Raw genomic sequence first — 57,671 nt, 5'->3', positions numbered from 1 at the left:
CGAAAAATAACTGATTTTAAGAAAATATCGCAGCATTTTCTCTTTGACATAAATTTTCCAGCCTTTTCATGTTAAACATTGTCGAAAAGTTGTAAAAGACGTACCCACAGGTGCGTCTTTCTTGTTATAATGGTTTTGTTGTTTTCAGTCGAAAAAATAGGTTATAATTCTTGAAGAACAAACTACTCGAACCTATAATGTAACTTAGGTTTGCAAACGTTTACGTAAATCGCAACGATAGACAAATCTACATGGGGGTAATCAACTTGTCAAACAATGGGTCTCAGGAAAGCTTCTGGGAAAACTTTCACGGCCCCAACATGGGGTACATTGAAGAACAGTATGAACTTTATACGCAAGACCCTGATGCTGTCGATCCTTCACTGAAGGAAATGTTCGATGAGCATGGGGCTCCTGTATGGATGGAAGCGGGAGTCGAGCGCTCAACAAGCAACGGCGCTGCTGCACCATCGGAACAAGACATTGCAAAGGTGACCTCAGCATACAAGCTTGTTGAGGCTATTCGTCGTCATGGACATTTAGAAGCAGATATTTATGCCGTTGGGGGTAAAGAACGGTATTCCGAGCTGCTTGATCCTGCTACGTATAATTTGACGGAAGAGGATTTGGAAGCTATCCCCGCAAATTGGGTATGGCCAGATTCCCCGGTCAAATTGAACAACGCTTTGCAAGTAGTCAAGACGTTGAAAGAGCGTTATGCAGGCACGATATCTTTTGAATATGATCATGTGCATAATGAGGAAGAGAGACAATGGCTGCAAGATAAAGTAGACACTGGATCCTTTGTTGTATCTTTAAGCGATGAAGAAAAGAAACAGCTGCTCAGCAGGCTGGTTGATGTCGAAGGATTTGAGAATTTCCTAGCCAAGACGTTTGTCGGACAGAAACGTTTCTCGATTGAAGGCCTGGATATCATGGTGCCAATGCTTGAGCATATCATCCAGTCTTCTTATGCAGATGAAACAGAACATATTATGATGGGGATGGCTCACCGTGGGCGTTTAAATGTACTGGCCCATATTCTTGGTAAGCCATATGATAAGATCTTTTCCGAATTCCACCATTCTCCTGACAAGGAGCTGGTACCATCCGAAGGTTCCATGGGAATCAACTACGGATGGACAGGGGATGTGAAGTACCACTTTGGTGCACGTCGTGAAATAAAAAATGGCGAACAGCATTCAACGCGTGTGACGCTCGCACATAACCCATCCCATTTGGAGTTTGTCAATCCAGTGGTACAAGGCTTTACACGGGCTGCCCAGGATGATCGCTCCCAGGCTGGAGCTCCGAAGCATTCCCAGGATAAAGCTTTTGGAATTGTAATTCACGGGGACGCAGCCTTTATTGGCGAGGGTGTCGTGGCAGAAACTTTGAACATGAGTGATCTGCCTGGCTACCGTGCTGGTGGTACACTTCATGTCATTGCCAACAATCTGGTCGGGTTTACAACGAACCGTGAACATGGACGTTCTACTCGTTATGCCAGTGATTTGGCGAAAGGTTTTGAAATCCCGGTTGTCCATGTTAATGCGGATGATCCGGTTGCGTGTTTATCAGCAGCAGCACTCGCGTATGAATATCGCATGAAATTCCATAAGGACTTCCTGATCGATCTGGTTGGTTATCGTCGTTATGGTCATAACGAAATGGATGAACCGCGTGCTACACAGCCGCAACTTTATAAGGAAATCGACAACCATCCGACTGCAGCGAATATTTACCAGGAAAGACTGCAGCAGGAAGGAGTCATTAAAGAAGAAGAGTTCAAGGGCATGACAGAAAAAGTCGAAAACAAGCTCCGGGAACTCTACAGGAATATGAAAGAAAATGAAACAGCCGAACCAGAGGCCAAGAAGCTTCCAGAAGCTGTAGAAAGTACGTTGGATGAAATTGAAACCGCCATTGATATCAATCGCCTCAAGGCATTGAATGAAGGAATGCTGAAGCGTCCGGAAGGTTTCAATGGCTTTAAGAAACTAGAAAAAATTCTCCAACGCAGGAAGAAAATGCTCGAAGATGGCGGTAAAGTAGATTGGGCGACAGCTGAAGCACTTGCGTTCGCCTCTATTCTGGAAGATGGCCTGCCGATCCGACTTACCGGTCAGGATAGTGAACGTGGTACATTTGCTCACCGTCATATGGTTCTACATGATGTCGAAACAGGTGAAACCTATAACCCGTTGCATGGACTGGAGCAGGCGAAAGCATCATTTGCCCTCCATAATAGCCCGCTATCGGAAGCAGGTGTGTTAGGGTTTGAATACGGCTACAGTGTGCAGGCTCCGGAATCACTCGTGCTTTGGGAAGCGCAGTTTGGTGACTTTGCCAATGCCGGTCAGGTCATTTTTGACCAGTTTGTAGCAGCCGGCCGTGCCAAATGGGGAGAAAAGACAAGCATGGTCTTCTTGCTGCCTCATGGTTATGAAGGACAAGGTCCTGAGCACTCCAGTGCCCGTCTGGAACGTTTCTTACAACTCGCAGCGGAAAATAACTGGACGGTTGCCAATGTTACGTCTGCTGCTCAGTACTTCCACTTATTACGCAGACAAGCGGCAATCAGTGGTAAGGAAGAAGCACGTCCATTGGTGTTAATGACACCGAAGAGTCTGTTGCGTAACCAGCGAGTAGCTGATTCTGGAGAACATTTCGCTGAAGGCAAGTTTGAAACACTTAAACACCAGCCTGGTTTAAGCGAAAAGAAGGATAAGGTCAAGACATTACTGATTGGCAGCGGTAAAATTATGGTTGAAATTGAAGACGCTGCAGAAAAAGCAGAAAAGCAAAACTTTGAGTCGATTGCCGGAGTAAGGGTAGAACAGATTTATCCTTTCCCTGACGAGCGCCTGAAAGAAATTATGAATGAATACCCGAACCTGGAAGAACTGGTGTGGGTACAAGAAGAACCACAAAACATGGGAAGCTGGTACTTCGTCGAGGGTATCCTCCACAGGTTATTGAAAGAAGGCCAAATTCACCGCTATGTCGGACGTCCGCATCGTGCATCTCCGTCAGTTGGTGAACCGAATATCCACAAGACAGAACAAAAACGCATTATAAACGAAGCACTAATGATGTCTAAAGGAGGAAATTCAAGTGAAAGAGATTAAGGTCCCTGAATTAGCTGAGTCCATTACAGAAGGAACGATTGCCGAGTGGCTTGTCAAAAAAGGTGATAAGGTATCGAAAGGCGATCCGATTCTGGAGCTTGAAACAGATAAAGTCAACGTTGAAGTAAACGCTGATGCCAGCGGAGTATTGACCGAAATCGTAAAAGATGCCGGAGATGACGTTGAAGTTGGCGATGTCATTGCTAAAGTAGATGAAAATGGTGAAGCTGGCGGATCTTCTGATGACTCCTCCGATAAAGAAGAACAAAAAGAAGAGCCTAAAGAAGAGAAGAAAGAAGAACCAAAAGAAGCGAAGGAAGAAAAGAAAGAAGAAAGTAAACAGGCAGAAGAAACAGCCGATGGTGAAAATGGAAAAGGTGAAGTTATAGCAACCCCGGCTGCCAGAAAACGTGCCCGTGAATTGGGAATCGACTTGAGTGAAATCAGTGCCCGCGATCCGTTAGGCCGCATTCGTCCTGAAGATGTAGACGCTGCAAAAAGCAGTTCTAAAGAAAAAGAGACGAAGCAAGAGGCACCTAAGAAAGAGAAAAAAGCGGAGCAGAACAATGAAAAAACTGAGTTTGATAAGCCGGTAGAGCGCGTAAAAATGTCCCGTCGTCGTCAAACGATTGCGAAGCGTCTTGTTGAAGCACAGCAAAACTCTGCGATGCTGACTACTTTCAACGAAGTAGACATGTCAGCTGTCATGCAGCTGCGTAAAGAACGTAAAGAAGACTTCCAGAAGAAACATGATATCAAGCTTGGATTCATGTCCTTCTTCACAAAAGCAGTCATCGGCGCATTGAAAGAGTTCCCATTACTGAATGCGGAAATTCAAGGCAACGAAATCGTTAAGAAGAACTTCTATGACATCGGTATGGCAGTCTCTACAGATGAAGGTCTGGTTGTACCAGTCATTCGTGATGCAGACCGATTAGGTTTCGCTGGAATTGAAAAAGACATTTCCCGTTTGGCTAAGAAAGCGATCAATAAAGAATTGCAGTTGGATGAATTGCAAGGAGGTTCTTTTACGATTACAAACGGAGGAACTTTCGGTTCCATGCTTTCCACACCGATTTTGAATGCACCGCAGGTTGGTATCCTTGGCCTGCATAACATTCAGAAGCGTGCCATGGTTATGCCGGATGACAGCATCGAAGTACGTCCGATGATGTACATCGCTCTTTCCTACGATCACCGTATCGTTGATGGAAAAGAAGCGGTACAATTCTTGGTACGTGTGAAAGAATTGATTGAAGATCCGTACGATCTATTGCTGGAAGGTTAAACATTTTGTGAATCCTCGCCATAGTCTATGGCGAGGATTCGTTTTATCTGGTACATTGTTAGTATCAACAGGAAAGGTGGGATCATATGAAGACACCACGTTCTTTCAACATGATTTTATACCCGAAGAAAACGATCTCCATCAACGGAGCGATTTATGATGTTGATCTCACCCATGATGAATTTTTGAATGAGTTCATGGACTGGGTCGAATCGAAGGGCTGGTCTTTTATGGGGCTGACGGAAGTGACATCAGCAGAAAAAGCTAGCGAAGAGCTCCTCTCCCAAATGAAAGCTGAGAAAAATGAAGAAAATGATGAGGATCAATAAAATGTCAGTGTGCATCTCATGGGTCTACCCATGAGATGTTTTTTATTTGATGTCTCTCTTTTTTTATGAGATTTTCCATAAAATTAATAGAATAGAAAACAAGCTGGTGGAATCATTATCAAATCAAGGTTTTTAAAGCCTATATTTGAAATATGAGTGGTATTTTTTGAAATTAATAGTCTGAATATTTAATCAAAATCGACAAACCTGCATAGTATAGAATAATACTATAGCAGGAGGGGATGAAGTTGGCTGAAGAGAAGAATTTTGTTATTGCAGAAGAAAATTGGTCCCTCCACCGAAAAGGACATGACGACCAGAAGCGCCATCAAGAAAAAGTTCAGGAGGCCATGAAGAATCAACTCCCAGATTTGATCACGGAAGAAAACATCATCATGTCAAAAGGCAAACATGTTGTTAAAATACCTATTCGATCACTGGATGAATATAAAATCCGCTACAACCATGACAAAAATAAACATGTTGGTCAAGGGGATGGAGATAGCCAAGTAGGTGACGTTGTTGCAAGAGACGGATCGGGTGACAAGAAAGCAGGTAAAGGTGAAGGCGCAGGCGATCAGGCAGGCGAAGATTATTACGAGGCAGAAATCAGTCTCGCTGAACTGGAAGAGGCATTATTCAAAGAACTTGAGCTGCCGAACCTGGAGGAAAAAGAGAAAGACAATATTGTCACGACGGATATCGAATTCAGTGATGTCAGGAAAACAGGTCTGACGGGAAACATTGATAAACGCCGTACGATGCTCGAGGCTTTCAAACGAAACGCCATGAAAGGGACCTCCTCATTTGCACCGATTTATCCAGAAGATGTCCGTTATAAAACATGGAACGACGTTGTGAAGCCTGAATCAAAGGCGGTAGTAATAGCGATGATGGATACTTCAGGTTCGATGGGATTATGGGAAAAGTATATGGCAAGAAGCTTCTTCTTCTGGATGAATCGTTTCTTGAAATCTAAATATGAAACCGTGGATATTGAATTCATCGCACATCATACGGAGGCAAAGGTAGTCAGTGAAGATGACTTCTTTTCCAAAGGAGAAAGCGGGGGTACGATTTGTTCCTCAGCCTACCGTAAAGCTCTTGAGCTGATCGATCAAAAATATTCTCCAGAACGTTATAATATCTATCCTTTTCATTTTTCAGATGGAGATAATTTAACATCCGACAACAAACGATGTCTGCAGCTTATCGATGAGCTCCTGAAGGTATCCAGTCTGTTTGGATATGGGGAAGTGAATCAGTACAACCGGCACTCCAGTCTGATGCAAGTGTATAAGAAAATCGAACATCCAAAGTTCAGTTATTATGTTTTGCGAAAGAAAGCAGATGTGCTTTACGCCATGCAGAAGTTCCTGAGCGAAAAAGAAGAAGAGATGACTGTATAACCAGCTCTATCAAAGAGCTGGTTCTTTTTTAATGTCTCTTTAATCCTTTAAGTGAAGGCTCAGTTTCAAGATATATTGTTTCCGTTACGTTAGTAACGGTTTGGAGGTCCGGGAAATCACTCGCTTTCCATGGGCGTACGGTGAGCTTCCTCGGGCTGAAGCCCTGCGGGATCTCACCATGTACTATCCTCCCATCGGAGTCTCGCAATTTCCCGGACCTCCTTGCGTTTATGAGAAGAACGGAAACATTGATATATCGTTCTTCAAACAAAGAGTGAGCTACGCATGAAATGTGAGATTAAAACCACGTCTTTGTTCAATTATCCATTAAAAGTAGATGACATCTACAATATAGCGTGGGTTCTTTTCTTCCTTTTCGAATGGGTTGGTTGGGAAACTGGGAGACTCCCGCGGGAGAAGGATCTAGGCGAGATCCCACAGGGCGATAGCCCGAGGAAGCTCGCCAGGTCCCCCGCAGGAAAGCGAGTGGTTTTCCAGCCAACCCTGCCGCTATTAAGGTAAAGAACCCTTGTTATCTCGAAATCAAGTCTTCGACTTTTCCAGCCCTTTAATTGAATAAGCTTTAATGAAAATGTTTTAGGAGATATAGCAAGTGGAATAATTTTGCTTACAAGGAAAAAAGTTTATAATCATAGTAGACAAGCAATCAGTTAGGGTGTTCATCGCAATGATTCAAGAAGTACTGCAATCTAATCAAAATATATTCCTTATTGCACTATTGCTCGTTAGCAGTGTTCTGGTAACGAAGTTCTCCTCAAGGCTAGGTGTTCCTTCCCTTGTTTTATTTATCATGGTCGGAATGAGTGTAGGTTCGGATGGATTAAATATCATTTATTTCAATAATGCTGAACTGGCACAGCTCATCGGTGTCATGTCTTTAGTGATCATTTTGTTTGAGGGTGGGATGCAGACGAAGTGGGGCGCTATGAAAAAGGTTCTTGCTCCCTCTATTACATTAGCCACCCTTGGTGTTTTATTAACCTCAAGCATGGTTGCATTGCTTGCAAAATTCATTCTTGACGTATCCTGGCTGGAAGCGTTTCTTGTAGGTTCTATTGTTGGTTCTACGGACGCAGCTGCCGTTTTTGCTGTATTGAAAGGAAAAAATATCCGCAATAAACTCGGAGCAACACTGGAAGCGGAATCCGGTACTAATGACCCGATGGCAGTATTCCTGACTATTACGTTTATCCAGTTATTAACCGAGGACTCTTCAAGTATCTTAGGTACAATTATGTTGTTCTTCTGGCAAATGGGGGCAGGGGCAATCGTTGGCCTTCTCCTAGGCTATATTTCAAGTTTTTCCTTAAATCGAATCAACTTGGATTCAAGTGGTCTTTATCCGCTCTTTGCTATTGCCTTCGCACTATTATCCTATAGCATCAGTTCCCTCGTGCAGGCCAGTGGTCTATTGGCTGTCTATATAACGGCAGTAGTGATCGGAAATTCTGAACTTGCCTACAGGTATTCTATTTTAAGATTTAACGAAGGATTCGGTTGGATGGCCCAGATTTTGATGTTCGTCATTTTGGGTTTATTTGTATTTCCATCTGAGGTGTTTACTGCAGATATTATGTGGAAAGGGATATTGATTTCATTAATTCTCATGTTTCTTGCTAGACCCATCGCTGTTTATCTTAGTCTCGTATTTTTCCGTTACACTAATAAAGAAAAAGTTTTGTTATCCTGGTCAGGCCTTCGTGGCGCTGTTCCGATTGTGCTTTCCATCTTTCCGATGCTCGCTGGTGTGGAAAATAGTCAGTTGATCTTCAACATCGTATTCTTTATCGTACTTACTTCGGCGCTCATCCAAGGGTCGACAATTACTTGGCTGGCGGAAAAACTTTCCCTTGTTTCTGATAAACTCAGCAATCCGGTTCATTCTCTTGAACTGATTTCGATCGGAAAAGCAAATGTGGAAATCATTGAGTTTGATGTATCTGAAAATAATAGAATTGTGGGAGAAAAACTGGAAAATATGGACCTTCCAGATAAAGCCTTGATCAATGCTATTATCAGAGACGGTGATATCATCACCCCCTATGGCCAAACAGCGATACAGGCTGGGGATACTTTATATGTCACAGTATCCAGACGTGTGAAAAAGCAAGTGCAGGAGCTGCTGAAAGAAGTCAATGGTAGTGCCGAAGAGGTTATAGAATAAAATCATTCAACCGACACGAGAAAAGCCGAGCTGGCGTCAGCTCGGCTTTTCTCGTAGCAGCTATGATATTTTTGGTGAATCGCTATGATATGAATATTACATGGTTAATTATAAGAAACTGACCTTCATTTGTAAACCCTTTCGCAGAAATTTATGCCATTTTTCATATTTCCTACGAAAGAATAAAGGAATAGGGAGGGATTTAAGGGATATTTGGGGAATATAAAAGGAAACCTCACAAAGGCGAATAATGTCGAATGCCGGGGAGAGCGAATTGTATTTTTACAATAATTATTCTACAATGGTAACTGTTTTTCCCTAAAACTATAAATATGTTCATGGAATACTAATAAACATTTAAAAAAGTACATCAGCTGCAAAGGTGCTTGTGCGTTAGATTTTAAAGGAGAGTGGGTAAGAAGATGGATAAGCAAATCGGTTTTGTCGGCTGCGGCAATATGGCGCAGGCGATGATCCAGGGCATGTTGAGAGCTGGCATTGTCACTAAAGACCAAGTGTCAGCAACAGCGATTACCGATGAAACGATCGAAGGAGCGGCCTGCCGGTTCGATATTGATACATCTAGTAACAATAAACGATTGGCAAGTGAAAGTGATATCTTATTCCTTGCTGTCAAACCGTATATTTATAAAGAGATAATTCAAGAAATCAAGGATTATGTGCGTGATGATGCCATTATCATAACCATAGCAGCAGGGATAACCATAGGCGATATTGAAAATTCTTTCGACCATCGGGTCAAAGTAATTAGAACCATGCCTAATACGCCTTCCCTCGTAGGGGAAGGAATGAGTGTACTTTGCCCGAATGAATTTGTAAGCGGAGAGGAACTTCAGGAAGTTAAAACTATTTACGAAAGCTTTGGAAAAGCGGAAGTGATGGCCGAGAAGCTGATGGATGCTATTCCAGCTGTCAGCGGTTCTGCACCGGCTTATGTCTACATGTTCATTGAATCGATGGCCGATGGAGCGGTCCAGCAGGGAATCCCGAGAGGACAAGCTTATAAGCTTGCGGCTCAAGCTGTCTTAGGTGCAGCTAAAATGGTATTAGAAACCGGCCAACATCCTGCGAAACTGAAAGATGACGTGTGTACGCCAGGTGGATCGACGATTGAAGCTGTAACGGCTCTGGAGGAAGCAGGCTTCAGGAGTGCGGTACAGTCCGCAATGGATGCCTGCACAAAACGAGCCAAATTCCTTTCCGAGAGTAAAAAATAAGGGAAGCCGGACTTTCGGCTTCTTTTTTGTGGTTTCATAAAGTTCAAGAGTCACCACAAATTATCTTGGAAATTAGTCAGTTTTATCTTTCAGAAGCGATTATGGAAAAAGGTTGCATAAGTCTTTAGAAACGAATAATATAGTAAATGTTGTCTATATAATTCGGAAAGACGGGTGTTTTACATGGAGAAAGTTTTTCGTCTCAAAGAAAATAATACAAATCCACGAACAGAAGTAATGGCAGGAGTGACCACTTTTCTTACTATGGTCTATATTGTTGTTGTCAACCCTGCTATCTTATCTTCAGCAGGTGTTCCATTTGAACAAGTGTTCATGGCTACGGTTATTTCTGCGCTCGTTGGGACATTGATCATGGCGTTTGCAGCCAATTACCCGATTGCTATTGCTCCAGGGATGGGGCTGAATGCGTACTTTGCCAGTGTGGTAGCCTCTCAAGGGGTATCCTATCAAGTTGTATTTGGAACTGTTTTTATAGCTGGTCTATTATTTATATTATTAAGTTTGACAAAGCTACGAGAAACGTTGATTATGGCGATACCTGATTCATTGAAATATGGGATCACTTCCGGGATTGGATTGTTTATTGCATTTCTTGGGTTGAAGATGTCAGGAATTGTCGTTCCGAGTGAAGCGACAATGGTGACTTTTGGCGACTTGCACCAGCCTGTCACTTTGCTGACCCTGGCTGGTTTATTCATCACGCTCGGACTGATGGCCCGAAAAGTAAAAGGTGCGCTGTTTCTGGGAATGGTAATTACGGGGATCCTTGGTTATATTAGCGGACAACTGCAGTTTGAAGGATTCATTTCAGCTCCTCCTGCTCCGGTATTTTTTGATATCGATGTAGCTGGAGTATTTTCCCAGGGGTTATATACGGTTGTTTTCGCATTTTTATTAGTGACAATTTTTGATACAACCGGCACGATGATCGGAGTCGCAGAGCAGGCTGGTTTCATAAAAGCAGATGGAAGCCTGCCGAGGGCAAAGTCAGCTTTAATGGCTGATGCGGTTGCCACGACCACAGGAGCGATGTTTGGCACAAGTCCTTCTACGGCGTATATTGAATCTACATCAGGTGTAGCTGCCGGAGGGCGGACTGGACTTACATCTGTTGTTGTGGCTTCGTTGTTTTTCTTGTCGATTTTTTTATCACCGATTGTAGCGGCAATTTCTGATTTGCCTGCTATTACAGCTCCGGTATTGATCATTGTCGGCTGCTTTATGATGGAGGGGCTTGCCCGGATCGATTGGAAGACCTTTGACGAAGCCTTCCCTGCTTTTGCAATACTTTTGACGATGCCGCTTACCTCAAGTATTGCAACTGGAATTTCGATCGGCTTTATCACTTATCCTTTATTAAAGCTTGTTAGTGGAAAAGGGAAAGAGGTACACTGGATATTATATTTTTTCGGTTTCATTTTTGTTTTACAGATGATTTTCTTTCCCGCCCATTGATAAAGTAATGTCACTCGCATAGTCGGGTGGCATTTTTTTATGGTCTTTTTTCCATATATGACTAAATAATGGAGGAACGTTCATACTAAGAAACACTACATATAAAGGCGGTGAGTGAGATGAGATATCGTAGGCGCAAGTCAGAACAGGAAAAATTAATGGAAGAACAACCGGGCAGTGAAGCAGACGTTAAGGAACCAGCACAGCCTAGTTATTCTCAGTTGTCTCGAAATATTGAATATCTCACCAAAGCCTTGAAGCATTCCAACGATTTGAAGGTAAGAGTTTTAAATGATGGCAACGCAGCTCTTCTTTACTTTGAGACACTGGCGGATCAGGAAAAAGTGCAAGAGAAAATTTTCACACAGATGGAGTTTGGAAAATGGGATTCTATTGCTGAATTACCAAATGGAAAGCATACAGAGGATTTGGAGGAAGCCCTGAAGGTATTGTTACGGGGGCATGCTCTTTATATAGAAGATGGGAATAAAAAATTATCTTATTTTAGTGTCACTACAGAGATTAATCGGAGTGTTGAAGAGCCTGAGAACGAAAAAGTTGTCCGTGGGTCCCATGAGGGCTTTGTTGAAAACCTGATGATAAATATCAACTTGCTGCGGAAAAGGTTAGAACATCGGGACCTCACGATTAAATTTTTCCGCGTAGGTAAGAAAACAAACACCAATATTGCTATAGCTTATATGGATGGGATTACAAACCCTGAATTAGTGGAGGAAGTTGAGAAAAGGATTAAAAGTGTCACTGCGGACACTATTCTCAGTCCTGGTTTTATGGAAGAGTTTATCGAAGACAATCCAGGATCGCCGTTTCCCCAGGTATTAAGTACAGAACGTCCCGACCGGGTGATAGCTAATGTAATGTCAGGTAAGATAGCTTTAATTGCAGAAGGCAGTCCTACTGTACTGATTTTACCATCAACTTTTTTCATGTTTTATCAATCCCCGGATGATTACAATTCCCGTTGGTTTTCCGGTACATTCATCCGAATTATCCGTTTAATGAGTTTTCTGATTGCTATCGGGTTACCTGCTATGTATATCGCGATTATTGGTTTTCATTTTGAAGTGATTCCGGATGATCTGGTCCCACCCGTTAAGAGTGCTATTGATCAGATTGCTTATCCACCGTTTGTAGAAGCATTCATCATGGTGGTTATCATCGAATTGATTCGTGAAGCAGGGATGAGGCTTCCGCAACCTGTAGGACAGACAATTGGTATTGTAGGTGGTTTGGTTATTGGAGATGCAGTCATCAGGGCGGGCCTTATTTCTAATTTAATGGTGATTGTTGTGGCATTGACAGCGATAGCCTCTTTTGTTGTACCCTCTCACGAATTAAGTACGACACTACGCATGTTGACATTCCCGTTGATTATTCTGGCAAGTACTTTAGGGTTTATCGGAATTGTGTTTGGAATAATGTTCATTCTCATTCATTTGGTCAAGTTAGAGTCATTTGGGAATCCGTATTTCGCTCCGGTGTCACCGCTACGGCTTCAAGATTTAAAAGATACGTTTGTTCGGATTCCATTATTTAAATTAGATAACAGACCGAAAGATGCTAATCCAATTAAAGAGCAGTCGATGGGAGAATCAAGGGAGTGGAAGAGAAATGGCAAATCAAAAAAATCAAAGCAAACAAAAAAGTCAAAATGATGCAGCCTTTCTTAACACGAAAATCACCCGCCTCCAATTTTTCTTTTTGATTGTACAGACTCAAATTGGTGTCGGGGTCATATCTCTCCCTTACAACCTCCAGCAAGTCGCGAAACAGGACGGGTGGATATCCCTTATAGGGGCAAGTCTGATTGTCCAACTGCTCCTGTTACTTTATTGGCTGCTTCTAAAAAACACACCCAAACAGCATTTATTTATGAGTTTAGAAAAGATTTTTGGGAAATGGCCAGGGAAGGCTGTTACTTTGTTATATTGCTTCTATTTCATTGCAGTTGGGGCTTTAATACTCATGCTTTATACAAGGGTCATCAATTTATGGATGCTGATCAATACGCCAAAATGGATCCTTACGACCTTTATGGTGACTGCCGGATTGTATCTGATTTCCGGAAACATAAAAGTGTTGGCAAGGGCCTACACACTTTTTTCCGGGCTGATGATTATCCTGATTGTTTCATTGATTTACGGCGTCAGAAATGCCAATTTTATTTTCATCTTACCAATAGGTGCAGCGGGGTTGGAAAATATTTTAAAAGGAGTTAACGAAGGAGTGCTTTCCCTGTTAGGGTTTGTGTTCATCTTAATCATCTACCCGCTTGTAGAAGGTACCGATAAAGAGAAACTAAAAATCATATTCTATACCCAGTGGTTTATTCTGGGATTTTACTTGTTAGTTGTTTTTTCAACATTTACTTTCTTTGGGGCCAAAGAAATCTTGCTCGTCCCGGAGCCAGTATTATATATGTTGAAGGCATATGAATTCAGCGTTGTTGAACGATTGGACCTATTTTTCATCTCCGTTTGGATCGTGTCAGTGACCACATCTTTCACCACTTATCTATATATGGCCGGGAAAGGACTGAAGCACATGTTTAATAGTAACAAGGAGATGCATTTCATGATTATGATGGCTGCCATTTCTTTGACTTTAGCATTGACTTTCGGGAGGGGTGAACAGCTGATCGGCCAATATGGAGATATCGTCATGAAATTCGGCTATCTGTTCTCTGGGTTACTCCCTGTCCTGTTATTATTAATATTCTTGGCTCGTAAAAAGAAGCTTACAGGAAGTGATTCCAAATGAAAAAGAAAGGTTTGTTACTGCTGTTCTGTTGTTTGGTGCTACTAACAGGATGCTGGGATCAGCGTCTGTTCAAAGATGCTAAGTTGATCATGGGGGCAACTTTTGATCTTACGGATGATGGACAAGTGAAAGATACCGTATCAGTACTGATTCCAGACGCCGGGACAGAAAGGGCATCGGAAGGAAGCGCCCATATCGAAACCGGCATTGGGAATAACTTATTTGATGCCAGGAGTAAGATTGATCAACAATTAGCTTATAAGTTTGATCCTTCTAAATTGGAAGTATTGCTCATTGGGGAAGAAATTGCAAAGCAGGATATTTATTCTATATTAGATGGGTATTATCGGGCACCACGAAATAATTTAAGCGCAGAGATAGCAGTAGTAGAAGGAGAAGCTGCTGAAGTTTTTACCATTACTACAGATCAGGAGCCCCGGATATCTGAACATATTGTCGGGTTGCTTGATGCTGTTGCTGATACCACTCATTCTCACGGGGACAATGTACAACTGATCTGTGCTGAGCTTTTCGAACCGGGAATCGATATTGCTCTACCGTTACTCTCGGTAGATAAAGATGCAAACAAAATAAATTATAAAGGATTAGCGCTATTCCATGATAAACAATATCATGGAACTTCCCTTAATGCTGAACAAGCCACGTTATTGTTATTGATGGATAATAAAAAGGGAAAGGTCGCCAGGATCACTCGGAAAGTAAGTGAAAAAGGTGAGCCCAGGATGGCTAGATATTTAAGCGCGGAGGTAACCAAACATAATCGTGATTTGAAGATCATACCTTCCGGAGGAACGGTTTCTGTAGATATCAACTTGGATTTATATGTGAATGTGGTAGAGTACCCGCTTGATAAGTTGACAGATCCGAAAAAAATAACAGAATTAGAAAAGAAACTATCGGAAACTTTGACAAAAGAAGCGGAAGAGGTCATTTCACTTTTGCAGGAGGCACACAGTGATGTCCTTGGGATTGGCAGGCGTACAGAAGCTTTTCATTATGATACGTGGAAACAGATGGATTGGGAAGAAGAATTTAAGACAATAACGATTACTCCAAAAGTCAATGTGGTTATTCAGGAACATGGCACTATAGGATAAAGTTTGTCAAAATTTGAAACTTTCCCTGGGATAGAAACGTCTACAGAAATATAGCAATTTTTACCCAGGGGGAAGAGTTATGAAAGGCACAAAAGTCGTCATCTAGTTTGGTTTTGTTTCATTTATTTTCCTGTCAGCCTGTCAAGCTGCCAAAGCGAATACAAATGATTATAAACCGCCAGACCTTAACCAATAGGTCTGGCGGCTTCATTTTTTCTGTATACATTAAAATTGAAAAAGTAGAAAAACTAAGGCAGATACGATATCTTCGTGAAGGAGAGAAAAACGTGGGAAAAGCGATTGTTTGCTTGTTGGGGTTTATTTTCTTGCAGTTTTACGGGACTGGGAATCATGTTGATGCCAATACAATGAACTACCACGTCCAACCAGGGGATACTATGTGGAAGATTTCCCTTCGTTATAATCTTTCCTTTCGTGACTTCGTAGAGACCAACAGACATATCGAGAAACCGGAGATAATCTATCCGGGCGACCAGCTGCTGATTCCCTCAAAAGGCCTTACAGACACTGTGGTTAGGTTAACGAATAAAGCAAGGATTCAAAAAGGAATCGAGCCGCTCCATATGGATGAAGCGTTACAGCGTGTCGCGGCTGTCAAAGCGGAAGATATGGCTGATGATGGCTATTTTAGTCATCAATCCCCAACGTATGGTTCTCCTTTTGAGATGCTTCGTGATTTCAAAATTGAGTTCGATCGGGCATCTGAAAATATCGCGTCTGTACCCTTTTCACCAGAAGAAGTCGTTTCCCAATGGCTGAAACATCCAGGCCATCAGCAAAACTTATTAAACCCGAGAATGACACATATCGGTGTAGGGTATGCAGAAGGAATGAATGGAAGAGGATACTGGGTACAAATTTTCATTCAAAAATGACAGAAACAGCCATAATAAGGGTGACGTTCCCTAATAATTTTGGTAAGGTGAATAAAGTCCTGAGGGAAATAGTAAAAAAGGTTGACCGTTCACAATACTTTCAAAAATTGTAAACACTGCTACGCCAACGTTTGCAGTTATATTACGAAAAATTACGCTTGCATGACGTCTGACAACCTGATAAAATCCAATATGATACTGAACTTATGAAAGCATTTTCATTCCGAGGCGGACAACTTTTGAGGGAGGAACAAAAAATGGGAATTTTATTAGGTCTTTTGGCCATTGTCATTGTATTGGGTATTGCATTCTTGATGTCCAATGACAAAAAGAACATCAACCTTCGTGGAATTGGAATCATGCTTGCTTTGCAGCTGTTCACCACGTGGTTCATGTTTAACACAGATATCGGACAAGCAATCATCGGTGCTATTTCAGCCGGTTTCAATAAATTGATTGAGTTCGGTACAGAAGGTGTCAACTTTGTACTTGGGGGAATCGCTGTTGAAGAAGGCGGCGGAGGCGTGTTCTTTTTCAACGTCTTGTTGTTGATCATTTTCTTTGCGACTATTCTTTCTGTATTGACTTATTTGAAAATCTTGCCTTTCATCATCAAATATCTAGGACAGGCACTGTCTTATATTACAGGACTTCCAAAAATCGAGTCTTTTAACGCGGTCAACAGTATCTTCTTCGGTCAGTCCGAAGCTTTGATTGCGATTAAATCTCAATTCCATCAATTGAGTGACAACCGTCTTTATATCGTCAGTGCATCTGCCATGGGGTCTGTATCTGCTTCCATCGTAGGGGCATATCTGGGAATGCTGCCGGCACAATATGTCCTTGTAGCGTTGCCTTTGAATATGTTTAGTGCTTTGATTGTAGCTTCTATTATTGCACCTGTCAAAGTAGATAAGAAAGAAGACATAGTAGAAATCCAGGATGTATCCAATGCGAAGAGCTTTTTCGAAGCGATGGGTAACGGTGCCCTGGATGGTGGACGTATTGCTTTGATTGTTGCAACCATGTTGATTGCTTTCATTGCATCACTGGAATTAGTGAACTGGGCATTTGCCGGAATCTTTAATGGATTCACCTTACAGGAAGCGTTAGGTTATATTATTGCTCCACTCGGTTTATTGATGGGTATCCCATGGGCTGAGGCTATCGATGCTGGTGCAATTATGGGTACAAAAATTGTAACCAATGAATTCGTAGCAATGCTTGAATTCCAGACCATGCTGGACCAGGTTTCTGAGAAAACAGTTGGTGTCGTCACTGTTTTCCTTACCAGTTTCGCCAACTTCTCTTCTATCGGTATCATCGCTGGTACGGTGCAAGGGATCGACTCCGAAAAAGGCGGAAGAGTTTCCGGCTTTGGTATGAAACTATTGATTGGTGCTACACTAGGATCTGTTCTATCTGCGACTATCGCTGGTCTATTCCTATAAGAAACTGATAAAAAGTGCTATCCTTGATGACAAGGATAGTGCTTTTTTTGTTTTTTCATCAGGAATTTATTCAATTAAAGAACCGAAAAGTCGAAGACTTGATTTCAAGATGTTTGCCTGCATAATGGTCCGGTGGGGAAAGACTCCCTTTCCGCGGACATGCGCTGAGCCTCCTCGAGCTGACGCTCTGCGGGGTCTCACCTGTCATGCCCATCATTGCCTTTCATGGTAACGGATCCAACTATCTCGAAAGTGAGTCTTCAAGTAAAGGGAGCTTTACTGTAAATCGCAGAAGTGTTTTGGCCATCGGTTTTTCGGAAATAATTCACTACAAATACTAAATAAGGAGCGATGTTATGGTACAGACACATCACCTTTATATTAATGGAGAATGGGTGAAGACAGACAATCAGCTGGAAGTACTTAATAAATATACACAGGAGGTTTATGCCAAAGTATCCAAGGCAGGAGAGAAAGAAGTAGAGCAGGCAACCACAGCTGCAGAAACTGCTTTTAAAGAAAATCCACTACCTCCTTACGAGCGTTATAAAATTTTAAAAAAAGTCAGTGGGCTGCTTCAGGAAAATAAAGAAGAGCTGGCCAAAAATATTACAATGGAAGCTGGTAAGCCGTTAAAGCAGACACGAACGGAAATTGACCGCGCGACCCAGACGATTGAATTATCAGCAGAAGAAGCGAAGCGCATTCATGGGGAAGGCGTTCCGGTGGAAGCGGCTCCTGGTTCAGAAAACCGGATGGCCTATACGATGAAAGTTCCTGTTGGTGTTGTCGGAGCAATCAGTCCATTCAATTTTCCAATGAACCTTGTAGCGCATAAAATCGCTCCTGCGATTGCAGCAGGGAATACCGTTGTATTGAAGCCTGCGAGCAACACACCGATAACTGCGTTGAAGCTTGCTGAATTATTTGAGCAAGCTGGACTTCCGAAAGGATTTTTAAATGTTGTTGTCGGTTCCGGCTCGACGGTAGGGCAGCAGATGATGGAAGATGAACGGATCAATTTATACACCTTCACCGGAAGTGCTAATGTCGGCTTGAAATTAAAACAGAATACCGGTTTGAACAAGCTGATACTTGAATTAGGAAATAACTCACCAGTCATTGTTGACAAAGAAGCAGATTTAGATAAAGCTGCGAGCAACATTGCTCAGAAGAGTTTCGCATTTGCGGGGCAAGTCTGTATTTCCGTTCAGCGTCTCTATGTCCATGAAGATATTCAAGAAGCATTCCAGGACAAATTATTCCAGGCTATCGACCAATTGAATGTCGGCGATCCAAATGATCCGGAGACGGATGTAGGACCAATGATCAGTGAAGGAGAAGCCGAACGCGCCGAGCAATGGATTCAAGAAGCAGAAGGAAGCGGCGCAAAGGTTGTCTATGGCGGCAAGCGTGAAGGAGCATTACTGCATCCAACGGTGATTGCCAATGTGAAAAATGATATGAAGGTCGTCTGTGAAGAAATTTTTGCACCAGTTGTCAGCATGATACCTTTTTCAGATTTCAAGGAATGCATTGATGAAGTGAACAAATCCCAATACGGGCTCCAGGGAGGAATTTTTACGAAGAATCTGGAAACAGCCTTCTATGCGGCTAAACATGTCCATGTTGGAGGTCTTATGATCAACGACTCTTCACAGTATCGTGTCGACTTGATGCCATATGGCGGTGTCAAAAGCAGTGGCTGGGGTAAAGAAGGGCCAAAATATGCAATTGAGGATATGACCGAAGAGCGGTTGATTGTTTTCAACCTTGACCAATGATAGTGATAAACCAGCTGACACATAGTTGCCGGCTGGTTTTTACATATTATATAGCCTGATATTTCTTCGTTGCAGAAAAAACATCCGCACATATAAAGTGATGGCTCCTGCTGTCAAACCAATAATCAAGCTCATCCAATAACCATAAGGGCCAAGTGTTGTATAGTTGGCAAGCAGCCAGCCACTTGGAAGTCCGATTACCCAGTAGGAGACAAATGCCATGACAAGCGTTATTTTGACATCCTTATATCCCCGCAATATCCCTTGGATAGGGGCTCCGACAGCATCCGACAACTGGAACCAGATCGCGAAGAATATGAAGTTCTTCGTCAATTCAATCACGGCTGGATTAGAACTGTAAAGGCGGGCAACGCCGTCGTCGAAAATATATAATATCCCACCGGCCAGCACAGACATCGCTACCGCAATCAAGATACCTAAGTACGAATAAGTCCGAGCATCCCGATGACGATTTGCTCCTGTTTCAAACCCGACCGCAATCGTAAGGGTGAAGGCAATGCTGAGCGGAATCATGTACAACAAAGATGCGAAATTGATGGCCGCCTGGTGCGCGGCAATGGTATACGTATCATAAGCAGTCATGAAAAAAGTGACCGCTGCGAAAATGCTGGTCTCAAAGAAAATCGCAAATCCAATGGGAATGCCGATTTTCAGCTGCTCTCCCCAGGCCTTCAGCGAGGGGCGGATCCATTTGGAAAAGATTCGATAATGGCGGAATGGCTGAACCTTTTGAAGGATGATGACAGCTATGATGAAAGAGACCCAGTAGGTCAAAGCAGTTGCCAGACCCGCGCCGATACCGCCGAGTGCCGGAAATCCGAACTTCCCAAAAATGAATACATAGTTGAATAGAATATTGGTCGGAAGGGTAAGAAGAATGATGATCATCGATATCCTGGTATATCCTAAAGCATCTATGAAACTGCGATAGATATTGAATACGAATAACGGAATGATTCCTGCCCCGAGTGTAATCAAGTAATATTTAGCAATATAAGTAACGTCATCTGTAATATTCATTAGACCAAGTACAGGGTCGATCAAAAAGAATCCAGCGACACCGATAAAGATGGCAATTACGGCTGCCAGGTATGCCCCCTGTTTGACTGCGACAGGAATGTTACTGTCTTGTTTCGCTCCCTTTAGCTGTGCCACAATAGGAGAGATGGCCAGCATAATACCGTTCAGCCCGGTAAAAATAGGCAGCCATACATTGGAACCAATGGCAACACCAGCTAAATCCTCAGCGCCGGCTTGACCGGCCATAATCGTATCAAAAAAATTCATCGCATACATGCCGATCTGTGTGATAAGAATTGGGATGAGGATGATGAGGAAAAGCTTGATTTTCTGTTTCAAGGTTGAAGTTTCATACATATGTATCTTCCTTTTCTGATACAATTCACTTAGGATAGAGAGGATTATAGCACAAAATCAAAAGTTAACCTACATGAAATGATGAAATAGATAGGATGACGAAGAGAAAGGAAGTTTTTTTATGAGTAAGAAAAGAATATTATTCACTGGTGGAGGCACCGCTGGACATGTTATTGTGAACCTCGCTTTGATTCCGGAATTCAAAAAACAAGGGTATGAAATTGATTATATCGGTTCCCATAATGGGATAGAACGCCAGTTGATCGAAGACATCAATGGCGTTTCCTATCACGCTATTTCTACTGGGAAACTGCGTCGCTACATGTCGAAAGAAAACTTAAAAGACCCCTTCAAAGTCATGAAAGGTACCTTGCAGGCGTGGAATATCATCCGGAAACGGAAACCCAATGTCATTTTCTCAAAAGGCGGCTTTGTATCTGTGCCCGTAGTAGCGGCGTCATGGATGAACCGTATACCGGCAATTATCCATGAATCGGATTATACACCTGGACTTGCCAATAAACTGGCATCACGATTTGCGAAAAAAATCCTGGCGACTTTCCCGGAAACCATGGAATATCTACCTGAAGGAAAGAAAGAATACATCGGAGCTGTCATCAGGGAAGAACTATTTGAAGGAAATAAACAAAAAGGATTAGAGATGTGCGGCTTCTCTGCTTCAAAGCCTGTCCTGATGGTCATGGGGGGAAGTATGGGGTCCAAAAAAATCAATGATTCGATCCAAAACCAACTGGATGAATTGCTGGCTAAAATGCAAATCATTCATATCTGCGGGAAAGGGAATGTGGATGACTCAGTAAAACAGCCGGGTTATGCCCAATTTGAATATGTAACGGATGAATTAAAGGATCTTTTTGCTGCGACTGACTATATCGTCTCCCGGGCAGGTTCCAATGCTATCTTTGAATTCCTGGCCTTACGTAAGCCGATGCTATTGATCCCATTGTCCCGCCAGGCGAGCCGTGGTGATCAGATTTTAAATGCCGATTCATTCGTCAAGCAAGGGTATGCGAGAAAACTGGAAGAAGAAAATTTGACGGAAGATCGGCTGGTAGCAGAAATCGATAAGCTGTTTAGTGCTAAAGAGGAAATACTTCGAAATATGGAAAACTATCAAAGTCAGCAAGTCAAAGATAAAGTTGTACAATTGATACTAAGCTCTGAAAGATAATAACGGGATCAGGAGTCGATTATCGTGAAACATGTAATTTGTCATTACTGTAAAAAAAAAGTGAAGGACAGGGATGAGCTGGTTACTGCTTCGAATTGGTTTCGAATCAAGCCTTTTCATTATAAATGCTTCAAGGAACAAGAGCAGGAAATAACCGTTAGCATTAACGCCTGGAATCCCGTCAATGGTCCTGCAGGTAATCTCAGCTTTATCATCATGTTTGTTCTGGCTGTATGGATGCTGTTTACAGACACGCTCGGCATGATTGGTGATTTAATTGGCCTGGTCGCTTTATATCCGGTTTTTTTACGGATTCTATCATTTGTACTCATTGAGCTTACACTGCCTAAAATAAGCACACGTAAAAAGAGATAATACCTGTACTTAAATTAAAGTGGCAGTTAAGCAGTTGTGATCGCTTTGTTATTCGTTAATGGTTTTTCTGTCATGAAATTCCGCTCCCTTCCATTAACTTATAAACAGTATAATGCCAAAGAATGGATATTAGAAGGTTTTACATGAATGTATGAAAGGGTAGACAACTAAAGTGAACCATTTTATGTAGGAAGAAACAAGCAAAGGGGAGATAGAGTATGAGTCTTAGGGAAACGACTAAATTACGTAATCAAGTTGAAATGCCTTGGGTAGGGTTAGGCGTATATAAAATGGAGGATGGTCAGGAAGTGGTTGACTCCGTTAAAAATGCTTTAGAAATTGGCTATCGTCATATCGATACTGCTTCCTTTTATAAAAATGAGGAAGGTGTCGGACAGGCAATCAAAGAGAGTGACGTGCCTCGCGAAGAATTATTTGTTACCACAAAGGTATGGAATGATGAACAAGGGTATGAGGATACATTAGAAGCATTTGACCGCAGCCTTCATAAGCTGGGTCTTGAATATCTTGATCTATATCTCATTCATTGGCCGGTTCCAGGAAAATTCGTGGATACCTGGAAGGCGCTAGAGAAGCTTTATAAAGATGGAAAAGTCAAAGCAATCGGTGTCAGCAACTTTCTGCCGCACCACTTGGAAGAGGTCATGAAGGATGCAGAAGAAACGCCGATGGTGAATCAGATCGAACTGCATCCGGCACTCCATCAGCAGCAGACAAGAGAATTCTGTGAAGCAAATGAGATTCAAGTTGTTGCCTGGTCACCGCTTGCGCGTGCCAAGTATTTCGATGCGCCTGTCTTGAAAGAACTGTCCGAGAAATATGATAAAACACCAGCCCAGATCATCTTGCGCTGGGATTACCAAAGCGGTATTGTGACCATTCCTAAGTCTGTGAAGGAAGAAAGACAGCAGGAGAATGCCGATATTTTTGATTTTGAATTGACCGAAGAGGAAATCAAGCGTATTGATGAGCTTGACTTGGGAGAAGAAGGCCGCAACGGCCCTCACCCCGACACATTCGATTACTAAAATGAACAAAAAGGCATGGCCGGAAAAGCGCCATGCCTTTTTTATTAGTTGTGGTTAAATTACCGTGTTAATTTTTCCTGCATCAAGAGTGGACATAAAGGATGGTGTCCACAAGTGTGATTTCGAGAACTTCCTATGGCAAGGTCCGGTGGGGAACGGCGAGACTCCTTCGGGATGAGCATGACAGGTGAGACCCCGCAGAGCGTCAGCTCGAGGAGGCTCAGCGCATGTCCGCGGAAAGGGAGTCGTTCCCCATCGGTCCGATATGCAGGCAAAAGTCTCGAAATCTAGTCTTCGACTTTTCGTTCCTTTTGTGGAATAAGTCTCTTATTAAATATCAGCAACAATATTTAATGTAGCCATCTTTTTTAAAGAGGCAAGCTGCCTTCTACAAAAGAAATAAGCGTAAAAACGAGGACTAGGAACACAAGGTAAAGCAGCAGGGTCATAAAAAACACTTTGGGCTTTTTAAGGAGTGAGATATTCGGTTCAGCCAACGATTCTCTGTTACTTAATTTTTTCTCTAACTCATCCAACAGATGGTGAATCTTCTTTTGGTCTTTTAAATCAGTAGCTTCTCTTAATTCATTCATCACCTTAGTGAAGGCTTTTGGTATCACCTGGTGGTTATGTTTCTGTTCTTCTTTTCCGTTCACTTTTTGTTCCAGATTAATAATTTTATGAAAATATCTGTCTTTTTGACCGGCATCCAAATGCTTGCTTCTTTCAAATCGTAAGACCAGGTCTCCTAATAGATTGTCTAGGTCGTAATGAGCTTCTAAGTCTACACTCAGATCTCTTTCCACCGAACGGAATATCATGATTAATTTATGTCGCGAAATATCTTCTTCGCTGACTAACATGCTCTCGACGATATCCAGTAACGTATCGATCGCTTTATGGATTCTTTCTTTTCTTATTTTTTTTCCAGAAAACCATAAGCCTATCGGTCCGAGAATAAAGAACAATAACCCGCTGACAAAAGATACGATAATATTATTTCGATTCGCTTCCCAGAAGCTTAGAATCCATTCCACCATATCATCACTACCTTCTAAGCCTTTATATTATCTTATGTGAAGACTATTTCTATTAATACTAAGAGGTGCGCGGTGGTACCGTTCCATTGCAGGGGAGGTGAAAATATAGAAGAGAACAATTTATGTTTGTGAAAATTTTGCTTGTAAAGATGGTAACCAGGCATTTCGGATGCTGGAATAAAAAGACGACCTTACCCTGGGAGGGATAAGGTCGTTTTATATTATAATCAGAAAGGGGAATTACTGATTATTTTTTCAAGGAGCATGTGCTCCTCTTTTAATAATAAAATATGTGTTTTTAGCAAAAATGCATGGGGGTTTGTCTCTAGTAACACCAAAATATACGTTTGCCCGAAATGGAAGCTGTCCAGTTAAACAAGCATAAGATGAAATAATTTGTCTATATATTAAATTGAATAAAGCGAGGCTAAATCAGTCGCTTCATGTTTTCCAAAGGCTGTTGCTCTCTGACTTCATTCATTGTCCGGAAGGGACATCCTTTTTCATGCAGGCGGTCAAGCGTATTGCGGATCGTGAACAGTTTTGGATCCTTCAGTGACTCCAACTCTTCCCAAAATAGAGGAGTAGATACACTGGCTGCACTATTTCCTCGGGGGGAATATGGGGCGATGATCGTTTTCCCGGGGGCGTGTTGGACATGGTCGATGTACAACCGGCCCTTTCTGTTTTTCTTCAACCGTTCGATCGTGAACAAGTCTGGCTGATAATTGACTAAGGTAGCAGCGATTACTTCTGTAAACCGGCTTGTCTGTTCATAATTTAAAGACTTGTCCGGTAATGGCAGATAGACCTGAAGCCCCTTTCCTCCTGAAGTCTTAACAAAATCCTGAATCTCCAGCTCCTGAAAAATGGTATGCAGATGCTTGGCAGCCTGGACGGCAAGGTGAAAAGATTTGTCGTCTGGAGGGTCAAGGTCAAACACAATTTCTGAAGGATAATTGCTGTCCCGCTTTTGAAATGGAAGATGAAATTCGATTGCCGCCTGATTTCCAAACCAGGCTATATGAGCGGCCTTCGAAATCAATTGGTTACCATCCTCCTGTTTCTCAAAAATGTCAGGAGCATAATCGGGAAGGTTTTTTTGAAAGAATGCTTCGTTATCGATACCATCCGGATAACGGATAACGGTGAGTTTTCTGTCATCTAAAAACGGCTTCATATAAGGATAAATGTGTCGCAAGTAACGGATAAGCTCACGTTTCGTTAAAGATATTTCCGGAAATAAGTGTTTATCTAAATTGGTGTAAGCGACATCCTTCGGAGGCATGCTCAATTGCCAGTCCAATTGAGCTAACGTACAACCTTCTGGCTGGACATCCAAACGAAAACCGTGAAAAACCGGCTCTCTTAATTCCCCTCCATGGATCCCGAGACACTGGATATCCATACAAATAGCGGGTGGTAACTGATAATAATCCCCTTTCTTTGATCCTCGTTCTTTTACTGCCTGGACCAGCGTTTTCTTTTCAGTTTGGTCCAAGCCACGTTTGCATTTACCAATTGGATACAAGGAGCTATTTTTATCAAGGATAGCTATATCAAAATAGTCGTTTTGCTGGTGATAACCGGTGACAATGCCTGTAATCGTTCGCCAGTTCTTGATCTTTTTCCATTTTTCATTTTTCCCGACTTCATAAGGTGCCGTTTTAAGCTTTGCAACTATCCCTTCTCCAAGGTGGTCGTCCATACGCTGCTGGATGTCCTGCTTTCGATTGAATTGTTTCACGTACCCGAAAGGCACAGCGTATTTGATAGAAAGGGATAGATTTAATAACCGGAATAATCGCTCCAGCTGTTTTTTTCTTTCGATATAAGGGGCTGTCAATTTATTACCCTTCCATTCGAGGATGTCGAAGGCAAGCAGATGGGCTGGACGTTTACTCATTTCTTTAAGAATCCGTTCCTTGTTGCTCATCCGCGACCGTGTCTGTAAGGTATAAAAGTCGGATTGGTGCACGGTGTTCAACACCACTAATTCACCATCGAGAACAATTGGAAGGTGCTCCTTAATCCGGCTCGTTTGCTCGGTGAAAAAGTTACTGACTTCCGGGAATTGTTTTGTCAGTGACTTGCCGTTACGGCTGATTAGCTCCACTTTAGCCTCATCCCAGTGGACGAGGCAGCGAAACCCGTCATATTTTAATTCGTATACCCAACTTTTTCCGCTTGGCAAGCTATTATCAAGTACAGGCTGCATGGTTTTATACTTCATGACGACACCACCTTTAGCGTTAGTTTGGCAATCGATAGAAATGCTAAACATAATTATTCCCGGGATGTTCAAACTAATGAAAAAGAAGGTGAAGCAATGCACACGATGTGGAAAGGGACTATCAGTTTTGGACTTGTAAATATCCCGGTCAAATTACATGCGGCAACAGAAAATAAAGATGTAAAGATGCGTCAGCTCCATAAGGAATGTCAATCCCCCATCAAGTATGAAAAAGTATGTCCCGTTTGTGAGCGGGAAGTGGAACAGGAAGAAATCGTCAAAGGTTATGAGTATGCAAAGAATAAATTTGTATTGCTCGATGACGAAGAGATGGAAGAATTAAAAAAGGAGAACACCGACAAGTCAGTGGAAATCGTTGATTTTGTCGATCTCAAGGAAATCGATCCGATTTATTTTGAAAAAAGTTACTTTCTTTCCCCTAACGAGGGCGGTTCCAAGGCTTATGTACTTCTGAGGGAAGCCTTGCAGGATACTGGTAAAATCGGTGTTGCTAAAATATTGATCCGTTCCAAGGAGCAGCTGGCCGTTATCCGCGTCTATCAGAATACGCTGGTAATGGAGACGATTCATTATCCGGATGAAGTTCGTCAGACGGCAGATGTACCTAACGTACCTGAACAAGGAGAGACCGTTGAAAAAGAATTAGATACGGCGAAAATGCTGATTGATCAGTTGACAACAGAGTTTGATCCGGAAAAATACCAGGACGATTACCGTAATGCTTTGCTGGAACTGATTGAGGAGAAGAAAAGTGGAGATCAAGTGGCGACAGCGAAGGACAAAAAAGCGCCTGATAATGTAACCAACTTGATGGACGCACTCCAGGCGTCTCTTGATAAAGCAAATAAAAGTGGAGGGAAAACAGGGAAAAAGAAAACGACTGCAAAGAAAAGCAATACAACCAAAAAGAGTACGGCCTCCAAAAGCAAAGCGAAAAAGAATGCCTGATCAGTTTCACAAAAGTAAAAGGCTGTCCACATCATGGACAGCCTTATGAATCGTTCTATTGCTGATAGCCTTTTGTAACCAAGTCAAGTTTGCCAGATTCCGGGTCAATGACGAGTCCATGGACTGGTGTATCTTTTGGAAGCAGTGGATGATTGCGAAGAATATCGACACTATTCTGAACGGATGCTTCCACACTATCGAATCCCTGAAGCCAATCATTCACGTTGACACCAGCATATTCCAATGTGGTGAACGTCTCTTCGTTGACTCCTTGATCTTTCATCTTGGAGATTGTACTTGCGCCATCGAAGTTCTTCATACCACAGCCATGGTGTCCGATTACCATGATTTCATCAGCTTTCAGTTCATAAGCAGCGACAAACAAGCTACGAACCACACTGTCAAATGGATCGGTGACAATGGCACCGGCATTTTTGACCATTTTGACATCGCCATTTTTTACATTCAAGGCACGAGGAAGCAATTCCACAAGTCTAGTATCCATACAGCTTAAGATGGCAAGCTTTTTATTCGGAAACTTGTCCGTCTTGTAGTCTAAGTATTTTTCCTCTTCAACGAATTTACTGTTATAATCCAGTATCTCATCTAATAACATCTAATCCCTCCTAATAAGCTTATCTAATATTCTAACGAAAAAGCATCCGATTTGCAGGTATTTTGATAATTCGGGTATGATTTAGGAAACAATCGGCACGACGTGTAAGGAGACATGCGGATGGACATGCAACTGGTAGAGGTTTATATTCCCAATAAGCGGTTTGAATCGGTATACGAAAAGCTGCAAAGTTTCGAGGCACAATCTATGTGGGTTTCGAATGAGTCAGAAGACCGAAAGCTGGTACGTATCCTGGTAAAGACAAAAGATGTAGAAGATGTATTGGATTATTTGGAGGGCGTATCAGGTGTAGTAGATGGGTTTGAAACGATGCTTCTTCCGGTTAGGGCATATTTTTCTAAAGAAACCGTCAACAAAGCTGAAGAAAAGGAAGAAGAGGAAAAGAAGAAGGCAGCAGATAAAGAAGAATTGCTATTGCGGGCCAGTCGTCATGAATTGATCAGTAACGTAGAAAAAAGCAGCAATATTAATTTGAATTATACGATGATGATCGTTTTATCTGCTATAGTAGCAACCGTTGGCTTTATTAAAGATAGTGAAGCGGTTGTCATTGGTGCAATGGTAATTGCTCCCATGATAGGTCCCGTCATTGCTATCGCTTTTGCTTCGATACTAGGTGATTATAAACGTCTATGGAAGGCCTTTCAGGCATCTTTATTTGGGGTACTTATCGTTATTTTCATTTTAGTGACACTTGGTTATTTTTTTAATGTTGATTTAAAAACCACCCAGTACTGGGCCCGAACAGAGGTATCTGTGTCAGATATATTCCTGGGTATCGCCTCCGGGGCAGCCGGGGCTCTGGCTTTTTTGAACCGACTATCTGGAAACTTGGTCGGTGTAATGGTAGCGGTAGCTTTACTTCCCCCCACCGTGGCCTTCGGGATTTCCATCGGCGAGGGACTATGGGGAAATGCATATGGGGCGTTTTTACTGCTGATGCTTAATATTTCTTCTATTTTATTAGCTGCTGTCTCAATTTTTTCGATTGCAGGGATTCGCCCCGTCCGTTGGGAAGAGGTGCAAAAGGCCAACGTATCCCGACCATTGTCGATTGTATTTGTAACGTTATTGGTAATCATTTTGGCATTAACCATCTTGTTCGGACAAGAAGTATAATGGACATTTGTCGAAATATATAGCACGAAAGTTTCATTAAACTGTTGATTAAATATTTTGAAAACTATATAATAAATAATCATTAAGAAAAGGAGGCCACGACAATGAAAAAGCGTCAAGTTTTACACGTGCAAGTCCAACTTCATAAGAGACGTGGCCGGGTTGATGCCTGAATAGTAATCATGCACAGCCATCCTATTTAAATTTTTGCGGAAAAAGGGCCACGTATAGCTTCGTGGCCTTTTTATATGTATTCGGCATACGTCACGGACGTATGCCTTTTTACGTTGGTAATGCAATGCATATTGCTTACTATAAATTTTTTAGGAGGAATTAGTATGGAAATTTGTAAGCGTTTGAAGAAGCAGATAACAGAAGAATGGAAAGATGGCGGATAGCAACTAAATCAGAAGGGATGTGGAGAAGTTCATGTTTGGTGTGTTCAGTAAGTTAGGGTGGTTTTTTAAATTACATTGGAAAAGGTACACATTTGCAATCATTGCTTTGGTGATTGCAAGTGTGATTGATATTATCCCGCCAAAATTAGTGGGGATGGCAATTGATGAAATTCAATTCAACAGTCTCAGTTTAGGGCGGTTAGCAGAAATTATGTTGATTTATGGCGGCCTGATTGTTGCAAGTTACACGATATCCTTCCTATGGGACTATACGTTATTCGGGGGCGCAATCATGATGGAGCAGACGATGCGCTCGAAACTGATGAATCATTTTCTCAAAATGACGCCAAGTTTCTTTCAAAAGTTCCGGACTGGGGATTTGATGGCGAGAGCTACCAATGATTTAAGGGCGTTGAATATGACGGCTGGTTTCGGTATTCTTACCCTCGTTGATTCCACGATTTTTATGTTTCTCTTGATTGCAGTTATGGGATTTACAATCAGCTGGAAACTGACGCTGGCAGCTCTGATTCCATTACCGATCATGGCTGTTGTGATGAACCGCTATGGAAAGGCGATACACAAGCGATTTATGGAAGCACAGAAAGCTTTTGGAAACATGAACGATGATGTCCTCGAATCCGTGAAAGGTGTAAGGGTCATACGTGCCTTTGTGCAGGAAAAACAGGATGAAAATCGATTCAAGGCGATGACGGAAGATGTCTATGACAAGAATGTCGAGGTCGCTAAAATTGATGCCATGTTCGAACCGACCATAACGATATTAGTGGGAATTTCTTATACGATTGGATTGGGGTATGGCACATCCCTGGTTTTTCAAAATGTGATGACGCTTGGGGAACTGGTTTCCTTCAACGTTTATCTTGGAATGCTGATTTGGCCGATGTTTGCAGTTGGAGAACTGATTAATGTCATGCAACGGGGGAATGCATCGCTTGATCGTGTAAATGAAACGCTGAACCATAAACCCGATGTCACTGATCCTTGTCAGCCGAAACAACAGGAGCGACCTGGAAGAATTGTATTTAAGGATGTTTCCTTCCAATATCCTGGAAGCTCATTGCCAGGCCTGCAGGGAATTGATCTGGAAATTGAACCCGGGCAGACAATCGGTGTCGTTGGTAAAACAGGAGCAGGGAAGACCACACTGTTTCGACAGTTGTTAAGAGACTATCCTGGTATGACCGGTTCTTTGACGATTTCTAACACGCTGATCTCAGACTTTTCATTAGAAACTACACGGGCGTGGATTGGATATGTACCTCAGGAACAAGTATTATTTTCAAAAACCGTGAGGGAAAACATTCAATTCGGCAAAGCGGATGCCAGTGATGACGAAATTTACCGGGTAATGGAGCTTGCTCATTTTCTCGAGGATATCAAAAACTTAAGTGAAGGGTTGGATACAAAGGTCGGTGAAAGCGGAGTCACCTTGTCAGGAGGTCAGAAGCAGCGCGTTGCGATTGCAAGAGCCTTTGTCATGGAGCCGGAGATTTTGATTTTGGATGATGCGATGTCAGCGGTTGATGGAAAGACTGAAGCCAATATCATTCAACATCTTAAGGAAGAACGACAAGGGAAAACCACATTGATTGCTGCCCACCGACTTTCAGCTGTTGCCCATGCTGACCATATTGTTGTACTGGATGATGGCAAAATCGTAGAAGAAGGTAGCCACCAGCAATTGATGAAATCCCGTGGCTGGTACCGGTCCCAATATGAACTTCAGCAAATGGATGAAAAGGGGGCGGTCTCGTGAAGGCAGGACACAAGACAGAGAAGAAATTATTTCACTACGCATGGATGTTTCGTAAACCCATCAGTATCGGACTAATTTGCCTTGTTCTTGCAGTAGCACTGGAACTTACTGGTCCATTTATCGCAAAAAGGCTGATTGATCAGCATGTCGTCGGCATTGAATCGACCTGGCATCAAGTGAAAAGTGAAGATGATTATACGGTTGCTTATCAAGGAGACATTTATAAACGGGAAGATCGTCTTGGGAGGAGTGAAACTACTGATAATCCAGCCACAATTCTTCAAGTAGGAAGCAGCTATTATTTTGTTGATCAGGCGGTTCCTACGACAGGGAAAAGAGAAGTAGAAGGCGATACGCTGACGATACAGACTCCGGATGAAAAGCTGTCTGCACAGGCAGAAAAGCTGTCCCTTACCGAACTTTATCGCTTCTTTGAGCCGGAGCGGCCGGCGATATACCGTCTGTTAGGTTTGTATGTTGGTTTACTTTTAATTGCGGCAGTATTTCAGTTCTGGAATACATTTTTATTGCAGCGGACGTCGAATCGGATCATACAGCAGATGCGGGAAGATGTCTTCGCCCATATCCAGCGGCTGCCGATCAGCTACTTTATCAATCAGCCGGCAGGGAAGGTTGTTGCCCGTGTCACGAATGATACAGAAGCGATACGCGAGCTTTACGTGCGGGTTTTGGCTACGTTTGTGACTAGTTTTGTTTATATGACAGGTATTTATATCGCTTTGTTTTTGCTTGATGTACGGCTGGCGGTTATGTGTCTGCTTCTGGTACCGATTATAGCGATATGGATGGGTGTTTATAAATATTTTGGTGGAAAATATAACAAGGTTGTCCGTTCTACGGTTAGTGACATGAATGGAAACATCAATGAAGCAATCCAATGCATGTCGATTATCCAGGCTTTTCGAAGACAACGACAGACATCAGAAGAATTTGAGGCTTTGAACAGTAAGCATTTCATTTATCAGAAGAAGCTCATTCGTCTGAGTGCATTAACTTCCCACAACCTGGTTAATGTTTTGAGGAACCTGGCATTTGTAGCATTCATCTGGTATTTTGGCTCCCAATCCATCAGCGCACAGGGTGTAATCACGATTGGCGTTCTCTACGCTTTTGTCGACTATTTAACCCGGCTGTTTCAGCCTGTCAATGACCTTGTCAACCAGCTTCCACAGCTGGAACAGGCCCGGGTAGCAGCTGGGCGGGTATTTGAAATGCTGGAAGAGGAAGGCGAGGATGTCAAAGATTCCAAAGTGCCCCGCTATAAAGGGCATGTCCGCTTTGAGCATGTGTCTTTTGCTTACGAAAAAGATGAATATATCTTAAAAGATATCGACTTTGAAGTAGCAGCAGGACAAACGGCAGCTTTTGTCGGCCATACCGGTTCGGGGAAAAGTTCCATCATGAATTTGCTGTTCCGTTTTTATGACCCTCAGAAAGGGACTATTACAATTGACGGGCAGGATACGAAAGATTGGTCACGCCAGCAAGTACGAAGCCATATGGGAATAGTATTGCAGGATCCATTTTTGTTTACGGGAACTATTTTGTCGAATGTTACCATGAATGATCCTAATATTTCCCGGGAAATGGCGATTCGTGCCCTGAAGGCTGTTGGGGCAGATAGATTTATTAAAAAGCTGCCAAATCAGTATGATGAACCTGTTAAAGAGAAAGGGAGCTCTTTTTCCATGGGCGAACGGCAACTAATTTCTTTTGCCAGGGCGCTTGCTTTTGACCCTGCGATTCTAATCCTTGATGAAGCGACCGCCAATATCGATACGGAAACGGAAAAACTGATTCAGAACGCACTCCAAGTCCTTAAACAGGGTCGTACTACCCTTGTCATCGCCCATCGACTATCTACGATTCAACAGGCGGATCAAATTTTTGTGCTTCAGCATGGTACAATGATGGAAAAGGGAACACATGCGCAATTACTTGCTGAAGAAGGACTGTATTATCAAATGTATCAAATGCAGCAGGGAAAAGTGAAAGCAGCTGCAATGTGATTTCCTGCATTCTGTTATTAAGGTGGCGGCAAGATGGGGAAAGATGAACAGAAGAAAGATATTATTGACGAAGATCTTTATGAAGAAATAGATGAAGAAGAGTTGTATGAGCTTGTCCAGGAAGAAAAGCGAAAAGCCATCGCTCGTGCCCGTGAAGAAAAAGAGAAGCCTAGGCGCCCGTTTCCCAAATGGGCGTTTTGGCTTGTCGCTATCGTAATGGTCTTGAATCTGGGCGCGGTCATCCCGCAAACTTATTCGATCCCTGCCATTGATTTTTTGGTTACTTCTGCTAAGTTATCTGCCAACCCGGATATTGACGAGTACCAGGACGCTGTAGTTGTTGTGCAAGGGGGAGAGAGTAAAGGAACGGGGTTCGCTATATCAAGTAATGGCACAATTATTACAAATCATCATGTCATTGAGGATGAAAAGAGGATATCTGTAGCTTTTCCGGAAGAAGGGTTGTTCCATGCAGAGGTTAAGGCTTCTTACCCTGGTGTCGACCTGGCCGTTCTGGCGGTGGAAGGCAAGTCTCTTCCTCATCTTGAGCTGGCAGAAAGAACTACCTTTGAAACGGATGAATCCTTTTATTTTATTGGTAACCCCCTTCGTTTTACAGGAATTGCCAACCAGGGGACCATTATAGATTATACACAGCTGGACAGCTGGGAAAAGCCTGTGATGATGCTTGACGCCCCAGTGTATAGGGGAAACAGCGGGAGTCCTGTTATCAATGAGGAAGGGCAAGTGATAGGTGTGGTGTTCGCCACACTGAAACATGACGAGCATGGGGAAGTCGGACTTGCGGTCCCGATTGATTATTTCCATGAAAATACTGAGTAGTAAACAGAAGGAACCCCGTTACCTGTGTAACGGGGTTCCTTTTGAATAGTTAGGAAATTATAAAATTTTCTTTTTGTGGATAACTTTGCATGGTGGGTTACATCCAGCTCCAGCGCCTACCCCCTCGAGGTCTTAAGTCAATCCTCTCTGTGATTAGAAAAACTTGGCTTATCGCCAACGCTTTATGGCGAAAGCCTTAGTTTTACTTATACTTTAAACCTTTTTAAACTTAATTGGTCTAAAAGTACCAAGACCGTCACGCCGAGGCTTGTCTTAAGCTTGTCGGGGGTTAGCAAGGCGCTTGCGCTCATGAATCTATCACGTTTCCCAGGGTGGGGATGGGGTGGAACTTGAATAATTCAGCAAAATGAATCAAATTGTAAGTCATTCGTTCGATATTATCGAGTGCCACATGATCTCGTGAGATATCCACTGCTTCTTCTTGACTTGAGTCATGTCGCCCCTCGTAGGTGGCGTGAGCATGGGGAGGGATGGTAAATCCAATCATAGAGAGCTGGTAGAAAATTGACTGAGCAGCAGAGCGGCCTCCATCTTCTTTTGCTCCGGCTACGACTACTCCGCTAACTTTATTATAAAAAAGGGACTGTCCCTTTTTATTTTGCAAGTTTTGATAGCCTTGCAGCCGTTCCAGTATCAGACTGGCAATGCTGCTTTTTTCTCCCATAGAAATCGGTGTCCCGATAATTACGATATCTGCTTCCTTGATCTTATCGAATATAAATGGCCAGTCATCATCGCCATCCAGACGGTCGGTGATACCGAAAGAGATATGGAAATCTCTTAAATGAATCCGGTTCGTATCGATCTGTTCTCTCTGTAATATTTTTGTTGCTTCATGGAGTAATTGTTCTGTTTCACTGGCGTCTGTTCCGCGTTTTAATGTGGTGTTTAATAGAACTGCTTTCAACCTTCACCCTCCTTTCGCCATCACGCTTATTGTCTTTATACCTGTTATGAAAAAGAGATAAACCATCCGGAACAACTTACCTATTATAAGTTTGACTCTAAATTACACAGGGAAAAATAGTTATAAATTGCCAGCCTTTCATGAGGAGGGGTTACATGTTATATTTTGCTAGTACATTAAAAAACTATAATATCCAGGCCAACGACGGGGAGCTTGGTAAAGTGAAAGACTTATATTTTGATGACAAGAAATGGACTGTCCGCTATTTAGTGGCTGATACACGGAAATGGCTGCCCGGAAAGAAAGTGGTAGTCTCACCTTCCGGGGTAAAGGCAGTTGACACCGGAGAAGAAGTAGTCCATGTGGAAAATAATAAAGAAGATATCCGGCATAATGCGACCTTGGAAGAAAAACAGGATTTTTCTTATGAGAAAGAAATGGAATTATCCGACACCTTTGGGTGGAAACAATATTGGGCAGGTGAATTTCTATGGGGTGGCTATTTGACACCGATGGACCCGGTGGAAGAACCAGCGAGAGCAGCTGAGCCTCAAACGACTCAGGAACCACCTATTAATGATAATGTTCATGATAGGAAGGATAAACTGCGCAGTAGTGAAAGCATCAAAGGTGAATTTAAACACGGAGTTGTGCACGGAGAAAATGGCAAAATCGGCTATATTAAAGATTTAATGATTGATGAAGGTACTTGGAGAATAAGATATTTACTTGTAGATACTAGTGAATGGTCCACAAATGAACGGGTGCTGTTATCACCCGATTGGCTCCAATCGGTAGATTGGTTAACGAATGATTTTTATATTGATCTAAAACTCGAAACTATTGAAGACGGTCCTAATTATGAGAAAGACCAAACAGTGACAAAAGAATTTGAAGAGATGATTTATCGGAAATATCGCAAAGAACCCTATTGGCAGTAATACGAATATGGTTTATGGCCTCACCAGATGGTGAGGCTTTTTTCTTGCCAGAATTCTGTCCACAGGAAATAAGACCTATATTTTGAAATCATCATTTAATAAAATGTAAACAACCTGTGCTAGATAACAAGATGATAATTCGATAAGATAGTCACGTTGAACATTTTAGTGTAATAGAATAGACCCCTTAATATAGTTAGGTTATACTTCAGAAATAAGGTTGGTTGAAACATCTTTGTAACATAATTGAAAGAATTTTGATAAGAACACCCATAAAATAAAAGGCTCTCACGAAATTTCTTAATAGCTGGAGGTGGTAAAGGTTGATCAGGAGTCTGTTTGATAAGAAAACTGACACCTCCCTTAATGAGCAAGTGACATTAGCACAAGCGGGAGACGAAGAAATTCGTAATCACCTTTTACAACAATATCAACCTTTTATCGCCAAAAATGTTTCTGAAGTATGTAAACGGTATATTGATCAACATAAGGATGATGAATTCAGCATCGGGCTGATGGCATTCAATGAAGCGATCGACTCCTTCTCTTCCCAAAAGGGAAGCTCTTTCTTATCTTTTGCGCGCCTGGTCATTAAGCGTAAGGTGATTGATTTTATCCGGAATGAGCAGCGCCACTTGATGGCTGCTTCCCTTGATGAAGATTATGAGAATGAAGAGCAGATGGAGAACCCATCTGAGATTACGGCCGCTAAAGAACAATACGAACGCCAGACAGAAGCATGGTACCGACGGGAAGAGATCAAGGATTTTCAATTGAAGTTGAAGCAGTACAAGCTATCTTTCAAAGAACTAACCGAAGTATCTCCTCAGCACCGGGACGCTCGTGAATCAGCGATTCGGGTAGCCAGGGTAATTTACACAGATGCAGAACTAAGGGAACAAGTCTTGAAAAAGGGCAGACTGCCAATCAAAGATCTCGTTGGACGTGTGGATGTCAGTAAAAAAACGCTGGAACGGAACCGGAAATTTATTCTGGCGATGGTCATCATTCTTAGTGAAGAATATGTGTACCTAAAAGACTATATTAAGGGGGTGGGGTTGTGAGAAAAGGAATTGTCATGGAACACCACCGTGGTTATACCATTGTTCTTACCGAGTTTGGTACTTTTCACAAAGCAAAACCACTGAATGATGTAGAAGTCGGAATGGAATCCCATTACGAGCTTCTGCCGGAAAGAAAGAGATCAGCTGGATTTTTTCTGTTGAAAACGCAGCATGCCAGGCTGCGGATAATAGCGATGGTAACAGCAATTCTTCTTGCACTTTTACCTTTATATTCCTGGTATGACAGTAATAAAGCATATGCTTATGTAAATGTCGATATCAATCCAAGTGTTGAAATGGAAATTAATGAAGACAGACAGGTACTGGACATGATTCCCCATAATGAGGATGCAGCTGAACTGCTCGATGGATTTTCCTCATGGAAGCATGAAGCTGCAGAAGAAGTAATTGTCCGATTTATTGAGCTTAGTGAGGAACAAGGAATGATGAATGAACTTGACAGTGTTCTGGTAGGGGTCAGTTATTTGAACGAAGAGTTGGAATTTGATTTTACCGAAGAGATCGAAGATTATGTCGATGAACAATTAGCCACTTTAAGTGTAGCGGCTTTTGTTGTGCCTGAAAGTGTCCGTAATAAGGCGAAAGAAGTGAACAAACCGGTCAATCAATATATGGCTGAAACACTATCGGATGACAGTTCCACTGTACAAGATCAGGATGTTTCTACTAGCGAGGTTCCGCAGCTGGATGGGGAAGATAAGGATATCATTCAATCTTTTTATAAATCAGAAGAACCAAAGGACCCCGTGAAGAAAAAGGAAGAGGAGTCAAAGAAAAAGCAGGTTAAAACTGAAAAAGCGAAACAAACAACTCCTCCTGGTAAGGAAAAACAAAAGTCATCGCCTGGCGAGAAGAAGAACGATCACCCTGGCCAAGGAAAAGGGCTTGAAAAGAAAAAACCTGGAAAAAATTCAACTGAGAAAAAAGAAAACCATACAAAAGGGAATGAACCTTCCACTAAAGCAAACGACAAGGTGAAAGAAAAACAGCCGCCTGGTCAAGAAAAAAAGAAGGGTCATTCTCCTTCTGGTGCAGATAAATCCAAAAATAAATCTACCGAAAGACCGGATAATAGTAAGACTCCCCCTGGGCAAAAGAAAAAAGATACAGGTAAAGATACTCAACCGCCAGGACACGTAAAAAAAGAAAATAGAAAATGAACGAAAACCGCAGGTGCTTGTATATGGCCTGCGGTTTTTTGTATTTATAATTGTTTCAGTTTTTAAAGGAGTAGAGTAAAAGAAAGCCCTGGATTGTCCTCAGATGGAATTGGCGACGATTTAGTTTTTTAACATGGTTTTCGAATAAGGTGAATAATATTAATTGGACAAGCAAATACATATATCTATTTTTCTTTGAAAATAGTATACTGACATCAACTTGTAATATTTAGTATTTATTTGAAACTTTTAGTAGCCAGGGTCGTATAACAATTAGGGAGAATGATTACACAAAATAGGGGGAGAAACATGAGCTACCAACGAAACAAGGGGACCGCTAAAGGAAGAGGCAGGGTAAAAAACTGGATATTTATAATGGCGACAGTTATCATTGTTGCGGGAATTGGCGCCACCGCTTTCGGTGTCATGAAGGATAAAGATCCGATGACTCGTTATTTGACTGCAGAGCAGAATACAATTGAAAAACAGATGACTTTTCTGGAAAGCCAATCAGAACAAATGGAAGAATTGGAAGAGAAAATGACCGAAAGTGCTTATCACAGTTCTTCTACGGTAACAGCAGATTTTAATGTCGAAGATGGTGCTCAGTCATTCGGTGCTATGCTCCCGATGATTAAAGGGATGGTTTCGTCTGCTAAATTAGAGACAGAGCAGATGGTGGACCCTGGCACTAAAGAGACGTTCATGGCGTTAGACTTGCTGTTCCAGGGCCAAAGCCTGGGAAACGCGGAAATTTACCAGAACGAAAGTCAAGCAGCTTTAAAAGTTCCATTTCTTTATGAAGACTATTTTACCTTGCCAAACGATCAACTGGGTGAATTTTTGCGTAAGCATGGGGAAGAGGCAGCCGGCATGGAGGAACTGCCGAACCTGGCTGAATACCAATCTGCCACTTTGACAGCTGATGAATTGGATGAGATTGCGAAAGACTATACGACAACTTTAATCAAAGAGCTGGACAAAGATCAATTCGAAATGGAAAACGGTGTGCGTTACGAAAATGCTAAGTATGACAAAGTCACCCTGAGCCTTTCGGAGCAAGAATCAAAAGACCTTATAAAAGTGTTGTTAAATAAATTGAAAAATGATGATCGTATTTGGGATTTGGTTGAAACACAAATGAAATTGAATATGGCTGCAGGGGATGTCGAGGATGGGAAAACCGCTGTGGAAGAGTTGGAAAACGAAGTAGATAATATTCAAATGCCGGATGGCTTCAAGCTGGAAGCCTACCTTGACGGGGATTTAGTTGCTTATCGGGACATCAATTTTACGATAAGTCATGCAGAAGCAGAGGAATCAGCTGCTATCTCATTACGTACGAATTACGAGGAAAAGGATGAAGCTTATACATCTAAGGTAGCGATGGACGTTGTCCCGTCCGGTGAAGATGGAACATTCTCCTTCCGTCTGGATGAAAACGGAGAAAAATCCGGAGACGCGCTTCATGTGGATCATGACATTTCCTTTTCGATGGAAGAGGAAGGCCAGACCTCTACTATAGGAGTGACCCTTTCTTCTGTACTGGAAGGGGCAAGCACCGAAACTACATTTGATATTGTAATGGATGGTGCCGCTTTTGCCGGCGGTCCCGTTCCTGAACTGAGTGGTTATATCAATACAGCTTCTGAATTAGATGAGGATAAGGCAAATCAAAACCTGGATGTCGGGTTAGATTTCGCTATGGAAGACCCAATGATAGGCCCAGTCAGTGGTATGGTTGAATTTAATATCATTACCGATACCGAATTTACAAATGCTTTGGATTTTCCTGACCTTACAGAAACCGGCACCGTGAATGTAATGGAAACAAGTGATCAGGAAATGGAATCAATTATGCAGGAAATAGAAATGAACCTGCAAAAATATTATATGGATATGTTCGGTAACTTTGGAGGGCTGGGAGCCTTTTAAAGAGTGAAGGAGGAACGGTCGTGCAAAGCATCTCGCTTTTTTTGCTAGAAATCAGAGCGGCTGCCAGGCGGCCGCTCCTTCTTTTTTTATGTGTAGTTGCACCGTATTTACTTTTAGGATTGTTAGGATATGGAATAGCAGGGTTCCTGAATGGAGAGAATGAGCCGATTAAGGTCGCTATTGTTGATGGGGACCAGACCTTTGAAACAAAGTCCCTGATCAACCAGCTGCAGGAAGACGAGACGCTAAACGACCAATTACGGTTCATACCGGAAGAAATAGATGAAGTAGAAAAAGGGCTCCGTAACGGGGAATGGACAGGGGCCGTAATCATTCCAGCAGGTTTCACTGCTGATTTAAGAAGTGGTACTAACACTCCAATGGAAGTATGGCTGAATGACACTAAACCGTTAGAGTCAGGTGTTGTGCAGTTATTACTGGACAGCGCAGCAAGTTACATATCTGCCGCGCAAAGTGGCGTCAATGCGGTGTATCAATCAGTAATACAACCCATGGAAAATTCGGAGGAGCGTCAACAATTACTGCAGCAGGTCATCATTACTTTTACATTGGAGGCGCTCGATCGGAATGGTCTGTTTGTGACGGAAAACATAGAGCGAGGAGCATCCATTGGCTGGGTGAATCATGCTGCAATAGGTGCCTGGATGCTGGGTTCTTGGTTGTCACTTAGCTTATTCATCGCTTCCCGACAGTCGTTGCTGCACGGGGGTGTGAGAGATCGGCTGCAAACGATGAATATAGGAAAAGGGCGTATATATCTTGTCCATGCCGCCTTATTCTTTCTTTTTATTTTAATTGGGAATGAGATGTTTTTCTTTGTTTATGGTTTTTATGTCCAAGAAGCACTTCAACCCTCTCAGTTACTGCTATTGTTTCATGCGTTGTTACAAGCGGGTCTGGCAGCTTTTTTCCTTGCTGTTACCAGAAGAAAAGTGGAAGCTGCTTTATGGTATGGTATCTTATCACTCCCTTTACTCTTGGCAAGCGGAGTGTTAATTCCACGCAGTTATTTGCCTCAGTGGCTGAATAACGTGCAGGATGTTTTACCTTGGCATCGTATCTATCAGGGGCTGCAGGAGACATCCCTATTTTTCTTACTTGTTCCATCGGGGTGGGGACTGGCACTGGTCTTTACATGTTGGCTTATTATTCGGAAGGTGGAGAAGCGTAATGGGTACCCAGCTTAGACTGCAATTCATCCGGTTCATGCAATGTTGGAGAAGCCTGTTATTTCTGTTTTTCTTCCCTTTCGTGTGTGTCCTTGGAGTTTATCCGTTTCTTTCTGCCACTGTATCAGGGAGTCAAGTGCCAGTAGGGTGGGTGGATCAGGATAATACGCAGTTTTCTTCACTCGTCTATGAACGTCTTGAAGAAAATGAACGCCTTAACCTGAAAAAACTTGATTTAGAGGAAGCAAAAAGGCTGGTGCAGATCGGAGAATTAGAGGCAGCTTTCCTTATTGAGGTTGGTTTTGAAGAGCAACTGAAAACGGGGGAAACGGGGGATACAATCCGTTGGCTTCGCACGGAAGCTTCCGCTTTCGACGCTTTTGCAAAAGAAAAAGTCGCTTCAGAAGCGACCCGTCTCCTGCTTAACAGTAAATCCGCTCAATTCGCTGCGGAGTATCAGGGGGATTCGGTTTGGGGGGATACGTTCACACAAGCGGATAGTTATTGGCAGCCAGATCCACTTTTTAAAATGGATTTCCATTGGGTCAGCGGGCTGGGGAAGGAAAAAGAAGCAATTCCATTGGCGGTAAAGGGAGTGCTTTCCATTTTGCTTGTATATCTCATGGGGGCAGCTATTTATCTTTACTTACCCCTATTCCATGATCGCCGTACAGGATTATTGACGCGGATGAAGCTGACTGGCAGCCATGTCTATTCTTACTACGTTGTTTTATTCCTATTGTCGTTAGGCATATTACTTGGTGTTACTTTCCTAGTACTTACACTCGTTACGTTTGTTTTTCCAATTTCCTGGACTCTGCTGCTCCCCTCGCTGCTAAAAGTTGCAGGTGTCATCAGTATTGTCCATGCATGCTGGCTGGTGCTGGCAATACTCGTTAAAAATCAAAGAGTATTTATCAGCGTAACTACCGCTATTATTGTGGTTTCTTTTCTTTTTGGAGGTATACCTTTAGAAAGTGTGGATAGTGTTTTTTTGGAAAAATGGCTGCCGCACGGCTGGCTGTTCCATCAAATTTGGCTGGAGGGACTCGTATGATCCGATCAGAAGCGATAACTAAAAGTTATAAAAGGAAACCGATTCTTCATGATCTGACCTTTCATATTAATCCTGGGGAATCGCTTGGCATCATTGGTCCCAATGGAGCAGGCAAAACAACGTTATTAAAATTGCTAGCTACGATTGAAAAGCCGTCAAGCGGGACGTTGCTTTTTGAAGATCATCCTTACAGGAACCAGGTGAAAAATATTCGAAAACGCATAGGTTATATCTCCCAGGAGATCGCTTTGTTTGAAGGGTTGAAAGTGAAGGAGCAAATCAATTCCTGGCGTAAACTCAGTGCATCAGTAATCGATGATATTTACGTAAATAATATGCTGGAAGTATTACGACTGGATGAGGTGATGAACCAGCGGACAGAGGATTTATCAGGAGGATGGAAGCGAAAACTCCATTTATACATTGGGTTATTGCACAGGCCGGAAATTTGTCTATTAGACGAGCCTACCGCTGGAATAGATATTGCCGCCAAAGTTGAAATTATTGATTGGCTGAAAAAGTTGAATGAATCTGGTGTAACACTCATTTATATCAGCCATGACTGGTATGAGCTTACCAGGCTGAGTAAACGACTGTTATTGATGGATAAAGGGGAGCTTGTTTTTGATGGAGGGATGAAAGACTTGCTTCATTTTGCCGCCAACGACTATAGTGGGGAGCTGGCAAATATCGTCCGTGCCGGTAAGGAAACATTAGGCCATAATTAAGAGCCTGCTTGTGTGCAGGCTCTTTTTTTGGTATTAAAATGTTGGCAGGTTATCGAGGTTGTTGGTTGGATCTCCGTCTGCATCACTTCTCAGATGCTTATCTCCATCCTTACCTCGGAAGGTGTTCACATGCTCGATCTCCCCACTATCTGCCATCTGCCGGGCCTGCTTATAATCGACAACCTGGCCGGAAGTCAGCTTCAGTTCTATGATATCCCCATCACTATTTTTTCTTACTGCCACTACTTGTTCAGCCATATAGATCGCCTCCTTAACCATAGTTTGTACTCTTTTATGAAATTTATTACGCTAAAGGTGTATGTTGTTGGTACGTTACCATCAATTAAGAAGCAGTTACGAGAAATCGGTAAAAGGGTAAAACTAGACAAGGGAATCCTTTTTTCAGTAAGCTATATTATGACTAAAATGATTACCAGGAAAGGATAAAATTTCATGTCCAAACTTGATTTATCCCAATTTGAAAAAAAACTGGCGGTCAGGAATCTCCAGGATAAAGATATCGAACCCATATTGAAATTGCAGGCAGTCTGTTTTCCAAATATGGAACCATGGAAGCGGGAGCATTTGGAAAGCCACCTCCGTCATTTCCCGGAAGGGCAGTTCGTCGTGGAGTATGACGGAGAAATTATCGGGAGCTGTTCCAGTTTGATTGTCAATTTTGATGAATATGACGATAAGCATACATGGGATGATATTACCGATGAAGGATATATCACGAATCATGATGATGAAGGCTACAATTTATATGGAATAGAGGTCATGGTCCACCCTGAGTTCCGAGGGATGAAAATCGGCCGGCGCCTCTATGAAGCAAGAAAGGAACTGGCAAGACAGCTGAACCTCAAAAGTATCATTATTGGCGGCAGAATCCCTAACTATCATAAATATGAACAGGAGATGTCGCCTAGGGAATATGTGGAAGAAGTATTAAATAAAAAAATCTATGACCCGGTCTTGACGTTTCAGGTAATGAACGGGTTTACTGTCATGCGAATCAACCCGAACTACTTGCCGGATGATACACAGTCTTCCAAGTATGCTACTTTAATGGAGTGGAATAATGTTGATTATCGTGCCAGAACGAAGCGGCATTTTAAGACAAGCTACCCGGTCCGGATCATGGTTATTCAATACATGATGAAGAATATCGATTCCTTCGAAGAATTTGCGAGACAGTGTGAATACTATGTGGATGTCGCGGCAGATTTCGGTTCTGACTTTGCTGTGTTCCCGGAAATATTCACAACCCAGTTGATGTCCTTTCTGGAAGAAAAAGTCCCATCACAGGCGGTTCGCAGGTTATCGGAATTTACCGAAGATTATATTGAGCTGTTCACCCATCTGGCGGTAAAATACAACGTTAATATCATCGGCGGATCACACTTTGTAGAAGAGGACGACCATATTTATAATATTTCCTATCTGTTCCGCAGAGATGGTACGATAGAAAAACAATATAAAATTCATGTCACTCCGAATGAGCGAAAGTGGTGGGGAATCCAACCGGGAGATGCTGTAAAAGTATTCGATACGGACTGTGGTAAAATTGCCATCCAAATCTGTTATGATATCCAGTTTCCTGAACTTGCCCGCTACGCTGTCGATAAAGGAGCGAATATTATCTTTGTGCCGTTCTGTACGGATGATCGTCAAGGGTATTTGCGTGTCCGATATTGTGCCCAGGCACGTGCCGTTGAAAATCAAGTCTACACGGTCATTGCTGGTACAGTCGGCAACTTGACACAAGTAGAAAATATGGACATACAGTATGCCCAGTCCGGGATTTTCACTCCGTCTGATTTTGAATTCGCAAGAGACGGCATTGTTGGCGAATGTAATGCCAACGTGGAAACCGTCGTTGTCGGGGATGTCGATCTTGAAATCTTAAGACGACAGCGAAAATCAGGAACCGTACGACAACTCCATGATCGCAGAAGGGATTTATTCGAGTTGGATTATAAATTAGATACCGTGGTGAAACCAGAACGTACGTAAAGAAAGGAAGATTCGATGTTAAAAGATCAGGTTGCCATTGTAACTGGAGCCTCACGTGGAATAGGAAGAGAAGTAGCAAGGCAGCTGGCAGAAAAGGGTGTGAAACTTGCCATTCTCGGAAGTTCACAGGATATCCATGAGACAGCAGAAGACTTAAAAGAAGAGGAATATGAAAACATTCAGTCCTTTGTCGCAGATGTCAGTAAAGAAAATGACATAGAACGCGTCGTTCAGGCGACAGAAAAAGCCTATGGGAAAATTGATATACTCATTAATAATGCTGGGATCGGTGCTTTTAAAAAAGTAGAAGATGTTACCGTTGAAGAATGGGAAAAAACATTTTCCATTAATGTTCAGGGTGTCTTCCTTGCTACAAAAGCTGTTTTGCCGATTATGAAAAAACATCAATTCGGCACAATTATTACAGTGGCTTCAGATGTTTCCCGTTATACAATCCCTGAAGCGGGGTCCTTATATACGTCCACAAAGTATGCGGTACAAGGTTTTATGGGAGCAGTGGCACAGGAGGTCCGCGAAGAAGGCATTCGCGTAGGGACTATCAATCCCGGTATGGTCGATACGTATTTTGCAAATAGTAAACAGGGACTTCCCGAAAAAGAAAAATGGCTCAAAGTGGAAAATATTGCCGAATCGATCGTCTATATGGCAGGTGTGCCAAAACATATGCTGATTGATGAATTGCATTTACACCCACTGACACAAACCTATCCTAGACCATAAGAAAAAGCAGCCCTCACAGGCTGCTTTTTTATAAAATAGGCTTTCGTCATATAGACTAAGCCCAGTTTTTTCTAAGGTTAAACCATCATGACAGGTGCTGTCGATACCATCGCATGGTCGATATAGGATAGTAAATTTTCATGGGATTCAAGTACTTCTTTTTCCGTCGAGTGATAATGAAATGCGTGAAGGAAAACTTCAATTTTCTTTGATAAGAATTGGTCCTCCGTCCGTACCATCAAAATCAACAAGTCGTCCCATTGTCCCCAAAGCGTGTAATATAAAGCTTTGTCATAGTCGCTGTAATGCATCGTTATTCCGCCCCTTTCTAAAGCGAAGGGTTGCTTTTATTATGTCCGGATTCTGTTCTGTCTTCCTTGTTGATTGGTACTAAAAATGCCAACACTTAACGGAATGAAACGGTTTTACTGGCAGAAAATAAGGGTAATCCATTGAAAGGAGCAGATACTATGACAAGTCATAATGGAAGTAAAGGCAGCAAAAACCAAAGTTCACCCAAACGTACCGGGAAACTTCCAGGTGGAAAAATGAACGAAGAATTCGGTAAAGAAATTGCTTCAGGAGACCAGAATAAAGGAAAAGAATACCGCTCTAAAAAAGGGCCAAAAGCAAAAAAAACACATTGATCCAGCTGTTGTTACTCTGGGGTTTACCCGGAGTAACCAGCTTAACTTATGGTATAATCATTTTGATTACCATTCGTGTTGGGGAGGAGCTGAGTCAGCCATGGAAATGGAGAGAACAAAACAACTATTTACAGGAATGGACAGGAAAGACCAGTTGTATTTTGCTAATGTCTGTGGAATTGCTGTGTTTGGGTTATTCCTGCTATTCAGTTTCACAGTAGCCGGCACTGATACAGCCTTACGTGTCATGGTGATATTGACGGAAATATTCGGTGTCATGACGTTAGCGGCCGGGGTAGCCGGGATTATTTATTTTACGAACGAGCGGCGCTGGTTTTCAATTGCAGTGGTTTCTTTTTTGAGTGTCTGGGCAATTTTTGCAATCGGTTATGAGATTGGGCTTGGTGAGCCTATGGGCAATTACTGGCTATTATTCATTACATATTATATAACCCTGATCGCTTCCGTTGTATTTATAAGGCTTTCCTATTCCCGGATCGATAATGTATTAAAAGTCGTGCCTGCAGTCTTCCTGTTTATAAATGCCTTGCTGACTTTGTACATGGTCTTTTTAAATATGTGGTGGGGGCTGACAGCCTGACTGTGTAAGGTGGAGGATGTTTCCTCCATCTTTTTTATGTCTCATTTAATCGGTGATTTTCACTCTTTAAAAAGCAAATTATAATTAAAAAATATATCGGTATATTTTCCTTTTTTTATGGAAAGATAATCAACGATATCTAACCATAAGAAGGAGGAAGTAAAATGAAACTAAAAGCAATCGCTCTTGGTCTGCTTGCATCTTCTGCTTTAGTAGCTTGCCAGGCAAATGATGAAGGAGCAAGGAATGATAATACAAATGATGGTGTGGAAAACACTCGGTTCGAAAGAAATGCGGAGGACATGGCTAACCGGGACAACAACATGAACGTCAACGACCGGGGCAATAATAACTACGAAGTTGCGGAACAGGCTGCCCAAACCATCGCTGATAAAGTAGAAGGTGTCGAGCGTGCCAATGTATTAACTACTCGTAATAATGCTTATGTTGCTGTTGTTATGGATGGCCAGGAGGCAAAAAATAATAACTCAGACCTTGGCAACCAGATGAACAACGCTGAGGGCGTGAGAGACGACGGTGGAATGGATATTGGTGAAAACGAAGACGGTGATGTAAGTGATGAAATGAAGAAAAAAATCGCTGATATCGTGAAGAACCAAAATAATGACATTGATAACGTTTATGTATCCGCTAATGCTGATTTCGCTGATTTGACCGATAACTATGTTAATGATGTAGATAGAGGAGAGCCGGTAGAAGGTTTCTTCCGTCAATTTGGTGAAATGGTTGATCGCATCTTCCCGGATGCAGAATAATTACAAAACAGGCTGTTTCATGCAGCCTGTTTTTATATTGGGAAAAACTCTCTGTAGTTATTTGGCATGTGGAGTCAAGTAAGCGTGCAAAATATAAGCAGTGGAGGTGAATGAAAGTGGCTCAAGATGTACTTTGTGAAGTAAATAACTGTGTCTATTACGTAGAAGGTAACCGATGCAGTGCATCAGAAATTTATGTGGTCAGTCATACTGGCAACCAAGCGGAAGATCAAAAAGAAACCGACTGTAAGACATTTGAACCGAAAGCTCATTGATAAGGAAAGCGTCCTTTTAGGGGACGCTTTTTGTATTTCACAATTAGCAGGCAATAATATTAAAGAAATGTAAAGAATGTTATTTCCACTTGCAAATATAAGCATATACTTATATAGTGATTTGTAGCGGAGGTGGAGCAATGGAAAAAACAATGGTAGACATTGAGCGAGCAACAACTGCGCTAAAGCTCCTCGGTGACAAAACCCGGTTGACAATTGTTGGCCTGCTTAAGGGAAATGAATGCTGCGTCTGTGAATTTGTCGAGATATTACAAATGAGCCAGCCTGCAATCAGTCAGCACCTTAGAAAGCTGCGGGATGCAGGTCTTGTTCAGGAAGAACGCAAAGGTCACTGGATTTTTTATAAATTGAATGAGAGTAGTGATATCTTTCCACTAGTAGCAAATGTTTTGGAACATATCCCAGAACAAAAAGAAAAATTAGAAGCATTAGAGAAATCTGGTAAACGGATTCAATGTGATTGACAGGAGGAATAGTTTTTGGCTCCCGTATTATTAGCAACGATTATTTTCATCATAACGCTTGTCCTAGTCATCTGGCAGCCGAAAGGACTTGGCATTGGCTGGACAGCTATTGGAGGTGCCATTCTTGCACTTGTCGCCGGCGTCGTAGATTTTAATGATGTTGTGACGGTAACAGGAATTGTCTGGAATGCAACCTTGGCGTTTATTGCTATTATTACCATCTCTTTAATTTTAGATGAAATCGGATTTTTTGAATGGTCCGCTCTTCATATGGCGCGTGTCGCTAAAGGAAACGGAATTCGGATGTTTGTATATGTCACCTTGCTCGGTGCCATTGTTGCAGCATTATTCGCCAATGACGGGGCTGCATTGATTTTGACACCAATTGTTCTTGCAATGGTGCGTAATTTGAATTTCAAGGAAACGATGATCCTGCCGTTCATTATGGCCAGTGGGTTCATCGCTGATACTACTTCATTGCCATTAGTAGTAAGTAACCTCGTTAATATAGTATCGGCAGACTTTTTCAATATTGGTTTCGTTGAATATGCGTCACGTATGATCGTACCCAACTTTTTTTCCTTAGGGGCAAGTATTCTGGTGCTGTATTTATTTTTCCGAAAGGATATCCCTGTTGATTATGATATGGATCAATTGAAAAAGCCGGCAGAAGCCATCAAAGACCATAAAATGTTCCGGCTTTCCTGGGGCGTATTAGGTGTCTTGCTGGTTGGTTATTTTGCCAGTGAATTCATCGGAATTCCCGTATCGATTATTGCTGGTGTCGTCGCTATTTTCTTCCTGATTATGGCGCGTAGAAGTCCAGCTGTGGAAACAGCAAAAGTTGTCAAAGGAGCTCCATGGGCAATTGTGTTCTTTTCTATTGGGATGTATGTGGTAGTTTATGGGCTCCGGAATGTTGGATTGACTGATGTCCTGGCTAATGTCATCCAGGCGACTGCTGATACTGGTTTGTTTGCTGCTACCATTTCGATGGGCTTCATTGCCGCGATCTTATCATCAATCATGAACAATATGCCGACGGTCATGATTGACGCACTTGCTATTGCTGATACAAATACCAGCGGTACAATCAGGGAAGCCTTGATTTATGCAAACATAATCGGTTCGGATTTAGGACCGAAAATCACACCAATTGGTTCACTAGCTACCTTATTATGGCTCCATGTGCTTTCTCTGAAAGGTGTGAAAATTTCGTGGGGATACTATTTTAAAGTGGGAATTATTTTGACTGTCCCAACACTATTCATTACGTTAGTTGGTTTATATCTATGGCTATTACTAATTTAAATCTGTTCATAAAGGAGAATCATTATGTCTAATAAGCCAGTCATTTATTTCTTATGTACAGGCAATTCTTGTCGCAGCCAAATGGCAGAAGGGTTTGGGAAGAAATACCTGGGTGATCAGTATGAAGTATTATCTGCAGGGATCGAGGCCCATGGCTTGAACCCCAATGCCGTCAAAGCAATGAAGGAAGCAGATATTGATATCAGCGGCCATACGTCCGATATGATTGATAATGATATCCTGAACCATGCCGCTTATGCGATTACTTTGTGTGGAGATGCAAATGATAAGTGTCCCATGACTCCACCGCATGTGACACGCTATCACTGGGGATTTGATGACCCAGCTAAAGCTGAAGGCACCGAAGAGGAGAAATGGGCGGTCTTCCAGCGGGTCCGTGATGAAATCGAAGCACGCATCAAACGTTTTGCTGAAGAAGGAGAATAAAGGGAAAGCCAGGGAAGGAGACCCTGGCTTTTTTATACATCACAAAAATCTTGATAAGTTAAAGGGAATCGGCTGGGATGTTTCGAACATCCCCAGCTTGGTTAATAGTGATAATGGAACCCAAGATCGGTTCAGTAAAAGAGCACAATATTTGGGCATACTATTAACTAACCAAGCTACTGTTAGGAGGAAAAACTAATGGCACATAAAGCGATTATTCTAGGAACAGGGCCTTCCGGGTTGACTGCGGCTGTCTACCTGGCTCGTGCGAATATGGAACCATTGGTCATCGAAGGACCAGAACCAGGCGGACAATTGACGTTGACGACAGAAGTAGAGAACTATCCCGGCTTTCCGGATGGCATTATGGGACCGGAACTGATGGATAATATGAAAAAACAAGCCCAGCGCTTTGGAGCAAAGTTTGAACGAGGCTGGGTGACAGACGTGGATACATCAGAACGTCCATTCAAGCTTTCTGTAGACGGACTTGGCGAACTGAAAGCTGAGACCGTAATTGTCTCCACCGGGGCTTCCGCAAAAATGCTCGGAATTCCAGGAGAGAAAGAGAATATGGGGAAAGGTGTCAGCACCTGTGCTACTTGTGACGGCTTCTTTTTCCGGGATAAAAAAGTACTGATTATCGGTGGCGGGGATTCCGCTATGGAAGAATCCAATTTCCTGACGAAGTTTGCAAGTGAAGTGAACGTCGTACACCGCCGTCATGAGCTCCGCGCTTCTAAAATCATGCAGGATCGGGCGAAAAACAATGAGAAAATCACATGGAGTCTGAATAAGACACCAGTGGAGGTTATCTCTGACGGCATGAAAGTTTCCGGTCTTAAAGTGAAGGATAATGATACCGGAGAAGAGGAAGTTATTGAAGCGGACGGCATCTTCATTGCCATTGGGCATAACCCGAACACGGAATTTTTGAAGGGGCAAGTCGATACGGATGAAAATGGCTATATCCAGGTTACCCCAGGTACAACAAACACGAATATTCCTGGTCTTTTCGCCTGTGGTGACGTGCAGGACAACAAATATCGCCAGGCGGTTACAGCCGCAGGCACTGGTTGTATGGCAGCTATGGATGCCGAGAAGTACCTGGAAGGTGAAGTTACCATCGACTGGAGTCAAAACTTATCATCTTAAAATATTACAAAACGATCAGATATAAGTTCTGGTCGTTTTGTTTTTCTATTTATACTTATAATGAGTGCCTACGCAGATTTCGGTTTTTTCACTAATCTCCCATTCCTCTCAGAACCCTTTAATGCTCAACTATGTTACTAATTAGCTGGATAGTATCCATGCTCTTTAGGACGGGCATAACAGATTACTTCAATCCTTTTCATCATTCCATATAAATGGTCATACATTAGAGTAATAATCATTAAGGGGGAGAACTAATTGAAATCTGAGGAGCAACAGTTACTGCATAGAGCGATAAGTGAAATAACTGAAATCGCAGAGGGTTTCGGACTCGACTTCTACCCGATGCGTTATGAAATTTGTCCAGCGGATATCATTTATACATTTGGTGCTTACGGTATGCCGACGCGCTTTTCCCATTGGAGTTTTGGGAAGCAATACCACAAAATGAAACTACAGTATGATTTAGGTTTAAGTAAAATTTATGAATTAGTAATCAACTCCAACCCTTGTTACGCATTTTTGCTGAATTCCAACAGTCTGATTCAAAATAAATTGATTGTTGCTCATGTATTGGCACACTGTGATTTTTTCAAAAACAATGTTCGTTTCCAAAATACGAATCGTGATATGGTGGAGAGTATGTCGGCGACAGCCGAACGTATATCTGCATATGAAAAGAAATATGGTAAGAAAGAAGTGGAAGATTTTCTAAATGCAATACTGGCTATCCAGGAACATATCGATCCATCCTTGGTGCGGCCAAAATTAGAGTGGACATGGCAGGATGTCGAAGAAGTAGAAGAGGAAGATGAACCAGCATCAAGGCCGACACCTTATGATGATTTATGGAAACTTAGCGAATCCTCAGATAAAAGCATAAAGCCTGAGAGAAGAACAAAAAGAAAATTTCCACCTAGACCAGAGAAAGATATCTTGCTGTTCATCGAGCAGTACAGCAGGGAACTGGAGCCGTGGCAGCGTGATGTGCTGACAATGATGCGTCAGGAAATGTTATATTTCTGGCCACAGCTTGAAACGAAGATCATGAACGAAGGCTGGGCGAGCTACTGGCACGCACGGATTTTGCGTGAAATGGATCTGACCAGCAGTGAAGCGGTCGAGTTTGCAAAATTGAATGCAGGCGTCGTGCAGCCATCACGAACACAAATCAACCCTTATTATTTAGGGCTTAAAATTTTTGAAGATATTGAAGAACGCTATGATAATCCAACGGAAGAGATGAAAAAGCGCGGAGTCGAACCAGGATCAGGCCGCGAAAAGATGTTTGAAGTTCGTGAAATCGAGTCAGATATCTCTTTCATCCGAAATTATCTAACTAAAGATTTGTGCCGAAATGAGGATTTGTACCTATTCCAAAAGCAGGGAAAGGACTATAAAATTTCCGATAAGGATTATGAGGCAGTAAGAGACCAGCTGGTAACCATGCGGGTCAACGGCGGCTTTCCATACATCACCGTGAATGACGGCGATTTCTTGAAAAACGGGGAGCTTTATCTGAAGCATCATTATGAAGATGTCGAGTTGGACCTGGAATATTTGGAACGGACCCTGCCATATATTTATCAGCTATGGGGGCGTCCAGTCCATATGGAAACGGTTGTCGAGAAGAAAGAAGTACTTTTCAGTTACAGCGGGAAAAAGGTACAGAAGAAATTTTTATAACAGGAAATCACCCCATAGCGGAAAATATTCGTTATGGGGTGTTTTATGAGCGAGAATTTAATATCAAGAAGGAATTATTTTTAAGTTTGTTTAAGGGATCTGCGGCAATAGTGTGTTTCGTACACATTAATTTCCTAGGAGGAATAAATATGGAGCGCGGGGCAGTAATTGACCAAAATTGTTGATATTTGATTAAATCGAACAAATATTCTGTAATAAAATCATCAAATATAAGTTGGTGATGTCTATGACAGCAATTGATATCCTTAAAGCCAATCAAAAAATTAATCCAGCGGAAAAGTATCATTTACGAGAATATTTAATTGATGCTCTTAATGCATCATCCTCAACAGGAATGGTACTGCAAGAAATCTCTAAAAATAAGAATAAATAGAACTCGTCATCTTAATCATTGGATTAAATTAATTGAATATATGTTAGAGAGCTACTAACGGGGGAGGTTTGCGGAAGAAGGAAAGGATATTTGATGCCACAATAGACAGATATTACGCAGTTAGAAATACATGAAAATAATACGCTTATGGTATGGAGAGATCCATGATAAATAAAAATAGTCGAAGCAATGCTTCGACTTAAGGGATAAGGACTACCACCACTACGTGGGGGGAGGTTGTGGATTCGCAGTCCCAATAAAATTATTAAAAATCTTTCATAAGGTGGGAAGAATGGGAATGGCGGTTTGAACCAAGGCACAAATCTCCTTATTAGAAATTTGTTTTTAGGCATACTAGTAACGGTCTTTTACAAAAGCTGCACCTACAATAATCAGTAGAATAAACAACACAACAATCAACTCAAAGTTATTTCTATTTCTGCCGTCAGACATAGCTAAACTCACCTCCTTAAAAGTTATTGGTAAGAATATATCTCACATTGATAATATATGTTCTTAATCCTGAGAGGGATGGACGAGAAAACCATGGTAATAGTGGAAAAATTTTCATTCTGAAAAAAAGGATATAAACGGCTTAATGAATAGTACGACCCTAATGTGCAATAGAAAATGTACGTGTTCAACTAACAGGTGCGTTAGTTCAATAAGACAATATCGCTAAACAGAACTTCCAGGTGGTAATTGGAAGTTCTGTTTTTCTATAAATATTAACTTTAAACTTTAACAGAGCCTCAAATATTGCAGAAGCACCTTAGATGAACGAAGGGTGGGCTTCGTACTGGCACGCTCGAATCTTGCGGGAAATGGATCTTACCAGTAGTGAAGCAGTCGAGTTTGCAAAATTGAATGCAGGCGTCGTGCAGCCATCTCGAACACAAATCAACCCATATTATTTAGGGCTTAAAATCTTTGAAGATATTGAAGAACGCTATGACAATCCAACGGAAGAGATGAAAAAGCGCGGAGTCGAACCAGGTTCAGGTCGAGAAAAAATGTTTGAGGTTCGTGAAATCGAGTCAGATATTTCTTTCATCCGAAATTATCTAACCAAAGATTTGTGCCGAAACGAGGATTTGTATCTGTTCCAAAAGCAGGGAAAGGACTATAAGATTTCTGATAAAGACTATGAAGCCGTGCGCGATCAGCTAGTAACCATGCGTGTAAATGGTGGTTTTCCATATATCACCGTGAACGACGGTGATTTTCTAAAAAACGGGGAACTATATTTGAAGCACCATTATGAAGATGTCGAGCTGGATCTGGAATATTTGGAACGAACCCTGCCTTATATTTATCAGCTATGGGGGCGTCCAGTTCATATGGAAACAGTTGTCGAGAAGAAAGAAGTACTGTTCAGTTACAGTGGCAAAAAGGTACAAAAGAAGTTTTTATAGCGGTAATTCACCCCATAGCGGAAAATATTCGCTATGGGGTTGTTTTTTATTTGAAGAATGGAAGCTAGCCTTGGCGGTATGCTGTTTTCTGGATTTTTGTATAGTAGAGGATTGAGGTATACTAATTCCATATCAAAAAGGAGGGAGAGCGTTGATTTATAAAAACATAGCAGCTATTGCCGCTGGTGGCGCAATTGGAGCGGTATTCAGATATTTGATTAATCTTCAGTTATTATCAACCGGCCTCCCGACAGGCACGGTTATTGAAAACCTCACTGGGAGTCTAATGCTGGGAATGGTTACGGGATGGATGTTACATAGCAGCACGAGAGAGTGGATTAATAAAGGGATTGGGGTAGGTTTTTGCGGAGGGTTTACGACGATGTCGACATTAGCTAGTGACTCGTTCGTTCTCGGCAGTCAATTCTCTTTTATGGCTTCCGTCATTTATCTTACAGTTTCTTTATTCGGAGGCGTACTGCTTGCTTTTGGAGGGTTGATACTGGGAACACAATGGAGTGAAAGTTATAGGAAGGTGAGGGAATCATGAATATGTTTGCAGTCGCTATTGGAGGTGCCTTTGGCGCAGTGGCAAGATACCTGTTTGGCCTCCTTATCATGAACCGGTTTCCTCATCCCCGTGTCCCAGTAGCCATGTTGTTTGTCAATGTGCTTGGCTCTTTTGGCCTTGGCTTGTTTTTTGGCCTTATCTATGGAGAAATTCCTGAATACGTTTATGATGATACATGGTTTTTAGTGGCAGGAATCGGCTTTTTTGGGGCCTTCACAACTTTTTCAACTTTTTCTGTTGAAACAGTAGAGCTTGTGCGGAAGGGAAGCTATAAAAAAGTCTGGATTTATGTATCTCTTTCCTTATTAGGCAGTTTGCTCACTTTTATTACTGGTTTACATATAGGAGAACTTTTATAAACCTGTACTTTGCAACGACATATCCTGGCGATCTTACAGAATTTTTTCTTGCTAAGAAATGGATTGTTGCTTATTCTATAGGGTATGGATAACAGTCATTAGATAAAAAGATGAAAGCTGTGAGATGTAATGAAATTAAAACATCATAAAATGAAAAGTCTTGATCGAATACATCGGTTCACCTCTGTCCAAATAATTGTTTTATATTATCTATCAGCAGTAGTCATTGCTACAATGCTGCTCAGTCTGCCATTTGTCCATCGTCCTGAGGTCGATGTGACTTTTATAAATACGCTGTTTACTGCCGTCAGTGCCATTAGTGTTACCGGACTTACGGTTGTTTCTACTGCTGATACTTTCAGTGTTCCAGGGTACTTTGTGTTGATGTTCATCCTTCAGTTCGGAGGAATCGGTATCATGACGCTGGGCACTTTCATATGGCTTCTATTTGGTAAGCGGATCGGGTTGCGGGAAAGGCAATTGATTATGACGGATCAGAATCAATCTACTCTTTCCGGGCTTGTTCAACTGATGAAGCAAATACTAGGACTTATCCTTGTCATTGAGTTTATAGGTTTTTTGATTTTGGGTACCTATTTCTTGCAATATTTCCCAACCTGGCAGGAGGCTTATTATCAGGGGGCATTTGCTGCGGTCAGTGCTACAACGAATGCAGGTTTTGATATTACTGGAAGCTCGCTTGTCCCGTTTGCCGATGACTATTTTGTACAATTTTTAAATATAGTATTATTGATTTTTGGAGCGATTGGTTTTCCTGTGTTAATTGAACTGAAAGAATTCTTAACTTATAAGGGAGATAACTATCGTTTTTCTCTTTACACCAAATTGACTACATCGACATTTTTCCTGCTGGTAGCTGTAGGTATGATTTTTATTTTAATCTTTGAACAAGGGAACTTCCTGGCCGGAAAAGAGTGGCATGAAAGCTTCTTTTATGCTTTATTTCAATCAGTCACTACACGCAATGGCGGACTGGCTACAATGGATGTCAGTGAGTTTGCTACTGGAACTTTACTAGGTATAGCAATGCTGATGTTTATAGGGGCTTCTCCTAGTAGTGTCGGCGGCGGCATACGTACTACTACGTTTGCAATCGCGGTATTAAGCCTTTTTGTTTTCGCGCGAGGAAAGACTACAATCAAGATTTTTGACCGGGAAATTCATCAGCAAGATGTTATTCGTTCTTATATTGTGATCATGACGGCATCATTGATTTGCGCATTTGCAGTGATTACTATGGCAACGATTGAGGATGCATTCACTTTGACAGAAATCATATTTGAAGTTTCCTCTGCTTTTGGGACTACTGGTTTATCGATGGGAATCACACCAGAGCTAAGTACAGGAGGCAAAATTGTCATCATTATACTCATGTTTATAGGCCGGATTGGAATATTCTCTTTGTTATTCATTATTAGAGGCAGAGAGATCAAAGAACATTATCACTATCCAACTGAACGAGTCATCATCGGTTAATTTATATGCATATTCTTTGTAGAATACAAAAAAGGGGCTGTCCCATAAGTCTGTAACAGACTAATTGGGGCAGCTTTTTTCGTTTATTGTTGATATCGGAAAAGTGGGGCTGGGAAACGATT

At 42.1% G+C, this 57,671-nt stretch carries 51 protein-coding genes and 2 pseudogenes (1 of these 53 running past the window's edge); 45 read left to right on the top strand and 8 right to left on the bottom strand.

Annotation, left to right across the window (positions count from 1 at the left end; translation table 11 throughout):
* The 14 genes from FHS45_RS18800 to FHS45_RS18735 all read left to right on the top strand — a co-directional run.
* Positions 1-10: the end of a hypothetical protein gene (locus FHS45_RS18800; RefSeq protein ID WP_157620173.1), read on the top strand. It extends 152 nt beyond the left edge of the window; only the last 10 of its 162 coding nucleotides appear in the window; its start codon lies beyond the left edge, outside the window; it ends in the stop codon at positions 8-10.
* Positions 11-251: 241 nt separating this feature from the next.
* Positions 252-3,131 (top strand): 2-oxoglutarate dehydrogenase E1 component, encoded by a 2,880-nt coding sequence (locus tag FHS45_RS18795; protein WP_062443867.1) that lies wholly within the window; start codon positions 252-254, stop codon positions 3,129-3,131.
* Entirely contained in the window at positions 3,118-4,419 is a 1,302-nt protein-coding gene (gene odhB / locus FHS45_RS18790) for a 2-oxoglutarate dehydrogenase complex dihydrolipoyllysine-residue succinyltransferase (RefSeq protein ID WP_062443870.1), read from the top strand. Before FHS45_RS18795 ends, odhB begins: the two co-directional genes overlap by 14 nt.
* A 110-nt stretch (positions 4,420-4,529) precedes the next feature.
* Positions 4,530-4,748 (top strand): hypothetical protein, encoded by a 219-nt coding sequence (locus FHS45_RS18785; RefSeq protein ID WP_062447664.1) that lies wholly within the window; start codon positions 4,530-4,532, stop codon positions 4,746-4,748.
* 242 nt (positions 4,749-4,990) lie between these two features.
* Positions 4,991-6,157, top strand: coding sequence for a sporulation protein YhbH (gene yhbH, locus FHS45_RS18780; RefSeq protein WP_062443873.1), 1,167 nt, complete (start codon positions 4,991-4,993; stop codon positions 6,155-6,157).
* A gap of 688 nt (positions 6,158-6,845) precedes the next feature.
* Positions 6,846-8,342, top strand: a complete 1,497-nt coding sequence (locus tag FHS45_RS18775) for a potassium/proton antiporter (protein ID WP_062443896.1) — start codon at positions 6,846-6,848, stop codon at positions 8,340-8,342.
* Between the two features lie 422 nt (positions 8,343-8,764).
* A complete protein-coding gene (gene proC / locus FHS45_RS18770; protein ID WP_062443898.1) occupies positions 8,765-9,580 on the top strand; it encodes a pyrroline-5-carboxylate reductase in 816 nt (271 codons plus the stop codon).
* Positions 9,581-9,763: 183 nt separating this feature from the next.
* Positions 9,764-11,056, top strand: a complete 1,293-nt coding sequence (locus tag FHS45_RS18765; RefSeq protein WP_062443901.1) for an NCS2 family permease — start codon at positions 9,764-9,766, stop codon at positions 11,054-11,056.
* Between the two features lie 119 nt (positions 11,057-11,175).
* Positions 11,176-12,732 (top strand): spore germination protein, encoded by a 1,557-nt coding sequence (locus tag FHS45_RS18760; RefSeq protein WP_082411977.1) that lies wholly within the window; start codon positions 11,176-11,178, stop codon positions 12,730-12,732.
* Positions 12,689-13,837 carry a GerAB/ArcD/ProY family transporter gene (locus tag FHS45_RS18755; RefSeq protein WP_062443905.1) on the top strand — a complete coding sequence of 383 codons (1,149 nt, stop codon included), beginning with the start codon at positions 12,689-12,691 and terminating at the stop codon, positions 13,835-13,837. The genes FHS45_RS18760 and FHS45_RS18755 overlap by 44 nt, the downstream gene beginning before the upstream one ends.
* Positions 13,834-14,955 (top strand): Ger(x)C family spore germination protein, encoded by a 1,122-nt coding sequence (locus FHS45_RS18750; protein WP_062443912.1) that lies wholly within the window; start codon positions 13,834-13,836, stop codon positions 14,953-14,955. Before FHS45_RS18755 ends, FHS45_RS18750 begins: the two co-directional genes overlap by 4 nt.
* 287 nt (positions 14,956-15,242) lie before the next feature.
* Positions 15,243-15,851, top strand: a complete 609-nt coding sequence (locus tag FHS45_RS18745; protein WP_062443915.1) for a CAP domain-containing protein — start codon at positions 15,243-15,245, stop codon at positions 15,849-15,851.
* Between the two features lie 257 nt (positions 15,852-16,108).
* Positions 16,109-17,302 (top strand): NupC/NupG family nucleoside CNT transporter, encoded by a 1,194-nt coding sequence (locus FHS45_RS18740; RefSeq protein WP_062443918.1) that lies wholly within the window; start codon positions 16,109-16,111, stop codon positions 17,300-17,302.
* Between the two features lie 356 nt (positions 17,303-17,658).
* Positions 17,659-19,086 carry an aldehyde dehydrogenase family protein gene (locus FHS45_RS18735; RefSeq protein ID WP_062443921.1) on the top strand — a complete coding sequence of 476 codons (1,428 nt, stop codon included), beginning with the start codon at positions 17,659-17,661 and terminating at the stop codon, positions 19,084-19,086.
* A gap of 39 nt (positions 19,087-19,125) precedes the next feature.
* Here the strand turns inward: FHS45_RS18735 and FHS45_RS18730 are convergent, their stop codons facing one another.
* Positions 19,126-20,484 carry an MATE family efflux transporter gene (locus FHS45_RS18730; protein ID WP_062443924.1) on the bottom strand — a complete coding sequence of 453 codons (1,359 nt, stop codon included), beginning with the start codon at positions 20,482-20,484 and terminating at the stop codon, positions 19,126-19,128.
* 121 nt (positions 20,485-20,605) lie between these two features.
* Between FHS45_RS18730 and FHS45_RS18725 the strand changes: the two genes are divergently transcribed.
* The 3 genes from FHS45_RS18725 to FHS45_RS18715 all read left to right on the top strand — a co-directional run bounded on the left by FHS45_RS18725 (position 20,606) and on the right by FHS45_RS18715 (position 23,100).
* On the top strand, positions 20,606-21,676 hold the full coding sequence (locus tag FHS45_RS18725) for an undecaprenyldiphospho-muramoylpentapeptide beta-N-acetylglucosaminyltransferase (protein WP_062443927.1): 1,071 nt from the start codon (positions 20,606-20,608) through the stop codon (positions 21,674-21,676).
* Between the two features lie 24 nt (positions 21,677-21,700).
* Positions 21,701-22,051: a hypothetical protein gene (locus FHS45_RS18720; RefSeq protein ID WP_062443931.1), complete on the top strand. Its 351-nt coding sequence runs from the start codon at positions 21,701-21,703 to the stop codon at positions 22,049-22,051.
* A gap of 218 nt (positions 22,052-22,269) precedes the next feature.
* Complete coding sequence (locus FHS45_RS18715) at positions 22,270-23,100, top strand: aldo/keto reductase (RefSeq protein WP_062443934.1); 831 nt, start codon at positions 22,270-22,272, stop codon at positions 23,098-23,100.
* Between the two features lie 368 nt (positions 23,101-23,468).
* On the opposite strand, the gene FHS45_RS18710 is transcribed toward FHS45_RS18715, so the two are convergent.
* A complete protein-coding gene (locus FHS45_RS18710; RefSeq protein ID WP_062443936.1) occupies positions 23,469-24,140 on the bottom strand; it encodes a hypothetical protein in 672 nt (223 codons plus the stop codon).
* A gap of 427 nt (positions 24,141-24,567) precedes the next feature.
* A complete protein-coding gene (ligD, locus tag FHS45_RS18705) occupies positions 24,568-26,373 on the bottom strand; it encodes a DNA ligase D (RefSeq protein WP_062443943.1) in 1,806 nt (601 codons plus the stop codon).
* Positions 26,374-26,469: 96 nt separating this feature from the next.
* On the opposite strand from ligD, the gene ku reads away from it, so the two are divergent.
* Positions 26,470-27,342 carry a non-homologous end joining protein Ku gene (gene ku / locus FHS45_RS18700; protein ID WP_062443947.1) on the top strand — a complete coding sequence of 291 codons (873 nt, stop codon included), beginning with the start codon at positions 26,470-26,472 and terminating at the stop codon, positions 27,340-27,342.
* A gap of 55 nt (positions 27,343-27,397) precedes the next feature.
* Here ku and FHS45_RS18695 read toward each other — a convergent pair whose 3' ends face one another.
* Positions 27,398-27,958, bottom strand: a complete 561-nt coding sequence (locus FHS45_RS18695; protein ID WP_062443950.1) for a beta-class carbonic anhydrase — start codon at positions 27,956-27,958, stop codon at positions 27,398-27,400.
* Positions 27,959-28,078: 120 nt separating this feature from the next.
* Here FHS45_RS18695 and FHS45_RS18690 point away from each other — a divergent pair, with 120 nt between their 5' ends.
* The 4 genes from FHS45_RS18690 (at position 28,079) to FHS45_RS18675 (ending at position 34,149) form a co-directional block, all read left to right on the top strand.
* Positions 28,079-29,098 carry a TIGR00341 family protein gene (locus FHS45_RS18690; RefSeq protein ID WP_062443954.1) on the top strand — a complete coding sequence of 340 codons (1,020 nt, stop codon included), beginning with the start codon at positions 28,079-28,081 and terminating at the stop codon, positions 29,096-29,098.
* A gap of 429 nt (positions 29,099-29,527) precedes the next feature.
* The gene (locus FHS45_RS18685; RefSeq protein WP_062443957.1) at positions 29,528-31,276 is read left to right on the top strand and encodes an ABC transporter ATP-binding protein; all 1,749 of its coding nucleotides are present in this window, start codon (positions 29,528-29,530) and stop codon (positions 31,274-31,276) included.
* Positions 31,277-31,320: 44 nt separating this feature from the next.
* Entirely contained in the window at positions 31,321-33,306 is a 1,986-nt protein-coding gene (locus tag FHS45_RS18680) for an ABC transporter ATP-binding protein (RefSeq protein WP_062447669.1), read from the top strand.
* A gap of 33 nt (positions 33,307-33,339) precedes the next feature.
* On the top strand, positions 33,340-34,149 hold the full coding sequence (locus tag FHS45_RS18675; RefSeq protein WP_062443960.1) for a S1C family serine protease: 810 nt from the start codon (positions 33,340-33,342) through the stop codon (positions 34,147-34,149).
* A gap of 307 nt (positions 34,150-34,456) precedes the next feature.
* On the opposite strand, the gene FHS45_RS18670 is transcribed toward FHS45_RS18675, so the two are convergent.
* The gene (locus FHS45_RS18670) at positions 34,457-35,077 is read right to left on the bottom strand and encodes a flavodoxin family protein (protein WP_062443964.1); all 621 of its coding nucleotides are present in this window, start codon (positions 35,075-35,077) and stop codon (positions 34,457-34,459) included.
* 155 nt (positions 35,078-35,232) lie between these two features.
* On the opposite strand from FHS45_RS18670, the gene FHS45_RS18665 reads away from it, so the two are divergent.
* The 7 genes from FHS45_RS18665 to FHS45_RS18635 all read left to right on the top strand — a co-directional run bounded on the left by FHS45_RS18665 (position 35,233) and on the right by FHS45_RS18635 (position 43,173).
* Positions 35,233-36,018 carry a PRC-barrel domain-containing protein gene (locus FHS45_RS18665; RefSeq protein WP_062443967.1) on the top strand — a complete coding sequence of 262 codons (786 nt, stop codon included), beginning with the start codon at positions 35,233-35,235 and terminating at the stop codon, positions 36,016-36,018.
* 323 nt (positions 36,019-36,341) lie between these two features.
* Positions 36,342-37,082, top strand: coding sequence for an RNA polymerase sigma factor SigI (gene sigI, locus FHS45_RS18660; protein ID WP_062443971.1), 741 nt, complete (start codon positions 36,342-36,344; stop codon positions 37,080-37,082).
* Positions 37,079-38,263 carry an anti-sigma-I factor RsgI family protein gene (locus FHS45_RS18655; protein ID WP_062443974.1) on the top strand — a complete coding sequence of 395 codons (1,185 nt, stop codon included), beginning with the start codon at positions 37,079-37,081 and terminating at the stop codon, positions 38,261-38,263. The genes sigI and FHS45_RS18655 overlap by 4 nt, the downstream gene beginning before the upstream one ends.
* Positions 38,264-38,572: 309 nt before the next feature.
* Positions 38,573-40,198: a DUF6583 family protein gene (locus FHS45_RS18650; protein ID WP_062443976.1), complete on the top strand. Its 1,626-nt coding sequence runs from the start codon at positions 38,573-38,575 to the stop codon at positions 40,196-40,198.
* Positions 40,199-40,218: 20 nt separating this feature from the next.
* Entirely contained in the window at positions 40,219-41,406 is a 1,188-nt protein-coding gene (locus FHS45_RS18645) for an ABC transporter permease (RefSeq protein ID WP_062443979.1), read from the top strand.
* Complete coding sequence (locus tag FHS45_RS18640) at positions 41,390-42,445, top strand: ABC transporter permease (RefSeq protein WP_062443983.1); 1,056 nt, start codon at positions 41,390-41,392, stop codon at positions 42,443-42,445. Before FHS45_RS18645 ends, FHS45_RS18640 begins: the two co-directional genes overlap by 17 nt.
* Entirely contained in the window at positions 42,442-43,173 is a 732-nt protein-coding gene (locus FHS45_RS18635) for an ABC transporter ATP-binding protein (RefSeq protein ID WP_062443986.1), read from the top strand. The genes FHS45_RS18640 and FHS45_RS18635 overlap by 4 nt, the downstream gene beginning before the upstream one ends.
* Before the next feature lie 33 nt (positions 43,174-43,206).
* On the opposite strand, the gene FHS45_RS18630 is transcribed toward FHS45_RS18635, so the two are convergent.
* Positions 43,207-43,431 carry a DUF3892 domain-containing protein gene (locus tag FHS45_RS18630; protein WP_062443990.1) on the bottom strand — a complete coding sequence of 75 codons (225 nt, stop codon included), beginning with the start codon at positions 43,429-43,431 and terminating at the stop codon, positions 43,207-43,209.
* A gap of 195 nt (positions 43,432-43,626) precedes the next feature.
* On the opposite strand from FHS45_RS18630, the gene FHS45_RS18625 reads away from it, so the two are divergent.
* Both FHS45_RS18625 and FHS45_RS18620 read left to right on the top strand, forming a co-directional pair.
* Positions 43,627-45,189, top strand: a complete 1,563-nt coding sequence (locus FHS45_RS18625) for a bifunctional GNAT family N-acetyltransferase/carbon-nitrogen hydrolase family protein (RefSeq protein ID WP_062443993.1) — start codon at positions 43,627-43,629, stop codon at positions 45,187-45,189.
* Positions 45,190-45,204: 15 nt separating this feature from the next.
* On the top strand, positions 45,205-45,930 hold the full coding sequence (locus FHS45_RS18620) for an SDR family oxidoreductase (protein ID WP_062443996.1): 726 nt from the start codon (positions 45,205-45,207) through the stop codon (positions 45,928-45,930).
* Positions 45,931-46,007: 77 nt separating this feature from the next.
* On the opposite strand, the gene FHS45_RS18615 is transcribed toward FHS45_RS18620, so the two are convergent.
* Positions 46,008-46,241, bottom strand: a complete 234-nt coding sequence (locus FHS45_RS18615; protein WP_062444000.1) for a YhdB family protein — start codon at positions 46,239-46,241, stop codon at positions 46,008-46,010.
* A 159-nt stretch (positions 46,242-46,400) separates the two neighbouring features.
* Here FHS45_RS18615 and FHS45_RS18610 point away from each other — a divergent pair, with 159 nt between their 5' ends.
* The 10 genes and pseudogenes from FHS45_RS18610 to FHS45_RS18565 form a co-directional block, all read left to right on the top strand.
* Positions 46,401-46,577: a hypothetical protein gene (locus FHS45_RS18610; protein ID WP_062444003.1), complete on the top strand. Its 177-nt coding sequence runs from the start codon at positions 46,401-46,403 to the stop codon at positions 46,575-46,577.
* A gap of 100 nt (positions 46,578-46,677) precedes the next feature.
* On the top strand, positions 46,678-47,178 hold the full coding sequence (locus FHS45_RS18605) for a hypothetical protein (protein ID WP_062444007.1): 501 nt from the start codon (positions 46,678-46,680) through the stop codon (positions 47,176-47,178).
* 164 nt (positions 47,179-47,342) lie between these two features.
* Positions 47,343-47,954 carry a YhcN/YlaJ family sporulation lipoprotein gene (locus FHS45_RS18600; RefSeq protein WP_062444010.1) on the top strand — a complete coding sequence of 204 codons (612 nt, stop codon included), beginning with the start codon at positions 47,343-47,345 and terminating at the stop codon, positions 47,952-47,954.
* A gap of 116 nt (positions 47,955-48,070) precedes the next feature.
* Positions 48,071-48,229: a DUF1540 domain-containing protein gene (locus FHS45_RS18595; RefSeq protein WP_082412124.1), complete on the top strand. Its 159-nt coding sequence runs from the start codon at positions 48,071-48,073 to the stop codon at positions 48,227-48,229.
* A 140-nt stretch (positions 48,230-48,369) separates the two neighbouring features.
* Positions 48,370-48,714 (top strand): ArsR/SmtB family transcription factor, encoded by a 345-nt coding sequence (locus FHS45_RS18590; protein WP_062444012.1) that lies wholly within the window; start codon positions 48,370-48,372, stop codon positions 48,712-48,714.
* Positions 48,715-48,729: 15 nt separating this feature from the next.
* A complete protein-coding gene (locus FHS45_RS18585; RefSeq protein ID WP_062444015.1) occupies positions 48,730-50,025 on the top strand; it encodes an arsenic transporter in 1,296 nt (431 codons plus the stop codon).
* 24 nt (positions 50,026-50,049) lie between these two features.
* Positions 50,050-50,472, top strand: coding sequence for an arsenate reductase (thioredoxin) (arsC, locus tag FHS45_RS18580; protein WP_062444018.1), 423 nt, complete (start codon positions 50,050-50,052; stop codon positions 50,470-50,472).
* A gap of 198 nt (positions 50,473-50,670) precedes the next feature.
* A complete protein-coding gene (trxB, locus tag FHS45_RS18575) occupies positions 50,671-51,627 on the top strand; it encodes a thioredoxin-disulfide reductase (protein ID WP_062444023.1) in 957 nt (318 codons plus the stop codon).
* A gap of 258 nt (positions 51,628-51,885) precedes the next feature.
* Complete coding sequence (locus FHS45_RS18570; RefSeq protein WP_062444026.1) at positions 51,886-53,313, top strand: SpoVR family protein; 1,428 nt, start codon at positions 51,886-51,888, stop codon at positions 53,311-53,313.
* 247 nt (positions 53,314-53,560) lie between these two features.
* Positions 53,561-53,704: pseudogene (locus FHS45_RS18565) on the top strand (IS1595 family transposase); the annotation flags it as partial.
* Between the two features lie 357 nt (positions 53,705-54,061).
* Here the strand turns inward: FHS45_RS18565 and FHS45_RS18560 are convergent.
* Positions 54,062-54,160: a YjcZ family sporulation protein gene (locus FHS45_RS18560; protein ID WP_082411984.1), complete on the bottom strand. Its 99-nt coding sequence runs from the start codon at positions 54,158-54,160 to the stop codon at positions 54,062-54,064.
* Positions 54,161-54,483: 323 nt separating this feature from the next.
* Between FHS45_RS18560 and FHS45_RS18555 the strand changes: the two are divergent.
* The 4 genes and pseudogenes from FHS45_RS18555 to FHS45_RS18540 form a co-directional block, all read left to right on the top strand.
* Positions 54,484-55,122, top strand: a pseudogene (locus FHS45_RS18555) (SpoVR family protein); the annotation flags it as partial.
* Positions 55,123-55,273: 151 nt separating this feature from the next.
* On the top strand, positions 55,274-55,672 hold the full coding sequence (locus FHS45_RS18550; RefSeq protein WP_208416546.1) for a fluoride efflux transporter FluC: 399 nt from the start codon (positions 55,274-55,276) through the stop codon (positions 55,670-55,672).
* Positions 55,669-56,052 carry a fluoride efflux transporter CrcB gene (gene crcB, locus FHS45_RS18545; RefSeq protein WP_062444029.1) on the top strand — a complete coding sequence of 128 codons (384 nt, stop codon included), beginning with the start codon at positions 55,669-55,671 and terminating at the stop codon, positions 56,050-56,052. Before FHS45_RS18550 ends, crcB begins: the two co-directional genes overlap by 4 nt.
* 150 nt (positions 56,053-56,202) lie before the next feature.
* The gene (locus FHS45_RS18540; protein WP_062447673.1) at positions 56,203-57,549 is read left to right on the top strand and encodes a TrkH family potassium uptake protein; all 1,347 of its coding nucleotides are present in this window, start codon (positions 56,203-56,205) and stop codon (positions 57,547-57,549) included.
* The last annotated feature ends 122 nt before the right edge of the window (positions 57,550-57,671 follow it).

This window comes from Thalassobacillus devorans (genome assembly GCF_011761345.1).
Classification (GTDB): Bacteria; Bacillota; Bacilli; order Bacillales; family Halobacillaceae; genus Thalassobacillus; species Thalassobacillus devorans.
This window is presented reverse-complemented; position numbering and strand designations above follow the sequence as displayed.

Coding starts and splice junctions, on each gene's coding strand:
- FHS45_RS18795 (WP_062443867.1), top strand. CDS start 252: ATGGGGGTAATCAACTTGTCAAACAATGGGTCTCAGGAAAGCTTCTGG.
- FHS45_RS18785 (WP_062447664.1), top strand. CDS start 4,530: ATGATTTTATACCCGAAGAAAACGATCTCCATCAACGGAGCGATTTAT.
- yhbH (WP_062443873.1), top strand. CDS start 4,991: ATGAAGTTGGCTGAAGAGAAGAATTTTGTTATTGCAGAAGAAAATTGG.
- FHS45_RS18775 (WP_062443896.1), top strand. CDS start 6,846: ATGATTCAAGAAGTACTGCAATCTAATCAAAATATATTCCTTATTGCA.
- proC (WP_062443898.1), top strand. CDS start 8,765: ATGGATAAGCAAATCGGTTTTGTCGGCTGCGGCAATATGGCGCAGGCG.
- FHS45_RS18765 (WP_062443901.1), top strand. CDS start 9,764: ATGGAGAAAGTTTTTCGTCTCAAAGAAAATAATACAAATCCACGAACA.
- FHS45_RS18760 (WP_082411977.1), top strand. CDS start 11,176: ATGAGATATCGTAGGCGCAAGTCAGAACAGGAAAAATTAATGGAAGAA.
- FHS45_RS18755 (WP_062443905.1), top strand. CDS start 12,689: ATGGCAAATCAAAAAAATCAAAGCAAACAAAAAAGTCAAAATGATGCA.
- FHS45_RS18750 (WP_062443912.1), top strand. CDS start 13,834: ATGAAAAAGAAAGGTTTGTTACTGCTGTTCTGTTGTTTGGTGCTACTA.
- FHS45_RS18740 (WP_062443918.1), top strand. CDS start 16,109: ATGGGAATTTTATTAGGTCTTTTGGCCATTGTCATTGTATTGGGTATT.
- FHS45_RS18735 (WP_062443921.1), top strand. CDS start 17,659: ATGGTACAGACACATCACCTTTATATTAATGGAGAATGGGTGAAGACA.
- FHS45_RS18730 (WP_062443924.1), bottom strand. CDS start 20,484: ATGTATGAAACTTCAACCTTGAAACAGAAAATCAAGCTTTTCCTCATC.
- FHS45_RS18725 (WP_062443927.1), top strand. CDS start 20,606: ATGAGTAAGAAAAGAATATTATTCACTGGTGGAGGCACCGCTGGACAT.
- FHS45_RS18715 (WP_062443934.1), top strand. CDS start 22,270: ATGAGTCTTAGGGAAACGACTAAATTACGTAATCAAGTTGAAATGCCT.
- FHS45_RS18710 (WP_062443936.1), bottom strand. CDS start 24,140: ATGGTGGAATGGATTCTAAGCTTCTGGGAAGCGAATCGAAATAATATT.
- ligD (WP_062443943.1), bottom strand. CDS start 26,373: ATGAAGTATAAAACCATGCAGCCTGTACTTGATAATAGCTTGCCAAGC.
- ku (WP_062443947.1), top strand. CDS start 26,470: ATGCACACGATGTGGAAAGGGACTATCAGTTTTGGACTTGTAAATATC.
- FHS45_RS18695 (WP_062443950.1), bottom strand. CDS start 27,958: ATGTTATTAGATGAGATACTGGATTATAACAGTAAATTCGTTGAAGAG.
- FHS45_RS18690 (WP_062443954.1), top strand. CDS start 28,079: ATGGACATGCAACTGGTAGAGGTTTATATTCCCAATAAGCGGTTTGAA.
- FHS45_RS18685 (WP_062443957.1), top strand. CDS start 29,528: ATGTTTGGTGTGTTCAGTAAGTTAGGGTGGTTTTTTAAATTACATTGG.
- FHS45_RS18680 (WP_062447669.1), top strand. CDS start 31,321: ATGTTTCGTAAACCCATCAGTATCGGACTAATTTGCCTTGTTCTTGCA.
- FHS45_RS18675 (WP_062443960.1), top strand. CDS start 33,340: ATGGGGAAAGATGAACAGAAGAAAGATATTATTGACGAAGATCTTTAT.
- FHS45_RS18665 (WP_062443967.1), top strand. CDS start 35,233: ATGTTATATTTTGCTAGTACATTAAAAAACTATAATATCCAGGCCAAC.
- FHS45_RS18650 (WP_062443976.1), top strand. CDS start 38,573: ATGAGCTACCAACGAAACAAGGGGACCGCTAAAGGAAGAGGCAGGGTA.
- FHS45_RS18640 (WP_062443983.1), top strand. CDS start 41,390: ATGGGTACCCAGCTTAGACTGCAATTCATCCGGTTCATGCAATGTTGG.
- FHS45_RS18635 (WP_062443986.1), top strand. CDS start 42,442: ATGATCCGATCAGAAGCGATAACTAAAAGTTATAAAAGGAAACCGATT.
- FHS45_RS18630 (WP_062443990.1), bottom strand. CDS start 43,431: ATGGCTGAACAAGTAGTGGCAGTAAGAAAAAATAGTGATGGGGATATC.
- FHS45_RS18625 (WP_062443993.1), top strand. CDS start 43,627: ATGTCCAAACTTGATTTATCCCAATTTGAAAAAAAACTGGCGGTCAGG.
- FHS45_RS18620 (WP_062443996.1), top strand. CDS start 45,205: ATGTTAAAAGATCAGGTTGCCATTGTAACTGGAGCCTCACGTGGAATA.
- FHS45_RS18615 (WP_062444000.1), bottom strand. CDS start 46,241: ATGCATTACAGCGACTATGACAAAGCTTTATATTACACGCTTTGGGGA.
- FHS45_RS18610 (WP_062444003.1), top strand. CDS start 46,401: ATGACAAGTCATAATGGAAGTAAAGGCAGCAAAAACCAAAGTTCACCC.
- FHS45_RS18605 (WP_062444007.1), top strand. CDS start 46,678: ATGGAAATGGAGAGAACAAAACAACTATTTACAGGAATGGACAGGAAA.
- FHS45_RS18600 (WP_062444010.1), top strand. CDS start 47,343: ATGAAACTAAAAGCAATCGCTCTTGGTCTGCTTGCATCTTCTGCTTTA.
- FHS45_RS18590 (WP_062444012.1), top strand. CDS start 48,370: ATGGAAAAAACAATGGTAGACATTGAGCGAGCAACAACTGCGCTAAAG.
- arsC (WP_062444018.1), top strand. CDS start 50,050: ATGTCTAATAAGCCAGTCATTTATTTCTTATGTACAGGCAATTCTTGT.
- trxB (WP_062444023.1), top strand. CDS start 50,671: ATGGCACATAAAGCGATTATTCTAGGAACAGGGCCTTCCGGGTTGACT.
- FHS45_RS18560 (WP_082411984.1), bottom strand. CDS start 54,160: ATGTCTGACGGCAGAAATAGAAATAACTTTGAGTTGATTGTTGTGTTG.
- crcB (WP_062444029.1), top strand. CDS start 55,669: ATGAATATGTTTGCAGTCGCTATTGGAGGTGCCTTTGGCGCAGTGGCA.
- FHS45_RS18540 (WP_062447673.1), top strand. CDS start 56,203: ATGAAAAGTCTTGATCGAATACATCGGTTCACCTCTGTCCAAATAATT.